Consider the following 55,980-nt stretch of genomic DNA (forward strand, 5'->3'; position numbering starts at 1 on the left):
CGGGGGAGTTCCGCACGACGAGCGGCAAGTCCCGGCCCCGTATCTGTGGTTCCCGCCGACGCGGGGGTGTTCCGGCCCAGTACGGGGTGTTGATGCGGTAGTAGCCGTGATTCCCGCCGACGCGGGGGTGTTCCGTCACCTCAATCACCGTGAATCGAGGGACCATGGTGGTTCCCGCCGACGCGGGGGTGTTCCGCGGATCCACTCCGGCTGGTCCTCCTCGACCTTGTGGTTCCCGCCGACGCAGGGGTGTTCCGATGTCGGGCTTGCAGGGATAGCGCTCGCCTTGAGTGGTTCCCGCCGACGCGGGGGTGTTCCGCCGCCACCGCGGCCGGCATCCTGCCCACGTTCGTGGTTCCCGCCGACGCGGGGGTGTTCCGTCCGTCACGGTCGACGCCCTGACCATCGACGCGTGGTTCCCGCCGACGCGGGGGTGTTCCGGTCGATGACGCGTCCTGGGCGCAGCTCGGCGGGTGGTTACCGCCGACGCGGGGGTGTTCCGGCTCGGGAGTCCATGCCGGCGCAGGCCGCGTTGTGGTTCCCGCCGACGCGGGAGTGTTCCGATCGACCTCGCCGACGAAATCCTCGTGATCAAGTGGTTCCTGCCGACGTGGGGGTGTTCCGTCAGCCAGGGCAACGCCAGTAGACGGCTTAGCGTGGTTCCAACGACGCAAGGATGTTGCTGTGAGCTTCCCATCGTCGCCGCGCTGCAAGTCGTAGTCCCCGCCGATGCGGGGGCCGTGACCGTGCCAACGACGCGAGCGTCCTGCCGAAGTCCGCTCAGCCGACGCGAAGAAGGCCCTCCAGGAGATCTACAACGCCGAGGACCGTGAGCACGCAGTAAGGCGATCGTCGCGTTCGCCCAGATCTACAGCGCGAAGTTCCCAAGGCAGTCAAGAAGACCATTGATGACATTGATGAACTGCCAGCGTTCTACGACTTCCCCGCCGAGCACTGGATTCACCTGCGGACCACGAATCCGATCGCGTCAACGTTCGCCACCGTCCGGCTGCGGACCAAGGTCACCCGGGGCGCCAGCATGGCGGCCGCCGCCCTTGCCCTGATCTTCAAGCTCGTCGAGTCCGCCCAGGCCCGCTGGTGGGCCGTGAACCCACCTCGCTGGCCTCGTCCGTGCCGGAACCCGCTTCGAACACGTCCAGTCCAGCCCGGCGAACGCCCCAGCAGCCAGGACCCCGTTCGAACCAGGAACCCAGATCGTGCTTATGAGTGGCCGCCGCTTCCGTTCACACGCGTGCGGTTCACCATGTCCGGGATCCGGCCGGTCCGGCGCCAGCGAGCCAGAACGGCCCGCCCGTAGTTGTTCGTGCCCGCCACCCGATCCAGCTCCGCGCCACTGGGCGCACGACCGGCAGCCAACTGTCCCTGGAAGTGTTCCCACATCACCTCCTCCGCCGTCACCTCAACCGACCGAGACCGACCACCCTCCGGTAGCAGGGCATGAGCCTCCTCCGACTCACCGCCGTCTGATGGCTCTCGGCCGCTCTCGCTCACCTCTCGCCGATCCGTCGCCGTCTCGGTCCGCCGCGTTTTCATCTCGCGGGGTGTCCTCGCTCTCGTCTCGTTCGGGGTTCGGGCCACTCTCGTACCGAGTCTCGGCGGCAGTTGTCGACGGACCACCCGCACTCTCGACACCCTCTCGACCTCCGAGACAGTGCGCGAGCAGCTCCACCGAGAGCAACAACGCGACCGGCGGCCAACCCGCCACCAACACCGGCTTCCAATCCAACGCAGGCGCAGCCGCCACATTCGCCGCCAACGACACCGCGATACCAAGAAGAAACGCCAGCCACACCACGGCCCGAGCCCGACGTCCCACCCCACGAGCCGAGTTCAACAACCCCACCGTCGCCAGCAACAACAACCCATCCACCGACAACGGCCACAACGTCGCACTCACCACATCCGCCCCACCCTGGAGCGCAAACTCCCGCTGATGCACGTAGGAGGCATACGCAGCCACCGAAGCAACCACCAGCGCACAACCACGCCGCGCCCACACCTCAAAACCGGAAGCACCACCGGCAGACGCCGAAGAGGCGCCCCGCACGCTCGCAGACTCGTCGTGCACCGTTTCGCCCGAGGCGCTCACCGGGAACCACCCCTACGACGGCGCCGCCGCACTTGCGGCACGGCCACCGTGCCGGAAAGCACCAGCTCACGGCGGCTACGCGACCGTACAGATGCTGTCGCTGCCCCACCCGGGACTCGAACCTGCCGCCATGCCGCTGCAGCAAGTCAAACGTCGCCGACGCCGTAGCAAGCCAGGGCTCAATCGGAACGCTGCCCCTGCGGTTCGTTTGCCCACTTGCGGAACACTTCTGTCGCGCCGCCGCCATTCCGGCTCCCCCGTACGAGCGCGGTCAACTGTCTCGATCGTCTCGCGCCGATGCGAAGTTCCCTTCGTAGCGTCTCGGCCGAGACGGGCCGTTGGTGTAGTTCCCGGTGCCGGGCATCAAGCAGCCGAGCCTGCGTCAGCAACGGGTCGTCGTCATCATGCAGCCGCTCGCTCTTCGCCTGCCCCCTTCGCCCTCCCCGCTCCCCTTGAAGGCCATCTGGGCGGTGCACCAACAACTCCACCGACAACAGCAGTGCCACCGGAGGCCACCCAGCGACCAACACCGGCTTCCACTCCAAAGCCGGGGCTGCCGCAACGTTCGCAGCCAGGGAAACCGCGATACCCAGAAGGAACGCCGACCACACCGCGCCTCGGGCCCGGCGAGTGTGGGCCCCGGAAGGCTTCAGCAAACCAACCGTGGCCAGGAGCAGCAAACCATCGACGGACAGCGGCCACAACGAGGCGCTGACCGTATCCGCCCCACCCTGCAACGCGAACTCCCGCTGATGAACATACGAGGCGTAGGCCGCGACCCCGGCAACCACGAGAGCACACAGAGGACGGATCCACGCATCGAGATCGAAGTCGCGGCCTCCGGTGTCTCCCTCCCGGGGGCCGGTGGCATCACTCATCAGACCCACCGCCGGGACGGCCATTCCAGTGCACAACGCGTGCACACTTCCACGGGAACTCCCGGGAACTCGCAGGTAGAAGCGGGAAGCCCCCAGGCACAGGAAAGGGCCCCGACCGGACCATAAGCCCAGGTCAGAGCCCTGCCGACAGACGAGTCGGGCTGTACGCCGGGTTCTGTCACCCGGCCACCTCGCGGCGGCCGGGGAGACGGCCATCCATCTAGGACCGGTGTTGCCACCGGCCTCGTGCGGTCTACCCGCGGACTCGGGCGGGCAGCCCTCGAACGTCCGCGCAGAGCGCGCTTTTCACGGCGGCACTCCTTTTGACCTTGCTCCGGGTGGGGTTTACCTAGCCGCCTGAGTCGCCTCAGGCGCTGGTGGTCTCTTACACCACCGTTTCACCCTTACCGGAGACCGAGATCTCCGGCGGTCTGTTTTCTGTGGCACTGTCCCGCGGGTCACCCCGGGTGGCCGTTAGCCATCACCCTGCCCTGTGGAGCCCGGACGTTCCTCGGGAAGTCCCCCTAGGGGCACTCCACGCGGCCGTCCGCCCGGCTCGTCTGCCGTGTCGACCATGCTACCGGGCGGCCACCGCCCCGCGGACCGGTGGCCGCCGTCGCCAGCACCGACCCCGCCAGGATCAGCGTGAAGGCCACCGCGATGCCCACCGTCAGGCTCTCCCCCAGGAACAGCGCGCCCGCCGCCACCGCGACCGCCGGGTTGACGTACGTGATCACCGTCGAACGCGTCGGGCCGACCTCCTTGATCAGCTCTAGGAAGGCCACGAACGCCACCGCCGTGCAGATCACTCCCAGACCGGCGAGGGACGCCAGGACCTGGGGGGATGGGACCGAGGAGGGCCACGTCACCGCCGCCGCGGGGGCGTAGACGACCGCCGCCAACGCCAGGCACGGGGCCGTCAGCTGGAGCGTCGGGACGTCCTTCAAGTAGCGGGCGGCGATCAGCGGCGCCGTCGCATAGCCCAGTACCGTCAGCAGCACCTCCGCCAGGGAGCGCGCGTCGCCGCCCGTCAGGTGCGGGACCGTGAGGACCGTGACCCCGGCCAGGCCCAGCGCCAGGCCGGTCACACGCCGGGCGCCCAGTCGCTCGGCGTCCCCGAAGAACCTCGACGTCACCACGCCCACGATCGGTACGCCCGCGATCAGCAGTCCCGCCGTAGAGCTGGACAGGTGCCGTTCCGCGTCCGTCAGCGTGAACCACGGGCCGATGATCTCTATGCACGCGAAGGCCAGCATCGGGCGCCAGTGCGTCCGGACCGTGCGGGTCAGGCCGCCTTGTCGTAGCGCGAAGGGCAGCAGAATTACGGCGCCCAGGGCGCAGCGTGTGAAGACGACCATGGACGGGGACAGCGGGGCGTCCACCGCCACCTTGATCATCAGGTAGGGGATGCCCCACACCACTCCCATCAGGGAGAACAGGAACCAGCCGCGTGCAGTCATACGGCGAGTGTCGGACCGGTCAGCGCACGCGGTCTTGAACGCTGTTGCGGTACGCCGCCGGCGTCACCCCCAGCACCCGCCGGAACCAGCGCGTCAGATGCGCCTGGTCCGCGAAGCCCACCTGCGCCGCCACCTCCGCAGGACGCCCGCCCGCCTCCAGCAGGACGCGGGCCCGGGTCACCCGGTACTGGGCGAGCCAGGCGTACGGCGGTATCCCCATCGTCGTACGGAAGGCTCGAAGGAGTTGGTAGCGGGACAGGCCGAAGTCCGCCGCCAGGGACGAGAGCGACGGCGGGGTGAGCAGTTCGTCCGCCAGGCGGTCCCGTATCGCGTGGGCCACCCATGCCGCGCCCGGGATCTCATCCGGTATCGGGCGGGATGTCGAGTGGCGGCGGGCCAGCGCCGTCAGGAGCCACGGGAGGCGGGACTCCGCCTCCAACGGGTCCGGGCAGGCGCTGAGTTGGGTGTGCGCCACGCGCAGCGCCACGGCGAGTTCGGCGTCGTCGAGGAGCGGCTCGCGGAAGTGCGGGAGGCCGCCGCCGAGGATGCCGTCGGTGAGGAGGGCCGGGTCGGCGTACAGGGCGCGGTAGGCGTAGCCGTCGGTGGTGGTGCCGGGGCCGCCGGTGTGCATTTCGCCGGGCGCGAGGACGACGATGGAGCCCGGGGTCGTACGGATGTGGCCGCCGCGGTAGTCGATCAGTTCCGAGCCGCCGACGCAGACGCCGATCGTGAACTCGGCGTGCGCGTGCGGGGCGTAGACGTGCCGGTCGAAGCGGGCGGTCAGGAGGTCGAGGGGTGGGCCGCAGCGGCCCAGCCTCGCCCTCGTCCACAGGGCTTGTTCACGTGCGTTCACCGGCGGTCCCCCCTTTTTCCTCAAGGGTGCAACGCGCCGGGGCCGCGTGTCATGCCGGGGTGAGCGCCCGCTCCAACGCTTCGAACGTCGCCGTCATCCGCGCCCGGTGGTCCGCCACGAGGTTCTCCGCCCGCTCCCCCTCCATCAGGCGGCGCGCGGTGGCGACGTAGACCGTGCGGTACGCGGCGAGGGTGAGGGCCGCGGTCAGGTCGGGGTCGGGGGTGTCGGGGGCGGTTTCGGTGAGGGCGGCGGAGAGGGCGTTCTCGATCTCCTCCAGGGCCTCGCGGGCCCGGGCGCGCAGGGCGGGCGAGTCGGTGACGACCTGCCAGAAGTCCGGGAAGGCGGCGCCGGGGACGCCCAACGGGTGGCGCCTGTCGAGGAGTTCGAGGGCGAGGCGGCGCAGTGCCGCGAGCGGGGTCTCGTCCGGCGCGCGGTCGCGTACCGCCCCGGAGAACACCTCGACCGCTTCCGCTATGCGGTCGAAGTACAGGTCCTCCTTGCGCGGGAAGTAGTTGAAGACGGTCATCGTCGACACCTCGGCGGCCCGCGCGACCTCCGCGACCGGGACCTGGTCGAAGCCGCGCTCCCGGAACAGCTCCGAGGCGACGTTCGAGATCCGTTGCCTCGTCGCCCGCTTCTTGCGTTCCCTCAGCGGCAGCTCGGCCGCGCCCTTGTTCTCGTTCCCGCTCTCGTCCACGAGAACAGTGTAGCCAACATAATTTTTTAGTGACTAAAATCTAGGCATGAGCACTGACACGCACATCAACATCGACACCGGCGCGAACTACGACGTCGTCATCGCCGGAGCCGGGCCCATCGGGCTGCTGCTGGCCTGTGAGCTGCGGCTCGGCGGGGCTCGTGTGCTGGTCGCGGAGCGGCTGACCGAGGTGGACGAGACCGTCAAGGCGGGCGGGATCAACACCCTCACCGCCGTCGCCCTCTACCGGCGGGGGCTGCTGCCCGCGCTGACCGAGGTGCAGGTGGAGACGGCGAACGGCATGAAGGAGTTCCTGCGGACGCAGAGCGGCGGTGAGGGGGCCGCCCCGCCGCCGAAGTCCGCCGGGCACTTCGCCGGGATCACGCTGCGGGCCGATCTGCTCGACGCGTCGGACCCCGCCTTCGCCGAGGTCGGTCCGCCCGGCGAGGTCGGACGGTTCGTCCCGCAGGCCCCGTTGGAGCGGCTGCTCGGCCGGCGCGCAGGTGAACTCGGCGTCGAGGTGCGCAGGCAGGTCGAGTTGACCGGCTTCGACGCTGATGAAGAAGGGGTGACCGTACACCTCGCGCCTACGGACGGCTCCGCGCCGCAGGTCGTCCGGACCGGCTGGCTGGTCGGCTGCGACGGCGGGCGCAGCCTCGTGCGCAAGCTCGCCGGGTTCCAATTCCCCGGCACCGCACCGGAGATCACCGGCTACCAGGCGATCGCCGACCTGACCGGCACCGAGGGACTGAGCCGGGGCTGGAACGCCACCGGCACGGGGATGTACACCTACGGCCCGATGCCGGGACGGATGGTCAGCATCGAGTTCGACGGACCGCCCGCCGACCGTCAGTCCCCGGTCACCACCGAGGAGTTGCAGGCCAGCGTGCGCCGGGTGACCGGCGTCGACGTCACCGTGCACACGCTGCGTTCGGCGACCCGGTTCACCGACAACTGCCGTCAGGCGGACACCTATCGCTCGGGCCGGGTGCTGCTCGCGGGCGACGCGGCGCATGTGCACTCGCCGTTCGGCGGACAGGGGCTCAACCTCGGGGTCGGCGACGCAATGAACCTGGGCTGGAAGCTCGCCCTGGTGGTGAGCGGCCGGGCGCCGGTGGAGCTGCTGGACACGTACACGGCGGAACGGCATCCGATCGGCGCCTGGGTGCTGGACTGGACGCGCGCCCAGATCGCGGTGATGCGCCCCGACGCGCACGCCCGTGCCCTGCGCGGGGTGATCGGCGACCTCGCGGGGACGGTCGACGGCACGACGTATTTCGTCAAGCGGATCTCCGGCGCCTGGCAGCGCTACGACCTCCCCGGCGACCACCCGCTGACCGGCCGCAGCGCCCCCGACCTCGAACTCGCCGACGACACCCGCCTCGGCGACCACCTCCACACCGGCCGCGCCCTCCTCCTCGACCTCACCGACGACCCCAAACTCCGCGCCCGCGCGGCCGGTTACGAGGGCCTGGTGGACGTGCTGACCACCCGCTGCCCCCAACACCCCGAACTGGCCGGGCTGTTGGTACGCCCGGACGGGTTCACCGCCTGGGCAGCCGACAATGACAGCCCCGAGGACGACCCCTCGGACGCGCTGCGGCTGTGGTTCGGCGCGCCGCTTGGCGCTTGACACTGCCGCGACGTCAGCATCTGCACTGACCCCATGAGGACCAACTGGGCAGGCGGCGGGCGGGTGTTCGGGTATGCGCGGGCGCGACGGGCCATGGTGGCCGGGTCGGCACTCGCGTGCGTACTGGAGACGCTCACGATGTCGGTGCTGCTGCGGGACTGGCCGGTGCTCGACCAAGTGGTTCCGGTCCTGGGCCTGTTCGCGGTCGCGTCCGTCGCCGCCCTGCACGTGTCCTCCGTCGCCCGCCCGCACCTGCTGGACACCCACGCACTACGGCTCCGGCGGGCCGCCCGCGCCGACGTGATCGTCCCGCTGGGTCATATCGCCTCCGCCGAGGGCGAGTCACGGGTGGCCCGGCGCCGGGCCGACGGCGAACTCGACCTCCCCGTCGGCTTCCGCACCTCCGTCACCCTCCGACTCGCCGAGCCCGTCGCCCACTTCACGCTCCTCGGCCGACGGCGGGAGGCCGACACCGTCCACTTCCACGCCGACGACGCCGACCGCGTCGTAGCGACCCTTCAGGCCCGTCTGGAAGCGGTCAGGCGGGCGCGAACCGTACCTTCGACGTCCCCGGGTCCGCCTGGGTGAGCCGGACCCGCAGCCGCTCCCCCAACGGCAGCGGAGTCGTGCCCCCTTCGAGGCGGGCGACCACCGCCGGGGTGTCCAACTGCACCTTTCCCACGGTGGGTTGGCGTTCCTCCACGTCCACCACGTAGCCCTCGAAGAGGTCGCCGACGCGGTCCTTCAGCAACGCCGCCTCGACGATGTCGACGCACTCGCGCTCGACGGTGCCCGCGAGGCGGGTGCCGTCGGCCATCTGTTTGGGGAGGGCGTCGAGGCCGGCCAGGACCCAGGCGGGCGGGGAGCCGGGGGCGAGGCAGAGCTCGGAGGCGTAGCGGTCGACGAGGCGGCGTAGCGGGGCCGTGCAGTGGGTGTAGGGGGCGGCGACGGCCGCGTGGGTGGTGACGGCGGGGAGGTCGCCGTCGCGGAAGACCGTGTAGCCGGCGCCGCGCAGCAGGGTCGTGCACTCCTGGAGGAAGGCCGCGTGGTGCGGGTGGTGCGGGTCGAGGGAGCGGATGAGCTCGGCGTACGACATGTGGTGCGGCCAGTCGATGTGCAGGGCGTGCGCGGTGCGGTGGAGGCGGCCGACCGCGCCGTCCGGGGCGGTGGGCAGGGTGCGCAGGACGCCGGTGCCGTGCGTGAGCATCAGGTCGGCCGCGGCCATGCCGGTGAGGAGGGAGATCTGGGCGTTCCATCCGTCGGCGGGGAGCGGGGCGCGGTAGGCGAGTTCGTAGGTGTGGTCGCGCTCCACGATCTCCTGCTCGGGCACGTTGAGGGAGATGCCGCCGCGCTCGACCTCCAGCCGTTCGCGTGCCTCGCCGATGTCCTTGAGCAGCGCGAGCGGCTCCTCGGCGGTGCCCGCGTCGATGCGCCGCTGCGCGGTGGCGTAGTCGAGTTTGGCCCGGCTGCGGACGAGGGCGCGGCGGACGTCGACGGCGGACGTACGGCCGTCCGCGTCCAGGTCGATCGTCCACAGCACCGCCGGCCGGGTCACGTCCGGCAGCAGGCTCGCGGCGCCCTCGCTCAGCAGGGGCGGGTGCAGCGGGGTCTTCTCGTCCGGGAAGTACAGGGTGGTGACGCGACGGTGGGCCTCCGCGTCCAGCGCCCCGCCGGGGACCACGAAGGCGGCCACGTCGGCGATGGCGTACCGGACCCGGAAACCGGCCCCCCTGCGAGACAGGTGCATCGCCTGGTCCAGGTCCATGGACGTGGGCGGGTCGATGGTGAAGAAGGGGATGCCGGTCGCGTCCTCGGCGGGCGGCACCGGGGCCTTCGCGGCGCGTTCCGCCTCCGCCAGCACCTCCGGCGGGAAGTTCTCGGGTACGCCGAGTTCGGTACGGAGCGCGGTGAGGGCGGCGCGGAGCGGGGCTTCGGGGGTGCCGGTCACCCGGATGCGGCGGCTGGGCATGACACGAGCGTAGGCACAATCCGCAGGCCCGCACCCTTTACGCTGGCGCGGAGCTCTACAGAAACAGTGCGGAGCTTCAGAGAGAGACAGAAGGAGTACGCGTGCTTGTCCTGCTGCCGCCTTCCGAAGGCAAGGCCTCCTCCGGCCGCGGTGCCCCGCTCAAGCCGGAGTCGCTCTCGCTGCCGGGACTCACCGACGCCCGCGCGGCCGTACTCGACGAACTCGTCGACCTGTGCGCGGCCGACGAGGACAAGGCACGCGAGGTGCTCGGGCTCAGCGAGGGACTGCGCGGCGAGATCGCGAAGAACACGGAGCTGCGGACTGCGGGTGCGCGGCCCGCCGGGGAGATCTACACCGGTGTCCTCTACGACGCCCTCGACCTGGCCTCGCTCGACCCGGCCGCGAAGCGGCGTGCCGCGCGCTCGCTGCTGGTGTTCTCCGGGTTGTGGGGCGCGGTGCGCGTGACGGACCGGATTCCGTCGTACCGCTGCTCGATGGGGGTACGGCTGCCCGGGCTCGGGGCGCTGGGCGCGCACTGGCGGGCGCCGATGGCGGCCGTGCTGCCGGAGGTCGCCGGGGACGGGCTCGTCCTCGACCTGCGGTCCTCTGCGTACGCGGCGGCGTGGAAGCCGAAGGGCGAGGTCGCGGGGCGGACGGCGACCGTACGGGTGCTGCACGCGCCGACCCGGAAGGTCGTCAGCCACTTCAACAAGGCGACGAAGGGGCGGATCGTGCGGAGCCTGTTGACTGCTTCGAGCGCGCCCAGGACGCCGGGCGAGCTGGTGGAGGCGTTGCGGGATCTGGGGTACGAGGTGGAGGCGGAGGCGCCCTCGCAGGCGGGGCGGCCCTGGGCGCTGGATGTGCTGGTGGACGAGATTCACTGAGCACCGGGTTCGCTGACTGTCGGTCGAGCACGCATGCGTGCGTTGCAGCATGCGCAATAAGCTTTGCGCATGCTGCGTTGGCTCGGCAGGATGAGGCCATGCCTTCCTCGTCGTGGCCTTCCTCCTCCCTGCTCGATCTCGCTCCCGTGCTGCCCGTCGTCGTCATCGAGGACGCCGCCGACGCCGTGCCGCTCGCGCGGGCGCTGGTGGCCGGGGGGCTGCCGGCGATCGAGGTGACGTTGCGGACGCCGGCCGCGTTGGAGGCGTTGCGGGCGATCGCGGGTGAGGTGCCGGGGGCGGTGGTCGGGGCGGGGACCGTGCTGACTCCGGGGCAGGTGAAGGAGTGCGTGGGCGCGGGGGCGCGGTTCCTGGTGAGTCCCGGGTGGACGGAGCTGCTGCTGGAGGCGATGCAGGCGTCCGGGGTGCCGTTCCTGCCGGGGGTGTCGACCACGTCGGAGGTCGTGGCGCTGCTGGAACGCGGGGTGCGGGAGATGAAGTTCTTCCCGGCTCAGGCGGCGGGCGGTACGGCGTATCTCAGGTCGCTGGCCGGGCCGTTGCCGCAGGCGCGGTTCTGTCCTACCGGTGGGATAGGGATCAACTCCGCGCCGGAATACCTGGCGTTGCCCAACGTCGGCTGTGTGGGCGGGAGTTGGATGATCCCGGCGGACGCGGTGGCCGCGCGGGACTGGGGGCGGATCGAGGCGCTGGCCCGCGAGGCGGCGGCGCTCAGCGCAGGTGGGACGTGTCGTTGAAGAGCCGTACGCTCGCGTTGCCGTCCGTGTAGTACGCCACCGCCGAGAGGGAGGCCGCCGACAGTTCCATGCGGAACAGGGACTCCGGCGGGGCGCCCAGGGCGAGTTGGACGAACGTCTTGATCGGGGTGACGTGGGTGACGAGCAGGACGGTGCGGCCCGCGTAGGCCGCGATCAGCTTGTCGCGGGTGGCGGCGATTCGGGTCGCCGTCTCCGCGAAACTCTCGCCGCCGCCGGTGGGTTGGGCCGTGGGGTCGGCCAACCAGGTGGTCAGGTCGTCGGGGTAGCGCTCGCGGACCTCGCCGAAGGTCAGGCCCTCCCAGGCGCCGAAGTCCGTTTCGCGCAGGCCCTCTTCGATCGTCACGTCGAGGCCGAGGCGCTCCGCTACGGCTGCGGCGGTTTCCCTGGTGCGGGTCAGGGGGGACGCGATGATGTGCTGGATGGTGCCGCGGGCTGCCAACGCGGTTGCCGCTCGCTCGGCTTGGTCCCTGCCGACGTTCGAGAGGGAGGGGTTGGTGCCGCCGCTGCCCGAGAAGCGTTTCTGGGGGGTCAGGGGGGTTTCGCCGTGGCGTAGGAGGACGAAGGTTGCGGGGGCGCCCATGTCCGCGGGGGCCCAACCTGAGGTGGGGGTGGCTACGTTGCGGGCGGCGCGGGCGTCGGCTGTGGACTTTTCGGTTGTCGTCACAGTGCGGGTGAGTGGGGGCTGGTCACGCCCGCGCGGCGGAGCCGCAGATGTCACAGCCCCGCGCCCCTTAAGGGCTTCGCCTGAGCCTGCGTCGGAAGGCTCCGCATGTGTCCCGCGCCCCCGAAAAGCCTCAGCTGAACCGGTGCTCAGAAGTTCTGCCGTTGACTCTGACGCCGACCACTGCTCGCCGCGCTTCCCCGCGTCCATCGCCTCGTTGGCCAAGCGGTCCGCGTGCTTGTTCTTCTCTCGCGGGATCCACTCGTACGTCACCTGATCCGGCGGAAACACCGCACCCGCCTCTGCCGCCAGCGGCTTCATGTCGGGGTGTTTGATCTTCCAACGGCCCGACATCTGCTCGACGACGAGCTTGGAGTCCATGCGGACGTGGATGTGGGCGGACGGGTCCAGGGCGTGGGCGGTGCGGAGGCCCGCCAACAAGCCGCGGTACTCGGCAACGTTGTTCGTGGCCACGCCGATGTACTCGGCCGCCTCCGCCAACGTCTCTCCCGTCGTCGCGTCGATGACCACGCTGCCGTAGCCCGCGGGGCCCGGGTTGCCCCGGGAACCGCCGTCGGCCTCGACGATGAACTCCCGCACGGCGCAAGCTCCTTACAGACCCGAGTCGGACGTGCGCACCAGGATGCGGCGGCAGTTCTCGCAGCGGACCACCGTGTCGGGGGCCGCCGCGCGGACCTCGTTGAAATCGGTGATGGCCAGCTCCTGGCGGCAGCCCTGGCAGGTGCGCTGGTACAGCTTGGCCGCGCCGATGCCGCCCTGCTGCTGGCGGAGCTTGTCGTAGAGCTTCAGGAGGTCCGCGGGGATGGTGGCCGAGAGAACCTCGCGCTCCTTCTCGGCCTTGGCCTCGTCGGCGTCGAGGGTCTCGTAGGCGGCTTCGCGGCGGGCGGTCGCGTCGTCGATCCTGCCCTGCACGGAACCGACCCGCTCGGTCAGTTCGGCGGTGCGCTCCTGCGCGGACTCACGGCGTTCCATGACCTCCAGGACGATGTCCTCCAGGTCGCCCTGGCGCTTGGCGAGGGAGACGATCTCGCGCTGGAGGTTCTCCAGGTCCTTGGGCGAGGTGACGGCACCCGAGTCGAGGCGCTGCTGGTCGCGGGTGGCGCGCTGGCGCACCTGGTCCACGTCCTGCTCGGCCTTGGTCTGCTCGCGGGCGCAGTCGCTCTCCTCGGTCTGCACGGCCACGAGCAGGTCGCGCAGCTGCGTGAGGTCCTTGGTCAGCGAGTCGATCTCGGCGTGCTCGGGCAGCGAGTTGCGCTTGTGCGCGAGCTGCGAGAGGCGTACGTCGAGGGCCTGGACGTCGAGAAGTCGGATCTGGTCGGCGGGCGCGGCGTTCAGTTGGGGGCTCCAGGTTTGTCAGGTGTGGTGGTGGACGCCGCGTGGGCGGTCCAGGGGTCGGTGACCGTCTTGGAGACGTGGACCCGCAGGTCCCATCCCTCGCGGTCGGAGATCTCGTCGAGCTGGGCGGCGGCCAGCTCGCACCAGGGCCACTCGGTGGCCCAGTGCGCGGCGTCGAGCAGCGCGAGAGGGTTCTGAGGGTTTTGGGCGCGGGCCTCGGATACGGGGTGATGGCGGAGGTCCGCTGTCAGGAAAGCGTCTACGCCTGCCGCTCGTACGTCGTCGAAGAGGCTGTCGCCGGAGCCGCCGCTGACCGCGACCCGGTGGACCAGGGCCTCGGGGTCGCCCGCGACGCGGATGCCCTGCGCTGTCGCGGGCAGCCGTTCGGCGGCGCGGGCCGCGAGGTCGCGGACGGTCAGCGGGTGGTCCAGCTCGCAGATCCGGCCCAGGCCTCTGCGGCCTTCCGGATCGGTCGGGTCCGGTACGAGTGGTCCTACGACCCTGAGGTCCAGCGCACCCGCGAGGGCGTCGGAGACTCCCGGGTCGGCGCGGTCGGCGTTGGTGTGGGCGACGTGCAGCGCGATGTCGTGCTTGATCAGGGTGTGCACCACGCGGCCCTTGAAGGTGGAGGCCGCGACCGTGGTCGTACCGCGCAGGTAGAGGGGGTGGTGGGTGACCAGCAGGTCGGCGCCCAGCTTCACGGCCTCGTCGACGATCTCCCGCACCGGGTCCACGGCGAACAGCACGCGGGTGACGTCCTGGTCCGGGTCGCCCACGACGGTGCCGACCGCGTCCCAGGACTCGGCCCGCTCGGCGGGCCACAGGTTCTCCAGCGCGGCGATGACTTCGGACAGGCGGGGTACGGACTGACGGGGCACGGGGAAAGGCTACCTGGCTGGACCGATCGGCTGAACCGCTGAACCGGCCGTACGGAGGTGCGCGGCCCCGTTCAGCACACCCGCCCCCGTTTCCTCAGGCGAATCGTTACTTGGCCACCCTTATGGATGATGAGGCTGCTCATCGGTCCCACGCCCGTACGTGCGAAAACTAGTTTCGTCGCCGGAGGTGACCGAACCATGACGGCCTGTGCGATCGAGCCCACGGCTCAGGACGAGGACGGGGACGAGTGCGGGGAACCGCGGACCGATGGCACCCAGTGTGCGATCACCGCGGACGGGGCGTACGCCGCCCGCCTCGCGCCGGCCGGCGACTGTCTGTTCCCGGAGCGGTGGACGCTGGACGGCCCCGAGCCGTACGCGGTGCCGCTGCCCGGCAACCAGCCGGAGGAGCCCGGTACCGAGGTGCAGCCGATGGGCGACGGGCGGGTGCTCATCCGGCGGCTGGTCGACGGGCGGCACGCGTTCTCGCTGCTGTACCCGACCGGTCCCGGCACGGGTGAGCTGCTGCTCGGCGCGGTCGAGTGCCCGGACCCGGACACCCGGCTGCGGCTGCTGCCGCCCGCGCCGGGGGGCGAGAAGGCGTACGCCCTCGCCGTGGGCCGGCGCTCGACCGCCGTGTGGCTGGTGGCGGGCGGGGCGTTCGGGCCGGAGCATCTCGCGATGGTCCCGGGGCGGTGTTCGGGCGGGGTCTGGCTGGACCGGGCGGGACGGATGCTGGCCCTGGACCGGGAGGTCGGCGGGCGGACCAAGGCGATCGTGGTGGACCTGGAGCGGGACGGCGAGGTGTCGCCGCTGCTGCAGATCGCCGCGGACAGCGACGACCGGCTGCTGGCGGCCGATCCCGACAGCGGGCTGCTGCTGATCCGCTCGGACGCGCCGTCGCCGGGGCGGGAGGACCGGTTGGGCTGGGGGGTGATCGGCTCCACGCTGCCGGTGCGGTTCCCGGAGTGCCTGCGGCTGCCGGACTGCACGGTGACGCCGTTCGCGATCCAGCCGGGGCAGGTGCTGATGCCGGAGAACTGCGGGGTCGCGCTCCGTATCGACGGGCCGGCCGGCACCTGGTTCGCCGTATGGCGGCCCGCCGAACGGCAGTTGCTCCAACTCCCGGCGCCCGAGGGGTGGTTGGCGGGCGCCGGGCTGTGGACCGAGGACGGGGTGCTGCGACTGCCGTACGCCACACAGGAAGTGCCGTGCGGTGTGGCGCGGTTCGCGGTGCCCAGGGGGGCGGGGGAAATCGGGGGCCCAGGGGCAGGGGGGAACCCCGGGGTGGCGGGGGCGACGGGGGGTACGGGGGAAACACGCCCGGAGGATCCGGTTCGGGACGGGACGGGGGGCGCGCCTGGGGAGGCCGCGCCGGGGCCGTCGAAACCGTCACAGCCGGATCCTCCGGTGCCGGTCGCACCCCGTCCGGTGCCCTTGCGGGAGGCTCCGCTCAACGGCCGGGTGGCCGTCGGGTAACAAAGTGGTGTGGCTCGGTAACGAACTCGTTCCGGACGGCAGGCCGCCTCGCTTCACCCCGGGAACGGCTGGATAAGATCGCCGGGCTGTATGAAGGATCATGTTGCTACGGGGTGAAGTATCCGATGAACGACACGAACACCGCGCAGACCATGTCTGCCGACACACACGAGGCCTCCGGCCACGGCAAGCACCGGGGCCCGGTCTCGGCGCAGGACGGCGATTCGGCCGCCCACGGCCGTCACCGCAAGCCGTCCGAGCAGTCCGAACAGTCCCGGTACGCGGCTGTCTGACGCCACGTCAGGCGCCCTGCACCACCCAGCACGACACGACCCCGCTCGTCTCCGGACGGGCGGGGTCGTCCGCGTCAATGTCCGGACAGGCGGGGTCGGTCGCGTCCGTGTCCGGGTCCCGGTGACCTATCCGTCGCTGTCCCGCTTGAGCCCGAGCACCTCCGCCGCCGCGAACGTCTCGCCGTCCGGCCGCCGCGCGTAGTGCGGAGTGAGTACGGCGTCCAGCTCGTCGTAGCTGAAGATGTCCTGCTTGCTGTCGAACTTGGCCTGGACGTGCGGGCGTTCGACGATCGCGACCATGCCGCCGTGGACGACGAGCAGCTGTCCGTTGATGCGTTCGGCGGCGGGTGAGGCCAAGTAGCCGACGAGCGGGGCGACATGCTCGGGGGCGAGCGGGTCGAGGCCGTCGTCGGGCTCCTGGAAACCGGCGAAGACGTCCTCGGTCATCCGGGTGCGGGCGCGCGGGCAGATGGCGTTCGCGGTCACGCCGTACTTGGCGAGGGCGAGGGCCGTGGAGGTGGTCAGGCCGACGATTCCGCCTTTCGCGGCGGCGTAGTTGGGCTGTCCCGCCGAACCGGCCAGGTACGCCTCGGACGAGGTGTTCACGATCCGCCCGTACACCTGTGCGCCACTCGCCTTGGACCGCTCGCGCCAGTGCGCGGCGGCGAAGTGGGTCGTGTTGAAGTGGCCCTTGAGGTGGACCCGGATCACCGCGTCCCACTCGCCCTCCGTCATGGAGAAGACCATGCGGTCGCGCAGGATGCCCGCGTTGTTGACGAGGATGTCGAGCCTGCCGAACTCGGCGATCGCCAACTCGACCAGTTCGGCGGCCTGTTGGAAGTCGGCGACGTCCCCGGTGTGGGCGACGGCCCGGCCGCCCGCCTCGCGGATCTCGGCGGCGACCCGTTCGGCGGGGCCCGCGGAGGCCTCGCCGGAGCCGTCCCGGCCCGGTTGTCCGTAGTCGTTGACGACGACGGCCGCGCCGAGCCGGCCGAGTTCCAGCGCCTCGGCCCGGCCGAGCCCGCGTCCGGCGCCGGTGACGATCGCGGAGAGGCCCTCAAGTGGCAGTGACATCAAGGTCCTTTCAGTGGAAGAGGTGTCCTCAGATCTCGATGCACGTGCGCAGGGCCGTCCCCTGGCGCATCTGGTCGAGGGCCTCGTTGATGTCGGCCAGCGGTACGCGGTGGGTGATCAGGCTCTCCAGGTCGACGCGGCCCGCCCGCCACAGGGCGATCGTGCGCTCGTAGGAACGCAGCACGTCGCCGCCGCCGTACATCGAGGGCAGGATGCGCTTCTCGTCGAAGAACAGCTCGAACATGCTGAGTTGGAGATAGTCGTCGAGGGCGCCCGCGCCGACGACGACGAGAGTGCCGCCGCGGCGGGTGTTCTCGTAGGCGGTGCGGGCGGTGGCGGAGCGGCCGACGACCTCGAAGACGTAGTCGAAGCCCTCGCCGCCGGTGACCTGTTGCTTGGCGTCGGGCAGCTCGTCCGGTGAGATCGCCCTCGTGGCACCGAACTTGAGGGCGGCCTCGCGGCGGGAGGCGACCGGGTCGACGGCGACGATCTCGGCGGCGCCCTTGAGCCGGGCGCCCTGGATCGCGGAGATGCCGACGCCGCCGCAGCCGATGACGGCCACCGACGAACCGGCTTCCACGTCAGCGGTGTTGAGGGCGGCGCCGAGTCCGGTGGTGACGCCGCAGCCGATGAGGGCGGCGATGTCGAAGGGCACGTCGTCGGGGATCGGTACGGCGCAGCCCGCGTCGACGACGACCTCCTCGGCGAAGGTGCCGGTGCCCGCGAAGCCGAACACATCGCCGCTGGGGCGCTTGAAGTTGGGGGTGCCCGCGTTCATGAAACCGGCCAGGCACAGCTGGGTCTGGCCGCGCTTGCAGGCGGGACACACCCCGCAGGCCGGCAGCCAGCAGACGACGACCCGGTCACCGGGCTTCAAGTGGCTGACGCCCTCGCCGACTTCGAGGATCTCGCCGGCACCTTCGTGCCCGGGTACGAAGGGGGCGGGCTGCGGCAGGACGCCGGCCATCGCGGACAGGTCCGAGTGGCACAGCCCCGTGGCGCGCACCCGGATCCGGACCCGGCCTGGTCCGAATCCCACGGCCTCGACGTCGTCGAGGACCTCCAGTTTGTCCTGGCCTATCTCGTGCAGTACGGCTGCGAGCATGATGCGGCTCCCCTCAACTCTGGCCTGGCTCAGGAGTGTTCGACGATCATTCGGGGTCAGGGGTGTTCGGCGGTCATTCGGGGTCAGGAGTGTTCGACGGTCGTGTCGGCGAGGACGGGTGCGTCGTCCCGTTCCACGGCGCTCACCGCGACCCGCACCTCGGCATCGCCCTGCCGCCACATGCGGATGCGCAGCGTCTCGCCGGGGAACACCACTCCGGCGAACCGTGTGTCGTACGCGCGCACCCGGCTCACATCGCCGTCGAGCAGCGTGTCGACGACCGCCTTGAGCGTCATGCCGTAGGTGCACAACCCGTGCAGGATGGGCCGGTCGAACCCGGCGAGCTTGGCGAACTCGGGGTCGGCGTGCAGCGGGTTCCAGTCGCCGGAGAGGCGGTAGAGGAGGGCCTGGTCCTCGCGGACGGCACGCTCAACGACCTTGTCGGGGGCGCCTGTTGGGGGTTCGAGGCGGGTGGAGGGGCCGCGGTCGCCGCCCCAGCCGCCCTCTCCCCGTACGAAGATCTGCGCGTCGTTGGTCCACAACGGGCCGTCGGCGTCGGCGACTTCGGTGCGCATGACGAGGACGGCCGCCTTGCCCTTGTCGTAGACGGCGGCGATACGGCCGGTGCTGGTCGCGGTGCCCTGCGCCGGGATGGGGCGGTGCAGGCGCAGGGACTGGCCGCCGTGCAGGACGCGGGCGAGGTCGACCTCGACGCCGGGCATGGACAGGCCGCTGATCACGCCGGGCGAGCCGTTGCCCGCGACGGTGGCGAAACTCGGCAGGACGTGCAGCCGGGACTCCAGGGTGTAGCGCAGCTCGTCGGGGTCGGTCGCGGGGGTGCCCGCGCCGAGGCCGAGGTGGTAGAGCTGGACGTCCTTGGTGGTCCAGGAGATCTCTCCCGAGCGGGGTTCGGCGGCGAGTGCCCTGGCGGCGTCGATCGGCATGGGTCTCCTGTTCGGTGGCGGCGAACGCCGGTGGCGGCGGCGTGCGTCATGGTGGCGAGAGACCCCGGTGCGGCCGTCCGCACCGTCGGCCGCACCGAGGTCGTCACGGGCCGACCTAGAACGCGTTCCAGTCCGGCGCCCTTCTGTATAGCCGAGCGCCCCGCACTTGTGAAGGCTCCTGACGGTGCGTCAGGTGGGTGTCGATACCGGCGTCCGTTCCGGCACCCGTGACATTTGTCCTGCCCGAGTCCGTACATGCGCATCTGCCGGGCGGGGGGCGCGGATCCGTAGCGTCATAGCCATGACACAGACAGGTGGGGCGGCGGTCAGGGCGGTAGGCGGGACGCCAGACCGGACAGAGCGTGCCGTGTCCTTCGCGGGGGCGGTCAAGACCTTCGGCGCGGTGCGTGCCGTGGACGGTGTGGACCTGGAGATCGGGCGCGGCGAGACGGTCGCGCTGCTCGGCCGCAACGGCGCGGGCAAGTCGACGGCGATCTCGCTGCTGCTCGGGCTGAACGCGCCCGACGCCGGCACGGTCGAACTGTTCGGCGCCGCACCGGAGTCGGCCGTACACAACGGCCTGGTCGGGGCGATGCTGCAGGAGGCGCGGGCGGTGCCCCGGGTCACCGTCGGCGAGCTGGTCGCCTTCGTCGCCCGGCGTTATCCGGCGCCGATGCCCGTCGCGCGGGCCCTGGAGCTGGCCGGTATCGGCGAGCTGGCCGGCCGGCGGGTGGACCGGCTGTCGGGCGGGCAGACACAGCGCGTGCGGTTCGCCGTAGCGCTGGCCGGGAACCCGTCGCTGATCGTCCTCGACGAGCCGACCGCGGCGCTGGACGTGGAGGCGCGGCACGCGTTCTGGCAGTCGATGCGGGCGTATGCCCGGCGCGGTCACACCGTCCTGTTCTCCACGCACTATCTGGAGGAGGCGGACGAGCACGCGGACCGGATCGTCGTCATCGACCGGGGCCGGATCGTCGCGGACGGCACCGGCGAGCAGCTCAAGCGGGCGGCCGGCGGCAGCCTCGTCTCCTTCGACCTGGCCGGCCGCGCCACCGAGGGCCTGACCCTGCTGCCCGGCGTACGGTCCCTCGAAGTGCGCGGCGACCGCGCGCTGCTGCGCACCGACGACTCGGACGCGACCGTGATCGCCCTCGCCGCCCGCAACGCGATCCGCGGCCTGGAGGTCACCCCGGCCTCCCTCGACGACGCGTTCCTGACACTGACGGCACGCGAACTGGAGACGATGTGACGCGCGACCGTCTGCGGCTCGCAGGCCGCCGGACCACGCGTGACCCCGGCTCGGTGACCGGCGGTACGGCCACGATCCGCCGCCGCAAAGCCACCCCGGCATCCCCGAACAACACCTCCACCGCCCGCACCTCCCCCGAGACGGAGACCGTCCGATGATCGACTACCTGCGCCTCGAAGTACGCCGGACCCTGCGCGACATCGGCTTCGTGATCGGTGGGATCGCGATGCCGGTGATGATGTACCTGCTGTTCACGAACCTCGGCGGTGACGACAGCGGCTACAAGGCCACGGCGATGGTCGGGATGGCCGCCTACGGCGCGGTCGGCTCCGCCCTCAACACCGGCGGCGGGGTCGCCGAGGACCGGGCGATCGGCTGGCTGCGGCAACTGCGGGTGACCCCGATGACCCCGCGCCAGGTCGTCGTCGGCCGGGCGCTGACCGGTTCGGTGACCGTGCTGCCCGCGATCGTCGCGGTGCTCGCGGCGGCCGGCCTGGTCAACGGCGTACGGCTGGACGCCTGGCAGTGGGCGGCGATCGCGCTGCTCCTGTGGCTGGGTTCGATCCCCTTCACCCTGCTCGGCCTCGGCAACGGCTACGGGCTCACCTCGCAGACCACCGGCGTCGCGAACATGGCCTGCACCATGGGGCTCGCGGTGATCGGCGGCCTGTGGTTCCCGATCAGCCTCTTCCCCGGCTGGCTGCGCGCGATCTCCCACTACACCCCGACCAACCGCTTCGCCGAACTCGGCACCTCCGTCGCCGACGGGCACGCCCCGGCGCTCGGCGCGATCGTGGTGCTGACGGCCTGGCTGCTCGCGTTCGGTTCGTACGCTGTCCTGGCGTACCGCCGGACCGGGCGGACCGTGTGACCGGGGGAGCGAGAGAGATGTCCTGGATGCGAGGGATCACCTGCCAGCTGCGCGCCTGGCGGACGGCGCGGGCCCAGTGGAAGGCCGACATGGCGGAGTTCAAGACCGCGCAGAAGGAGGCCCGCCGCAAGGGCGAGTGGCCCGAGAACCCCGGCCCGCCGCCGACCGGCTTCTCCCTGCTGCCGTGGCTGCTGATGGGAATGGGCTCCTTCTCCAACCTCCTCCAGGGCAAGACCTCCAACCCCTGGATCGGCGGCCTGGGCCTGTTCGTCTTCAACTCCCTCTACATCTATGTCGTGTTCCGCTCCTTCGTGAAGGAGAAGCGGACGGCGGTCTCGACCCTGGCGGCCCTGGTCGTGATGGGCCTGATCACCTGCGGCCTCGCCCTCGGCTACGGCGGCAGCTGGCTCTACTTCTTCCCCCTGCTCGGCCTCGCCACGGGTGCCGTCGTGCGGGGCCCGCGCCTCGGCCAGGTCGGCCTCGCGCTGACCGCACTCGCCGCCGCGGTCTCCGTGTACCGGTCGGGCTGGGACGCGATCAACATCGCGTACGGCACGTTCCTGTCGACGATGGTGACCGCGGCGATCCTCTCCCTCTCCGAGGCCGTACGCGAACTGCGCGCCGCCCGCGAGGAGTTGGCCCGCCGCGCGGTCGAGAAGGAACGGATGCGCTTCTCCCGCGATCTGCACGACCTGCTCGGGCACACCCTCTCGGTGATCGTCGTGAAGTCGGAGGCGGCCCGGCGCCTCGCACCCCGTGACATGGAGGCCGCGCTCGACCAGATCACCGACATCGAGGCCGTGGGCCGGCAGGCGCTCACCGAGATCCGCGAGGCGGTCACCGGTTACCGCGAGGGCAGCCTCGCCACCGAACTGGACCGCGCCCGCTCCGCCCTGTCCGCCGCCGACATCGATCCGGTGGTCCGCCGGTCGGGCCTGCCCCTGACCCCGCAGAACGAGGCCCTGCTGGGCTGGGTGGTCCGCGAGGCGGTCACCAACGTCGTACGGCACAGCCGCGCGACCCGCTGCGAGATCACGTTCGACGGCGTCCTGGACCGCGTCCGCCTGACCGTCGCCGACGACGGCCCCGGGGACGGCACAGGGGACAGCCCAGAGGACGCGGACTCCCCGGCGACCGGTCCCGCCGAGGGCATCACCATCGACGGGACCGGCCTGAAGGGCCTGACCGAACGCCTCGCGACGGCGGGCGGCTCCTTGCGGGCCGGCCCGTCGCCACGCGGCGGCTTCACGGTCACCGCCGAACTCCCGGTCGAGGCAGTGGACTTGACGTCCGCTGTGGTGGCTACGACGGGAGCTGCGGCTGGAACTACTTCTGGAGCTACGGCTGGAGCTACGGCGCCCAGGGAGCGGTAACCACCCAGCTCACGTCGTCCGTCCACGAGGTGGCGCTGTCCCAGGTGTTGGAGCCGCCGTTGCTCGCTATGTAGACGTTGAGGTTGTAGTGCCGGATGAACTTCGTCGGGTAGTTGTACGACGCGAACGAGGTGCCCGTGCCGCTCTTGCCGGTCGAGGCGCAGAACGTGGCGTCCTGTCTGAACTGCGTGGTGCCGACCATGGGTTGGCGGTAGAGCTGGTAGTTGTAGTGGCGCAGGAAGTCGCCCGGGTAGTTCCGCGACTCGAAGGAGTAGCAGGAGCTGTCGGCGAGTCCCCTGCGGACGATCCAGGTGGCGTCGCCCTTGTCGACCGTCGAACTGCTCGACGTGATGGCCGAGACGACCGCCGCGTTGTTCTGGTGGCGGATGTAGTCGCCGGTGCAGCACGAGGTCGTCGCGCGCAGCGAGATCTCCGAACCGGCGGCCAGCGTCCCGGTGGTGCCGGTCGAGCCGCCGTAGCCGACGGACACGATGTTCGCCTGTACGGAGTTGTCGGCGGCGTCCGTCGGGATGCCCGCGGTCATGACGCCCTCGAAGAACGAACCGATGGAGCCGTTGCTGTTGTCCCCGCCGGTGCCCAGGACGATCGCGCCCTCCTGATGCATGGGCGAGTAACCACTCGTGGTGGGTTCACCCCCGGAATAGGAGGCCGTGAGACTCCCCGACTGTGCGTTTCCGGATTTCAGCGCGAAATGGTCCTGACCGTTGTTTTTCAGCAAAGCGGTGACGAACGGTATCGCCCCGGTGCCGGTGTTCGCCGTGTTCTTGCTGTACCCGGAGTCCGACTGGAACAGCCCGTTCTCCAGGTCGGCCTGCACCCAGGGACCCCCGCCGTAGCAGGGCGAGAACCAGCACTCGGTACCGAAGTTGATCGCGTCCATGTGACCGTTGCCGGTGTCCTTGTTGTTCGTCTCGGCGTTGCCGTAGTCGAAGCAGCAACTGCCGTTGACGTGGGTGCCCGAGGTCACCATGTACATCCCCTCGGCGGCGCCGTTGGTGGCCACGCCCGAGGTGGAGTTGTCGCGGTAGCCCATGCCGGCCGAGATCTCCAGGCCGTAGACCTGGTGTCCGCCGGCGGTCACCGGCAGCGCGTCCGCGGGCGACCCGACATCGGCGGCGCCGGCCCCGCCCGCGCCCTCGATCGTCAGGTCGTTGTGGCGCGCGGACTGGTCGTAGATCTTGGTGATGACGCACGTCGTACCGGAACAGAACGAGTCCTGGGCCGCCGCGTTGGCATACCCCCCGGCCGTCAGCAGGCCGATGTTCGCGGTGGCGCTGTCGGAGGCCCGCTGCACCTGGTACAGCGAGCCGTTGTACGACGAGTAGAGCGCTCTGACGAGACTGTGCGCGGCGACGCAGGGCGTCCCGGCGGTGGCGTAGATGTCGCACGGCAGCGAGGTGGCGGCCGACGCCTGCGGAACGCCGACGGCCAGCGCGAGGACGGTCACGAGCGCGGACAGTGCGGCCAGGGTGGCGTTTCTCAGCCGACGCGGCCGGGTGCGGAGGAATCTCAGGAACACGGTGCACCTCTTCTGTTGCGGGTAGGGCGGTGCGGGTGTGGTCGGAGCGGGTGGCGCAGGGTGCTTGGAGTGGGAGCACGGGCGACTGGTCGATATACCGGACGCCGTTCGATCGATATACCGAACCCATTCGCGATCGAAATGTCGAACTGCCGAAAGTTTGTCGAAAGGTTTCCGGAATCGGCCCGGTACGGGAAATTCCACGGTGATTGCAGAATGCCGAGGCGATTGTTTGCCCGCAGCCGGAGACCGTCAAGACTCGCGGACGCGAACAATGAAGAGTTTTTGACAACCGCCCTGGGTCTACCTGGGCCTTACGCTTGCCCCGTGGATGAGATGCCCCGGGACCACCGGCCCGCCAAGTCCGTCAGAGTGCTGCTCGCCGAGGACCAGGGCATGATGCGCGGCGCCCTCGCCCTCCTGCTCGGCATGGAGGCGGACCTGGAGGTCGTCGCCCAGGTCGGAAGGGGTGACACGATCGTGGACGCCGCCCTGACCCACCGCCCCGACGTCGCCCTCCTCGACATCGAACTCCCCGGCATGAGCGGTCTGGACGCCGCCGCCGAACTCCGCGAACAGGCCCCGGACTGCCGGGTGTTGATCCTCACGACCTTCGGCCGCCCCGGCTATCTGCGCCGGGCGATGGAGGCGGGCGCGGCGGGCTTCCTGGTGAAGGACGGCCCGGTGGAAGACCTGGCCGCCGCGATCCGCCGCGTCCTGACCGGCGAGACGGTCATCGACCCGGCACTCGCCGCCGCCGCGCTGAGCGCCGGCCCGAACCCGCTGACCGCCCGCGAGTGCGATGTCCTCAAGGCCTCGGTGGACGGCGCGACGGTCTCCGACATCGCCACGAAGCTCCACCTCTCCGAATCCACCGTCCGCAACTACCTCTCCTCGGCCATCGGCAAGACAGGCACCCGCAACCGCATGGAGGCCATGCGGGAGGCCCGTCAGCAGGGCTGGCTGTAGCCCCGCCCCCGGCCCTCGGCCTACGCTCCGCTCCCCCGGCGGAACAACGCCGTCCAGAGGAAGTCCTCCCCGAAGCACGGCGATCCGGCCGGTTCGTCGCGCATCCGGCGCAGCTCGACCACCTCCAACTCCCCGAATATCCAGCGCAGTTCATCAGGCGTGTAGGCCAACCCGCCCTGAAGCCCGGAGCCGCGATAGAGCTCGGCATCGGGCAACTCGGACCCCATCCCACCCGCCGCGAAACAGGTGAGCGCGAAGTGCCCTCCGGGGGCGAGGACTTGGTCCAGCAGGGCGAGGTAGCTGATGCGCCGATGTGGGGGCAGGTGGTGAAAACAGCCTGAGTCGTAGACGAGGTCGTAGGGGCCGGGGAGTTCGATGCCGGCGAGGGCGAACACGTCCCCGCAGTGAAAGCGAACCTGGGGGCCCTCCCCCTCCCTTTCCCCCACCCCCGCCTCCCTCACCCAATTCCGATCCCGATCCCCGTTCCCGCTCCCTGCCCGGTCCCGGTCCCGGTCGCCCACCCGATTCCGGTCCCGGTCCCCGCCCCCTGCCAGGTCCCGGTCGCCCACCTGCCCCCGCCATCCGTCCCGTTCCCACTCCCGCGCCCGCTCCTCCGCCCACGCGACAGCCGTCGGCGACAGATCCACCCCGTCCACCTCGAAGCCCCGCGCGGCCAGGTGAAGGGCGTTGCGCCCCGGGCCGCAGCCCAGGTCCAGGGCGCGGCCACCCCCGGGTATCAGCCCCTGGTCGAGATACCCGACCAGGTTCTCGTCCGGCTTCGCCACGAAGAACGGCACCGGCTTGGCACGGTCGGCATAGAACCCGTCCCACCAGGAGGCAGCCCCAGAGGTCCAACGATCAGCGTCCGGCGCGAACAGCCCGTCCAGAAGCCGGAGTACGTCCTCGACCGTGCGGATGTCACGCCCCCGCCGGTTCCGCTCTATCCGGTCGGTCGGGTCCATCCGATCCATCCGGTCCCCCTCTCCGATACGTCGATCGTAGAAGCGGCCGAACCGAAAGCCCAGGTCACCACCCATCCGGGACGCTCGCGTGAATCCCGTCAACTCCCGTGTACGGGACGGGAGTCGAAGCCGAGGGGGCACCACCCCAGCGGCACGGTGAAACCATGTCGACACCCCGCCCAAGGGCCACCAGGACGGCAGCCCCGACCACGCCGACCACACTTTTCAAGAACTCAGCCCACGCCCGCAGCCTTGACGATCGGCGCGTCCCGGGACAACTCCCGGAATCCAAGGCCGTAGTACAGTTCGCGCGCCCGGGGATGACCCGGTGCGCCCAGGCAGGCGACCGTCATATGCGTGGCCCCGGCCGCCCGCGCCCGATGCATCCCGTGCAGCAGCATCGCCCTTGCCAGCCCCAGACGCCGGTACTCCGGATGCGTCCCGACCGGCTCGAACTCGGCGGTCCTGTTCGTCTCGTCGAGCCACATGATCGTCGAGGAGGCCATCGTTCCGTCCGGTGCCTCCACCAGGATGTGCAGGTCGCCCCGGTATCCCGGCGTCCGCCGGACGCCCTCGTAGCATGCGGCCGTGTACGCCGAGGGAGCCCAGGCGTCCAGGTGGGCCTGGACCGCGGCCTCGGGGCCGGTCTCGTCGGCGGTGCGGAACCTGAACCCCTCTGGAAGTACCGGCTGTTCCACGTCGGTGAGGTCGCGCTCGTTGAGCTGGGTCCAGGACCCGGTGTCGCCGAGCGCGGCCGAGTCGGTCTCGTAGCCGTGCGCCCCCCATCGCTTCAGGGCGAACTCGTCGGCGGCGCTGGGCATCACCGTGCGCTCGATGCCCGCCGCCGTACCGTCGTACCAGTCGATCACCTGGTCGACCAGCCCGGCGTGGTCGGGGTGGACCTGGTACGTGAGACAGGCGTCGGTGATGTCCTTCACCGACCCGTCGCTCCGCCGCACCCGGTGCGGAAGACGGGCCCAGCCCCACGCCACCAGCTCCCCGTCGGAGAACCACAGCCGCCGCGGCCGGCCCGTGTCGTCGTCGGCATGCCCCTTGCCCCAGTTCCAGGCCAGCTCGCCGAACATCGCTTCGGCGTTCACCAGCTCCGGACGGATGGCGGTGACACGCTGCGCCAGCCCCTGCATGAGCCGCAAGTCCGCGACGGTCACCAGCTCGACGTTCGTCATAGTGCGCCACCGTGCCAGAGCCCCGCGCAGTCGGCGAACCGTTTTCCGGGCCGCCGATCGCGGCAGTCGGCAGCCCACCATACGAAGCACGTCGTACGAAACGCTTCGTACGAAACGCGTCGTACACAACGCGTCGTCGTGGCGGCGGAACCGACGGCGGGCCGGCCCTGCCCAGGTCCCTGCCCATGTCGCTGCCCAGGTCCCTGCCCATGTCCCTCGGTCGCGCCGGCCGACCGCCGACACCCGCCGCCGCGCGTCACGATCCTCAGGGCGAACGTGCCCTGCTTCAGCGCCAGTTCGCCTACGGCGTCACTTCGTCACCTTCACCGAGTCGAACGTCGTCCCCTCCGGCCCGACGCACACGAACCAGTTGGCCGATGAGCCGGCCACCGGTCGGATCGCCGATTCGTCGGTGTTGACGTCGGCGCCCTCCGCGACCCTGCGGGCAACGGTCGAGCTACCGTCCTTCCACGCACACGTGACCTCCTGGGCGGTCTTGGCGACCTGGCCGATCACCAGGCGCTGGGGGGTGGTGTGCTTCGGGTCCAGGGAGAGCGCGGCCGAATCGAGGTCGGTGCCCGCCATTTCGTCCTTCGTGTCGACCGAGTTCTCCGTGAGGATGGACTCCTTCCCGTCCCCGATGATCCGGCGCGCGAAGAACGAGTACTTGCCGACCAGTTGGGACGACTTCCTCGCGTCCACCGGCACCTCGCCGAACGCCTTCATACGCTGCAACTGGGCCCAGGCCTCCCCCTCGCTGCGCGGGGCACCCCACACGTCGACGGTGACCGACCAGTCCTTGCCGCCGACGATGCCCGTGGCGATCACGGTCGCCTGCGGCTCGTACACATGCCGCTCCTCCGGAGTCAACGGCTCGGTCGACTGCTGTGTCACCGCCGGCGACACCTCGACCCCGTTCCCGTCGCGCAGTCCGGCCAACGCCAGCGTGCCCGACGTGCCCGTGATCACCAGTGCCGCGGCTGTCGCGAGTGCCCAGCGGCGGGCCCGGCGGCGACGGCCGCCGCGGATCACCGCCTGGTAGGGGGCTATACCGATCTCGACCTCGTCCGCGGCGTCGGCCAGCAGGAGGGCGATGTCTCTGTCCGTCATGGTCTGGTTCGTCTCCCGGTCCGCGCTCATCACTTCCGCCCTCCCTGCGTCACCATCTCGGCGAGTCCCGGTATGGCGCGGAGTTTCGCGATCCCCTTGGCCGCGTTGCTCTTCACCGCGCCGACCGAGCAGCCCATCGCCTGGGCCGTCTGTGTCTCGGTCAGGTCCTCCCAGTACCGCAGCACCACCGCCTCCCGCTGCCTCGGCGGCAGTTGGGCCAGTGCTTCCAGCAGGGCGCTGCGGTCCTCGGCCTGGGCGATGCGGTCACCGGTGTCGGCGATCTCGCGTACCAGGCCCGAGTCGTCCCTGGGCGCCAGGAACTCCTTGAGTCGTCTGCGGTGTTTGCGTGCGTGCGTGTTGATCATCACGCGCCGTACGTACGCCTCCGGATCGTCGGCCGAGCCGACCTTGCGCCAGGCCACAAAGGTCTGTTCGAGCGTCGACTGGACCAGGTCCTCCGCGGCGTGCTGCTCCCCCGTAAGAAGAAATGCCGTCCGCATCAGCCGCGGCCAGCGGCCGATGACAAAGCTCTGGAACCCGTCATCCCGAGCCTCCCGAGCCTGCTTGCGATCCCCCATGGGCACCTCCTAGATGGTTATAGGAGTCCATGAGCCGCCCGAACCGTTGCCTCACTTCTCCAAAGTCGTGGAAGTCGTAGGAGTCACGGACTCCGCAGGCTCCGCCGCCTCCCCACTGCCCCCACTCGCCCCAGCCACCCCGGTCGCCGACGGCCCCGCCGCCTTGCCCCACGGCAGCCACACCACCATCAGCACCACCCCGCCGAGCAGCACCCCCGCCCCCGTACGGAACGCCAGCGCGTACCCCTCCGTCAGCGCCTCCCGCGTGCCGCCACCGCTTCCCGCCGCACGCGCCGTACGTGCCGCCGCGATCGTCGACATCACGGCGAGACCCAGCGAACCGCCCATCGTGCGCGAGGTGTTGATCAACCCGGAGACCAGGCCGGCCTCCCCCGGCGCGGCCCCGGACGTGGCGAGTGCGGCGAGCGGGGTGGCCGTCAGGCCGGCGCCCAGCATCATCAGGATTCCGGGGAACATGATCTCGGTCAGGTAGTCGCCCCGCGCGGTCATCAGCGACTGCCAGCCGAAGCCCACCGCCGCCACCAGCGTCCCGAGGACGGCCACGTTGCGCGCGCCGAGCACCGGCATGAAGCGGGGTGCCGACTTGGAGCCGATGAGGACGGCCAGGGAACTCGGCACCAGCGCGAGCCCGGCCTCCAGCGGTGTGTACCCGAGCACGTTCTGGGCGTACAACGTCATGAAGAACCACATGCAGAACATCGCGGAGCCGGACAGGAACATCGCCGCGTTCGCCGACGACACCGCCCGTGCCCGGAACAGCCCGAGCGGCATCAGTGGAGCCGCCGTGCGGGCCTCGACGACCAGGAAGAGCGCGATCAGCGCGAGTCCGGCGGCCAGCGGCACCAGGGTGGCCGCGGCCGTCCAGCCCTCGGCCTCGGTCTGGGAGATGCCGTAGGCCAGCACACCGAGCCCCGCCGTGACCAGGACGGCACCGGGCAGATCGAGCCGTCGCCGGTCTCCGGCGCGGCTCTCCGGGAGCCATCGCAGTGAGCTGAGGAGGACGACCGCGCCGACGGGCACGTTGATGAGCAGCACCCACCGCCAGGACAGCGTGTCCACGAGCACCCCGCCGACGAGTCCGCCCGCGGCTCCGCCGCCGGCGCCGACCGCCGTCCAGGTGGCGATGGCCCGTGCGCGGGCCGCGCCCTCCGCCACCGCCGAGGTGACGATGGTCAGCGTCGAGGGTGCCAGCACCGCGGCCCCCAGTCCCTGCACGGCCCGGGCGAGCAGCAGCTGCCAGCCGTCCTGGGCCAGTCCGCCGCCCAGCGAGGCCAGGGTGAACAGCGCGAGCCCGACCAGGAACATCCGCTTGCGGCCGTAGAGGTCGCCGGCCCGCCCGCCGAGCAGCATGAACCCCGCGAAGGCGATGGCGTACGCGTTGACCACCCACTGCAGCCCGGACGCGCTCATCCCGAGGTCGGCCCGCATCGACGGCAGCGCCACGTTGACGACGGACACGTCGAGGACGACGAGGAACTGCCCGGCACACGCGAGCGCGACGACCAGCCAGGCGGGCGGTGCCGCGCCCCGGCGGGACGGGCGGGATATTGGGGAGACATCAGCGGCTCGGGGCATGGACGTCATACTCTCAACCGGCCCACGCCCCTGGCATCGGCATTTCGCCCGACCGCGGGCCCGCCATACGACCTAAGCCGCGGCCACAGCCGTGACCGCCCGCAGCAACGTCACCACAGCCGCCCCGCCCAACCCGATGTTGTGCGCGAGCCCCACCTCGGCCCCCGGCACCTGCCGCTCCCCCGCCGTCCCCCTCAACTGCCACACCAGCTCGGCGACTTGGGCGATCCCGGTCGCCCCCAGCGGATGCCCCTTGGAGATCAGCCCGCCGGACGGGTTGACCACCCACCGCCCGCCGTACGTCGTCCCCCCGGACTCCACGAGCTTCCCGGCCTCCCCCGGCTCGCACATGCCGAGCGCCTCGTACGTCAGGAGTTCGTTGATCGAGAAGCAGTCGTGGAGTTCTACGACGTCCACGTCCTCGATGCCGAGTCCGGACCGTTCGTAGACCTGGCGGGCGGCGGCCCGGGACATGGGCTGTCCGACGACGTCGATGCAGGAGCCGGAGGCGAAGGAGTCCTCGGTGTCGGTGGTCATCGCCTGGGCGACGATCTCGACGAGCGAGCCCGGTCCAGGACCCGTCATCAGCCCTCGCTCCTCCGCGAAGCGTTCCGAGACCACGACCGCCGCCGCGGCGCCGTCCGAGGTCGGTGAGCACTGGAGTTTCGTCAGGGGGTGGTGGACGGCCCGGGCCGCGAGGATGTCGTCGACGTCGTAGACGTCCTGGAACTGGGCGTACGGGTTGTGCGCGGAGTGCCGGTGGTTCTTGGCGGCGACGGCGGCGAGCTGTGCCTCGGTCGTGCCGTACTTCTCCATGTGTTCGCGGGCCGCGTCGCCGAAGATCTGGGCGGTGGGCGGGGTCATCTCGAAGCCGTGCCGGGCGGCCATGACGCCGTAGTGCCGGGCGACGGGGGAGGTCGCGAAGTCTCCGCCGTCCGTGCCGCCCCCGAGCGCCCCGCGCTTCATCTTCTCGAAGCCCAGTGCCAGCACGCAGTCGGCGGCCCCGCCCTCGACGAGCTGCCGGGCGAGCATCAGGGCGGTCGAGCCGGTGGCGCAGTTGTTGTTGACGTTGTAGACGGGGATGCCGGTGAGACCGAGTTCATACGCGGCGCGCTGGCCGGCGGTCGAGGGCTGGAAGCAGTAGCCGACAGGAACCTGTTCTACGTCGTCGTAGGAGATCCCGGCGTCCGCGAGGGCGGCGTTCCCGGCCTCGCGGACCATGTCCCAGTACTGCCACTCCCTGGTCTCGGGCTTCTCGAACCTCGTCATCCCGACGCCTGCGACATAGGCCTTCATGGCGGGCGAGATTAGAACACGTTCCAGTGAAAGACCAGACTTGACGGCGAGTCAGATATTCACGGGACGGTCAAGAATTCGTTAGTACGCCGAAGCATCGGAATAGTTGCCCATGCATACGAGGTTTACCGTGCACTTATCCCGCACGGATCACGCCACACTCACGGCCTGGAGGCCCTACTCCATGACGCACACGTCGACCGACCAGCCCGGCGCACGGAGGCCGTCCGGCGCCGTCGTGCCGGTGCTCGCCTTCGCGGGCATCGTTGTCGCGGTGATGCAGACCCTGCTCGTCCCGGTCATCAAGGACCTGCCGCAGCTGCTGAGCACCGAGCCCAGCAACGCCACCTGGGTCCTGACCTCGACCCTCCTGTCCGGAGCCGTCGCCACGCCGATCATGGGCCGCCTCGGCGACCTCTACGGCAAGCGGCGGATGCTGATCACCAGCCTGGCCATCATGGTCGTGGGAGCGCTGGTCAGCGCCCTCACCAGCGACCTGCTCACGATGATCGCGGGCCGTGCGCTCCAGGGCTTCGCGATGGGCGCGATACCGCTGGGCATCGGCCTGATGCGCGACATGCTGCCCCGCGAGAAGCTCGGCTCGGCGATGGCCCTGATGAGCTCCTCGATCGGCGTCGGCGGCGGTCTCGCGCTGCCCGCCGCTGCCGTGGTCGCGCAGCACGCCGACTGGCACGCGCTCTTCTACGGCGCCGCAGGCCTCGGCGTCCTCGCGATCGCCCTCACACTCCTCGTCGTACCGGAGTCCCCGATGCGCGCCGAGGGCACCTTCGACGTGCTCGGCGCGATCGGCCTGTCCGCCGGTCTCGTCCTCTTCCTCCTGCCCATCACCAAGGGCAGCGACTGGGGCTGGACCTCCGGCACCACGCTCGGCCTGTTCGCCGCGGCCGCCGTCGTCCTCCTCCTGTGGGGCGTGATGGAGCTGCGCCTGAAGGCCCCGCTGGTCGACCTGCGCACCACGGCCCGCCCGGCGGTCCTCTTCACCAACCTCGCCTCGATCATGGTCGGCGTCTCCTTCTACGTCGTCTCCCTCGTCCTGCCCCAGCTCCTCCAGCTGCCCAAGGCCACCGGTTACGGCCTCGGCCAGTCGATGGTCACCGCCGGTCTGCTGGTCGCGCCGCTCGGCCTGACGATGATGTTCACGGCCCCGGTCTACGCCCGCCTCTCGGCGAAGTACGGCCCCAAGGTCACCCTGATCCTCGGCATGCTGATCATCGGCATCGGCTACGGCGCGGGCCTCGGCCTGATGACCGCGGCCTGGCAGTCCCTGGTCATCGCCGTCGTTCTCGGTGCGGGTATCGGGCTCGCGTACTCGTCGTTGCCCGCGTTGATCGTGGGTGCCGTGCCGGCGTCCGAGACCGGTGCGGCGAACGGGCTCAACACCCTGATGCGGTCCATCGGTACGTCCGTCTCCAGCGCGGTGATCGGCATGGTGCTCGCCAATACCGCGAACCATGTGGGCGGGGTCGCCATCCCGACGATGCGCGGGTTCCACGTGTCGTTCCTGATCGCTACGGGTGCGGTTGCCGTGGGTCTGCTGATGGCGCTGTTCCTTCCGAAGCCGAACCGGGCTCCGCAGCTGAACTTCAGCAGCGAGGAGGAGGCCAACCTTGAGCGGGCCGAGGAGGTTCTGCGGGGGTTCCGGGGGCGGGTTCTTGGCGCCGACGGTGTTCCGGTCGCCCGGGCCAAGGTCACGTTGATCGATCGGCGGGGGCGGCAGGCGGGGGCGACGCTGTCCTCTGAGGACGGGAGTTATGTTCTCGCTGTGCCGTCGCAGGGGGCGTATGTGCTGGCGGCGCGGGCGAGTGGTCATGGGCCGCTTGCTTCGTCGGCGACGCACGCCGGGGACGAGGCTGCCGTGGACCTGGATTTGTCCTTGCCCGGTGAGACTGTCAGCGCCTAGTCGGAAGTTCGTCGTCTGCGGGTGCGTGGGGGCTGGTCGCGCCCACGCGGCGGAGCCGCATATCGATATGGCCCCGCGCCCCTAAAAGCAAAAACCACACCGCACCCCCTGTCGAATCGTTCGGCAGGGGGTGCGGGAGCATGTGCGTGCAGCCCTATCGAGAGGAACCCCATGCCCCCGGCACCCAAGCCCGAGATCCTCGCCGCTTTCGAGGCAGCCAAGGGATTCATGCCGGTCGGTGAGGGACTGGCCCTGTACTCCGCCGCCGTAGAAGCGGGAAAGCTCGGGCTCCCCCTCCTCGAAGTCGGGACGTACTGCGGGCGTTCCACCCTCCTCCTCGCCGACGCCGCCCGGGAAGCCGGGGTCACCGCGCTCACGCTCGATCATCACCGGGGCAGTGAGGAGCAGCAGCCGGGGTGGGAGTATCACGACCCGGAGACCGTCGATCCGGAGATCGGGCTGATGGACACGTTGCCCACGTTCCGCAGGACCCTGCACAAGGCGGGCCTGGAGGAGCACGTGGTCGCCCTCGTCGGACGCTCGCCGCAGATCTCGCGTATCTGGGGCACCCCCCTCGGCCTCGTCTTCATCGACGGCGGGCACACCGACGAGCATGCGAACGGGGACTACGAGGGCTGGGCGCCCCATGTCGCCGAGGGCGGGCTGCTCGTCATCCATGACGTGTTCCCGGACCCGGAGGACGAGTTCACCGGGCAGGCCCCGTACCGGGTGTACCTCAGGGCGCTGGAGTCCGGCGCGTTCACGGAGGTCTCGGTGACCGACTCCCTCCGTGTCCTACGGCGCACCGGCACCGGCATCTGAGCTCAACTGGGCAGTTCGGCCAGCCAGTTGGTCAGGTGCTGGTTGACCTCTGCCGGTCGCTCCTGCTGGATCCAGTGCCCGCAGCCCTCCAGGATGTGCGAGCCGCGCAGGCCGGGCAGGGTCACCGGGTACGCGGCGATCGCGTCGGACAGCCAGATGGTGGAGGCGTCCAGGGAACCGCCGAGGAACAGGGACGGCTGGGTGATGGGCGCGCCGTCGTAGGGGGCCAGGTCCTCCCAGTCGCGGTCCATGTTTCGGTAGCGGTTCAGAGCGGCTGTCAGGCCGGTGCGCTCGAACTCCCCCGCGTAGACGTCGAGTTCGTCCCCGCCGAACCAGGAAGGCCGTCCCGTCGCCGTCGGGAACCGCTCCCGCAGCGTCCCGCCGCCCCGGCTCACGAAGTGCGGGTCGGGGGCGCCGGGCGCGGGCATCGTGTCGGCGGAGAACGCGGCGTAGAAACCTGCCAGCCAGCCGCGTACGTCCGGCTCGATCTCGGCCTCCGCCCGGCCGGGCTCCTGGAAGTACGAGACGTAGAACTCCTCGTCCCCGCCCATCCCCGCGAAGATCTCGCTGGGGCGCGGGCCGCCGCGCGGGGCGTAGGGGACGCTCAGCAGTCCTACGGCGCGGAAGACGTCCGGCCTGAGGAGAGCGGAGTTCGCGGCGATGCCCGCGCCCCAGTCGTGGCCGACGATCACCGCGGACCGTTCGCCGAGCGCGTGCACCACGGCGACGGCGTCCTCCACGAGGTCGAGCATCCGGTACGCCGACGTGTCCACGGGCCTCGACGAGCGGCCGTAGCCGCGTACGTCGACGGCGACCGCGCGGTAGCCCGCCGAGGCCAGCGCCGGGAGCTGGTGGCGCCACGAGTACCAGGACTCCGGGAATCCGTGCACCAGCAGGACCAGGGGTCCGGTGCCCTGTTCCACGAGGTGGATGCGGCCGGCGGGGGCGGGGACGAGTCGGTGCGTGACGTCCTTGACCATGGTCATGAGTCCTCCGTTGCGGGGGCTGGTCCAACAATCCTGCGCCCCGGCGCCGCCACCCCACGACTCTTGTTGCCGCTTCGGCAAACCCGCTCCGCGAGGCGGCTAGGGTGGCTCCCGTGTCGTACGTAGGTCCGGACTTTGATCCCCCGCAGCCCCGCCGCCCCCGTCGAGGGCCCCTGACCGTGGCGCTGGCCGCGCTGGTCCCGGGGGCGCTGATCGGATGGTTCGTGTACGAGGCCGTCGGCGGCTCGGGCAGTGCGGCGGCCGGCGCGTCCTCCGCGTCGTCCGGCGCGTCCGTGTCCCCGACGGGCACCGCGTCCAACGACGACAAGCCGCCGGGCCCAAGTCCCCTCAAGGGCAAGGTCGTCGTCATCGACCCGGGGCACAACGTCACCAACTTCCAGCACAGCGCCGAGATCAACCGCAAGGTGGACATCGGCACGAACTGGAAGGAGTGCGACACGACCGGGACGTCGACCAACGCGGGTTACGCGGAAGCCCAGTTCACGATGGACGTGTCCCACCGGCTGCGGGCGATCCTCGAAAAGCAGGGCGTCACGGTGAAGTTGACGCACGACGGCGACTCCCCGTCCTGGGGCCCGTGCGTGGACCAGCGGGCCAGGATCGGGAACGACGCGCACGCGGACGCCGCGATCTCCATCCACGCGGACGGCGCACCGGTCGGCGACCGGGGTTTCCATGTGATCCTGCCGGGCTCCGTCCACGCGGGCGGCGCCGACACCCGCGCCATCGTCGCCCCCTCGGCCACCCTCGGGCGGGGCATCGCGGGCGACTACCGTCGCGCGACGGGCGAACAGTTCTCCAATTACCTCGGCGAAGGTACCGGTCTCGTCACGCGTAAGGACCTGGGCGGTCTCAATCTGTCAACGGTTCCCAAGGTGTTCATCGAGTGCGGCAACATGCGCGATAGCAATGATGCTGCACTGCTGACGAACGGCGCCTGGCGACAGAAGGCGGCGCAGGGGATCTCTGAGGGAATCGTGAGTTTCCTGCGCGGGTAGCGATCAGTGGGCTGATCCGGGCGGACACCCTGACGGGGTGGACGATAGGGTCAACCGACGACGAGACGACCTACGAAGGACCTGAAGTGAATATCCGCTCCCTCACACGAGGCGACGGCGTGGTGATCGGAGCAGCGGTATTGCTCTTCATCGCGTCGTTCCTCCCCTTGTACTCCGCTGCGGGTTACTCAAACGCGCCGAACGCGTGGGAGAACCTCGACACCGGTCTCGGCGTCTACATGGGCGGAGTCATCGGTGCCGCTCTGATCGTCGTCAACCGCTGCCTGCCCCAGCCCCTGAAGCTCGTCGGGCTGGACCTGGGCGTGGTCGGCGCGGCGTTCACCGTCCTCGTCGCGTGGATCCAGTTCTGGGCCCTGGTGGATGTCCCGGACAGCATCAGCGCCTCCTCCGGTCTCATCCTCGGCTTCCTCGCGGCCCTCGTCCTGGCCGCCGCGGCCGTCGCGAGCCCGCTGGTCCCGCCCCTCCAGGCCGCCCTCATCCCGGCCCCCAAGCCGGCCGCCCCGCAGCCCTACGGCGCCCAGCCGCCCGGTGGTTACGGCTACCCGGGTGCCGGTCCCGGTGCGCCGCAGCAGCCGTCGTACGGCACTCCGCCGCAACAGGCGCAGGCCGCGCAGCCGTTCGGGCAGCCGGCGCCGGCTCCGGCCGGGGACTTCTCGCCGTTCTGGTTCGCGGTGCCGGTGGCCCGGCCGCTGTTCGGGGAGGACGGTTCGCCGTCGCCGATCGCCGAACTGGCGCCGGGTACCTGGTACTTGGCCGTGGAGCAGCGTGGTCCCGCGCTCGTCGCGCAGACGCAGGACGGCCGTCGTGGCGTCCTGCAGGACACGTCGGGGATCCAGCGCGGCTGATCTCCCCCCTCAGCGTCCACCGCGGCCCCTCGCCCTTCCGGGTGGGGGGCCGTTGTCGTACAGTCGCAGCCGTCGATCGGTTGGCTGACGGACCGTCAGATCAGGTGCTGTGGAGGCGATATGCGGCTCGGTCTCGCACTCGGGTACTGGGGGCGCGGGCCCTCCTCCGACCATGTGCCGCTGGCTCAGGAGGCCGAGCGGCTCGGGTACGACTCCGTGTGGACGGCCGAGTCGTGGGGGTCCGACGCCTTCACCCCGCTGACCTGGATCGCGGCGCAGACCTCAACGATCAAGCTGGGGACCGCTGTTGCGCAGATGGCGGCCCGCTCCCCGACCACCACCGCGATGCACGCGCTCACCCTCGACCACCTCTCCGGCGGGCGCGTGCTGCTCGGGCTCGGGCTGTCGGGGCCGCAGGTGGTGGAGGGGTGGTACGGGCGGCCGTTCCCCAAGTCGCCGCTGACCGCGACCCGGGAGTACGTCGAGGTCGTACGGCAGGTGCTGCGGCGGGAGGCGCCGGTCGAGGTGGACGGGCGGTTCCACGCGCATCCGTACCGGGGCACGGACGGTACCGGGCTCGGCAAGGCCCTCAAGTCCATCACGCATCCCCTGCGCCCCGACCTGCCCGTGCTGCTCGGTGCGGAGGGGCCGAAGAACGTGGCGCAGACGGCCGACATCGCGGACGGGTGGCTGCCGTTGTACTGGTCGCCGAGCCGCCCAGAGGTGTACGGACCGACGGTCTCCGGCTTCCGCGATGACTTCCTCGTCGCGCCCATGGCGCAGGTGAAGGTCTGCGACGACGTAGCCGAAGGTCTGCTCCCCGTGAAGATGATGCTCGGCTTCTACATCGGCGGGATGGGGCACGCGGCCCGCAACTTCCACGCCGATCTGATGGCGCGCATGGGGTACGAGGAAGAGGCCCGGCGGATACAGGAGTTGTTCCTCGCGGGCCGCCGGGAGGAGGCCGTGCTCGCCGTGCCGGACGCGTTCGCCGACGAGATCTCGCTCGTCGGCCCGCGTGAACGGATCGCGGAGCGGCTGGAGTTGTGGCGCAAGGGCCCGGTGACGGACCTGCTGGCCCTTGCGCCCGACCCGCACACGCTGCGGGTACTGGCGGAGCTGAACTCCTAAGAGCCGCTCAACTCCTGGACACCGAAGGGCATTTACCCTCCGGCGAGCTGCCCGGCGGACGGCACCTTGTCGGTCACCTGGGCGCCGGCGCTCTTCCCGGCGTCCTTGACCTTGTTGATGATGTCGTCGAAGGAACCCGCCGTGGCGTCGGTCGAGTCGCCCTTGCGGAGCTTGGACGGCAGGTTCTTGAGGGAGTCGATGCCGGCGGTGAGCGGGGCGACCGCCTTGGAGAGGGTGGGGTCGCCCTTGGCGTTCTTGGTGGCCGCCTTGAGCCGGTTGTACGCGAACGCGCCCGCGAGGCCCGCCTTGACGAGGGCGAACCTGCGTCCGCTCGCGCCCTTCTTGAACTTGCCCGCCTTCCAGGGCTTCACGATCCACTGGTAGGTGGCACCGGCGGCGAGGCCCGCGTTCGCGACGAAGCGGGTCTTGGCGAACTTCTGCCGTTCGGCGGAGGTGCTGGGGCTCGGGGTGGCGGCGGCTGCCACGACGGCTGCGGTGTCCTGCGTGGCGTCATCGGTGGCGCTGCCGCAGGCCGTGGCACCGGCGAGCAGGGCGCAGCACACAGTGAGCGCCACGAAGAGGCGCCGTATCGGTACGGGCACGAGGTCCTCCGGGGTGTTCTCCCCGAGTGGGTGTCCTTACCCCGGCAGCCTCACCCGGCCCGACCGCGTGCGCCACCCGGGCGGGACCGTTCGGGTTTCATCCGGCCAGGTTTCATCCCGTCGGGAGCGGCAATCCGGTTGGCATGTCCCCCTACTATCGACGCGGTTCGAATTCAGTCGGCAATGTCATAGTGATCATCGCCGACATCATGGCCCTCATCCTGGCCCTCTGGATTCTGATGTACCTCCTGGACGCCAACCGCGCGAACGACCTCGTGCAGTTCGTCCACCGCTCGGCCAACTGGCTCGCCGGCTGGTCCCGCGACCTGTTCACCTTCAACGAGGCCTGGGCGCGGGTCATCTGCGGCTACGGCCTGGCAGCGGTGGTGTACTTGTTCATCGGCCACGCGATCGCCAACCGGGTTCACCGCTGAGCGCTTCGCGGGAAGACCGGATTTCGTCCGCGGTCCGTTGTGGCTGGTCGCGCCGTTCCCCGCGCCCCTAAAAGAAACAGCGGGCCGGTGTTTTTAGGGGCGCGGGGCTGTATCGATGTGCGGCTCCGCCGCGGGGCGCGACCAGCCCCCACCGGGCCCGCGCCTAACAACAGTCCGGATCCAGCCCCAGGGGCAGATGCTCGGCGCCGAACACCGCACACGTAGCGTCATGGCCCCCCAGCGCCGCCACGGCGAGAAGCAGCGACCCCGCCGTCCACGTGGTCAGTTCGCGAGGCCAGACCGCGTCGTCGTCGAAGACATATCCCGTCCAGTACAGCCCGGTCTCAGAATCGCGCAGGTGCTGGATGGACTGGAGAATCTCCAGCGCCCGGTCGGACTCGCCCAACACCCACAGCGCCAGGGCGAGTTCGGCCGACTCGCCCCCCGTCACCCACGGGTTGGGGACGACGCACCGCACCCCGAGCCCGGGCACGACGAAGCGGCTCCAGCCCTCCTCAACCCGGGACTTGGCCTCCGTACCGGTCAACGCACCGCCCAGGACCGGGTAGTACCAGTCCATCGAGTAACGGTCCTTGTCCAGGAACCGTTCCGGATGCCGGCGGATCGCGTGCCGCAGCGCGCCGACCGCCAACTCCCAGTCCGGCTGCGGCTCTTCACGCTCCTCGGCGATCGCGAGCGCGCAGCGCAACGCCTGGTGGACCGAGGACGAACCGGTCAGCAGCGCGTCCGCCGTGTCCGTACCGTCGTCCTCCCGCTTCCACCCGATCTGCCCACCCGGCTGCTGCAACCGCAGCACGAACTCGACCGCCGCGAAGACGTTCGGCCACAGCCGGTCCAGGAACGTGTCGTCACCGGTCGCGAGGTAGTGATGCCACACGCCTACGGCGATGTAGGCGACGAAGTTGGTCTCGCGGCCCCGGTCGGTCACGTCGTGCGCGTTGCCGTCCGCGTACGCCGCGAACCAGGACCCGTCCTCGTTCTGGTGCCGGGCAAGCCAGTTGTACGCCCGCTCTGCGGCCTCGTGTTCGCCCGCCGCGTCCAGCGCCATCGCGGCCTCGGTGTGGTCCCACGGGTCGAGGTGATGGCCCCGGAACCACGGGATCGCCCCGTCCTCCCGCTGCACGGCGAGGATGCCGGCGACGGTCTCGGCGGCCTGCTCGGCGGTGAGGACCCCGGGCAGGACGAGGTGTTCTGTCCGGGGGGTGGTCACTGGGTGGCCGCCTCGGCGAGGCCCGGGAGGTGCGGCTTGGTCGCGTAGGCCACGAAGCTCTTGCCGATCAGCGGGTTCAGCGCCTGTTCGGCGACCCGGGTGGCCAGGGGTTTCTTCATGATGTCCCAGACCAGGAGCTTGTGGTACGCCTGCACCGGCAGCGCCTTGTCGTTGTCCACACCGAACGCGCACTTCAGCCACCAGTACGGCGAGTGCAGCCCGTGCGCGTGGTGCGTGCCGTACGGCTTGAGGCCCGCCTCGCGGATCTTGGTGAGGAGTTCGTCCGCCTTGTAGATGCGGATGTGGCCGCCCTCGACCTCGTGGTAGGCGTCGGACAGGGCCCAGCAGATCTTCTCGGGGCCGTAGCGCGGGACGGTGATGGCGATCCGGCCGCCGGGCTTCAGCACCCGGACCATCTCGGCGAGTACGCCCTTGTCATCCGGGATGTGCTCCATGACCTCGGAGATGATCACGACGTCGAACGACTCGTCCGGGAAGGGGAGTTGGAGTGCGTCGCCCTCCATCGCGGTCGCCGTGGCTCCGGCGGGGGCCTCACCGGCCTCCTTCATCGCCGCGAACCACTTGGCGACCTCGCGGATCTCCTCGGCGTTCTGGTCGAGGGCTACGACCTGTGCCCCTCGCCGATAACACTCGAACGCGTGCCGCCCGGCACCGCACCCGAGGTCCAGGACACGGTCGCCAGGGGCGAGCGGGAACCGGGAGAAGTCGACGGTCAGCACGTGGCCCTGCTTTCGGGAGAGACGCCGGTAACACTGGTCGAGGACGGAGAAGGAGACTCAGAAGGAGACGGAGTTGCCGAGGGCGACAACGATGCCGAGGACGCGCCGCCCGTCCGGCCGGGGGCGATCGCCTCGCGGTATCTGGCCGCCGTGCCCTCCGCGGCCTTCGCCCAGGTGAAGCGGGCCAGGACGCGTTCGCGGCCCGCCGCGCCGAGGCGGGCCCGCAGTGCCGGGTCGGCGAGGAGACGGCTCAGGCCGGTCGCGAGTGCGCCCGGGTCGCCCGGCGGTACCGCCAGGCAGGTCTCGCCGTCGCGCCCGGCGACCTCCGGGATCGCCCCGCCCGTCGTGGCGACCAGCGGCGTACCGGTGGCCATCGCCTCCGCCGCCGGGAGCGAGAAGCCCTCGTACAGCGAGGGCACACAGGCGACCTCCGCCGAGCGGACCAGGTCGACCAGGTCGGCGTCCGAGATGCCCTTCACGAACTCGACGGCGCCTTCGAGGCCGTAGCGCTCGACGGCCTGGGCCACGGGACCCTCGGTGGGGCGCTTGCCGACGACGATGAGGTGGGCTTCGGGGTGTTCGGTGCGGACCTTCGCCAGGGCCTCGACGAGGAAGACGAGGCCCTTGAGGGGGACGTCCGCGCTGGACGTCGTCACGATCCTGCCCGGCACCTGCGGTACGGCGGGGTTCGGGGAGAACAGGTCGGTGTCGGCGCCGATGTGGACGACGTGGATGCGGTCGTCGCGGACGCCGAGGTGGTCGATGATCTCCTGGCGCGAGGTGCCGGAGACGGTGAGCACGGACGGCAGTCGGCGGGCCACCCGCTTCTGCATCTGCGTGAACGCGTACCAGCGGCGCTTGGACATCCGCTGTCGCCAGTTCTCCGCCGCGTCCAGCTCCAACTGCCGGTCCACGGTGATGGGGTGGTGGATCGTCGTCACCAGCGGGGCGCCGACGTCCCCCAACAACCCATAGCCCAACGTCTGGTTGTCGTGCACGATGTCGAACTCGCCGCGCCGGGCCCGGAGATGACGGCGGGCGCGGAGCGAGAAGGTGAGGGGCTCGGGGAAGCCGCCGGTCCACATCGTCGCGACTTCGAGCGCGTCGGTCCAGTCCCGGTACTCGTCGCGCTTCGGGGTGCGGAAGGGGTCCGGGGAGCGGTAGAGGTCGAGGGAGGGAAGCTCGGTCAATGAGATGCCGTCGTAACCCTCGTCGAGGACGGGGTACGGCTGCGAGCCGATGACCTCGACGCGGTGCCCGAGGCGGGCCAGCTCACGCGAGAGATGGCGGACGTAGACGCCCTGTCCCCCGCAGAACGGGTTCCCTTTATAGGTGAGGAGTGCGATACGGAGCGGTCGCTCGCCGTCGGCTGCCAGGTCCTCCTGGGGACCCGCCTGACTGGCCTCAGCGGTCACTCTGAGCCCCCTTCTCCCTGCACTGTCCCGCGAGATTACGCCGGGACGCTAATCTAGAACAAGTTTCAGACTTGATCGTCCAGGAGGTTCTGAATCTACCGGCCGGTACGGTCGCTGTGAGAAGTGGATCAGGTGATTCACACCACGGCCGAGGCCCTGCCATGATCGGTGCGATCACCCGCCCTCACCGACAGTCACGGATCGGGAGCCATGCCAGCGCAAGCCAAGCCCGAAGCCACTGCGCGGACCTCGCCGCCCCTCACCGAGCGGCAGGAGGCCCGTCGGCGCCGCATCCTGCACGCGAGCGCGCAGCTGGCGAGCCGGGGCGGTTTCGACGCGGTGCAGATGCGGGAGGTCGCGGAGTCCTCGCAGGTCGCGCTCGGCACGCTGTACCGGTACTTCCCGTCCAAGGTGCATCTGCTGGTGGCCACGATGCAGGACCAGTTGGAGCACATGCACGGCACGCTGCGGAAGAAGCCACCGGGCGGTGACACGGCGGCCGAGCGGGTCGCCGAGACCCTGATGCGGGCCTTCCGCGCGCTCCAGCGCGAGCCGCATCTCGCCGACGCGATGGTCCGCGCGCTGACCTTCGCGGACCGCAGCGTCTCCCCCGAGGTCGACCAGGTCTCCCGGCAGACCACGGTGATCATCCTGGACGCGATGGGCCTCGAACACCCCACGCCCGAACAGCTCTCGGCGGTCCGGGTCATCGAGCACACCTGGCACTCGGCGCTGATCACCTGGCTCTCGGGCCGCGCGTCCATCGCCCAGGTGAAGATCGACATCGAGACGGTGTGCCGGTTGATCGATCTCACTGAGCCGGGCGGGGCCGGGGGCCGATAATTCCCCCATGGCTGTCATTCACCAGACCCACGTCAAGCCCACCAAGCTCGAACTCCTCACCACCTGGCTGCCCACCCGCCCCTGGTATCGCGGCCCCGCCGAACCGGAGTTGGCGAGGGCCGGCGGGTTCCGGCTCGACGACCCCGAGGGCGAGGTCGGCATCGAGTTCATGGTCGTCACCGACGGCTCGGGGGCCTACCTCGTGCCGCTCACCTACCGGGGCGCCCCGCTCCCCGGTGCCGAACACGCCCTCGTCGGCACCATGGAGCACGGCGTGCTCGGTCCGCGCTGGATCTACGACGGCTGTCACGACCCGGTGCTGACCGCCGGGTTGGCGGCGCTCATCGAGGGACGCACCGAGGCGCAGGCGCAGCGCGTCTCCCACACCCCGGACCGGGAAGTCGCCCGCTCCTGCACCGATGCGGCACGCGTCCCCGCCCTCGGCGCCCCGACGGACACCGACGAGACCACCGAGTTCGCCGTACCGGACGGCCCCACCCTGCGGCTGCACCGGGTGCTGACTCCCGGCTCCACGGCCCCCGAGGGCGCGATCGGCCAGGTCACCGGCGCCTGGGCACAGGCCGACGGCTCACGTGCCCGAGCGCTGTTCGCCGTGCTCCAGGCCCGCTAGTCCGCCACACCCGGCGGGCCCTGTCGTTCATGCGGTGGCGGAGGCCAGTGCCCTGTGCCGGTCCGCCACGTAACTCGCCACCGTCTTTCTGTCGGCCGCCGTCAACAGGCGCTTCTCGACCGCCCGTTGGACGTCCTGTACGGCTTCCGGCAGTCCCGTCCGCGTCTGGCATTCCGCGTCGGCGCGTGCGGTGCGGATCTCGTCGTTGCCGAGCGCGCGCAGGGCCGTATCGTCCGACGCGGCCTTCCGCAGGCGGGAGTTCACCGCCTGCCGGGGGGCCTGGAGGTTCGTCGCCGGGCGCCCCGCCTTCGTCATGCATGAAGACCAACGGCGTACGGCGGCAAGGTAGTTGGAGTTCTTCTCCACGGCGTCGAGGACACGGTTCGCCAGTCCTACGGTGAGGGGCTCCACCGTGTTCCAGTCCGCCCCGTACAGCTCGGCGCGGACCCGGGCGACGCAGCCGTCGGTGGAGTACGCGAGGCCGACACCGTCGGGCAGGCGCAGGCTCACCCGGTGCGCCGGGGTACCGGTCAACGCCCGTTGCCAGGCCGCCTGGTGGGGTTCGTTCGGCGGGACGGGTGTGGACCGCTGGTAGAGGTACTCGCCGACGATGCCGTAGCCGTCCTGGGTCGCCTTCCTGACGGTGAGCAGGCCGTAGGGGTTGGTCTCCTCGCCGCGCGCGGACGCGGTGCGGGGCTGTGCCGTGTAGGTCTGGCCGCGGGCGCTCATGCAGGCGGCGACGGCTCGTTCCTCGCGGTCGTGCAGGCGTACGGCGTCGGCGTGGGTGGACGCGGTGGCGCCCGACAGGGGACGTACGTCGAGCGCCTCGGGCCCGCGGGCCGGCTGCTCACCCCCGTGGGAGCAGCCGGCCGCGGTCAGCACAAGGAGCACCGTGAGCAGTGTCCGCCGCGCCGTGGTTGTGCTCACACGCACCAGTCGTTGGAGGCGACGTTGTGCCAGTACACGGTGTTCGCCAGGGAGCCGTTGTAGTAGCCCTTGGCGAGGACGTAGCTGGAACCCGTGTAGCCCGTGCCCGAGTAGATCCGGACGTTGCAGCTGTTGCCGTTGTTGTACAGCGACTCGGCGTTGTCGAACTTGGTGTACTGCAGCAGGTTGGTGTTGTCGCCGTAGACCACGCCGGGGGTGCCCGAGCCGTTGACGCCGAGGTAGGCGCACAGCCCTCCGGAGGGGCAGTCCGACAGTGCCGCGTTCGCGGGGGCGGCGGTGATGAACGCGCCGGTGGTGGCCAGCGCCACGCCTCCCAGGGCGATGCCGGCCTTGGCCAGGATCCGCTTCATTCTCTTTGTTCCTCCATCAGTCGGGGTGCCGCCCACGGGAGTCAAGTCGTCCGTGGTGCGGGCGAGTTGCCGTGCCCAAGGTGGCGGGGGGAGGTGGCCGGGGACCTTGCGCAAACCTTGTCCCGCAGGTGGGCAGGTGGTTGGGTGCGCGGTGGAGAACCTGTGAAGCACGTGGGGTGGGACGGTGGAGACGGGCGTGAGGGGATTTCGGCTGCTGGGGCCCGTGGAGTTATGGGTGGCGGGCCGTCCGGTGGATCTGGGCCCCGCCAAGCGGCGTACGGTCCTGGCGGCGCTGCTGGTGGACGCGGGCCGCTGGGTGCCGGCCGAGACGCTGATCGACCGGGTCTGGGGCGAGGACCCGCCCGCGCAGGTGCGCGGCACGCTCTACGCCCACATCGCCCGCATCCGCCGGGTCCTCGCGGAGACGGGGCCGCGGCTCTCCGGGGACGCGGACATCCCGTCCACGGCATGGGAGGGCGCCGCCGAAGTCCCTCCCACCGCCCCGGAGTTGGTGCGCGGCCCGGCGGGCTACCGGATCGACGTCGCGCCGGACCTGGTCGACATACACCGCTTCCGGAGCCTGGTCGCGCGGGCCCGTCGGGCCGAAGGCTCCGACGCGGCACGGGTGTCGACGCTGCGGGAGGCGATGGGTCTGTGGCAGGGCACGCCGTTGGCCGGGCTGCCCGGTGAGTGGGCGGCACGGACCCGGGAGAGCTGGCTGCACCAGTACGTCGACGCCGTGCTCGTCTGGGCGGACGCCGAACTCCGGGTCGGCGGGCACCTGGTGGTGGTCGACGCGCTGTCCGTCCTCGTCGCCGAGCACCCGCTGGTCGAGCCGCTCGCCGTGGCGTTGATCCGCGCGCTGGACGCCGCCGGGCGCGCCCCGGAGGCACTCGCCTGCTACGCCGCCCTGCGCAAGCGGTTGGCCGACGAACTCGGCACCGAACCGGGGGCGGAGGCGCGGCGGGCGCACCAGGCCGTCCTGGGCGGGAAGGCCGCCCCGCGCCCGCCGTCCGGGGCCGGCACCGGGCGCGTCAAGGTCGTACCCGCTCAACTCCCCCTGGACGCGGCGGGGTTCACCGGTCGCGAGGAGGAACTGGCCCGGCTGGAGAAGGCCTTGGGCGCGAGTGCGACGCGGCCGACCGCGCTGGTGGTGTCGGCGGTGTCCGGGACGGCGGGCGTGGGCAAGACGGCCCTGGCGGTGCACTGGGCGCACCGGGCCCGGGACCGCTTCCCGGACGGCCAGTTGTACGTGAACCTGCGCGGCTACGACCCCGAGCGGCCGATGACCGCCCCCGACGTGCTGGTCCGGTTCCTGACCGCGCTCGGAGTGTCCGAACCGGACATCCCGCCGGAGCCGGACGACCGGGCGGCGCGCTACCGCACCGAGGTCGCGGACCGGCGCCTGCTGATCGTGCTCGACAACGCCGCCACCGTGGAGCAGGTCCGTCCGCTGCTGCCCGGCACCGGCTCCTGCGCGGTGCTGGTGACCAGCCGCGACAGCCTGGCCGGGCTGGTCGCGCGGGAGGGCGCCCAGCGTCTCGACCTCGATCTGCTGCCCGCCGACGCGGCCCGCACCCTGCTGCGCCGGCTGATCGGCCCGCGCGCCGAGGCCGAGCCCGGCGCCGTGGACGCCCTCGCCGCGCAGTGCGCGCGGCTGCCGCTGGCGCTGCGGGTCGCAGCGGAGCTCGCCGCCGCCCGCCCCGGCACACCGCTGACCGACTTCGTCGCCGAACTCGCCGACCAGCAGCGGCGGTTGTACCTGCTCGACGCGGAGGGCGACCCCCGGGCCGCCGTAGTCACGGTGTTCTCCTGGTCGCTGCGGCAGCTGCCCGCGGAAGCGGCGCGTATGTTCCGGCTGCTCGGCCTGCATCCCGGCCCCGACCTCGACGCGCCCGCCGCCGCAGCGCTGACCGGCAGCACTACGGCGGACGCCCACCGTGCCCTCGGCATCCTCGCCCGCGCCCATCTGGTCCAGCGCGTGGACACCGCCCGGTACGGCATGCACGACCTGCTGCGCGCCTACGCCGCCGGCCTCGCCTCGGCCCAGGACGCGCCGGAGGCCCGCGAGGCGGCGCTCGACCGGCTCTTCGACCACTATCTCGCCACCGCGGCCGCCGCCATGAACCGCCTCCACCCGGCCGAGGCCCACTTGCGCCCCGCCGCTCCCGAAACCTCGACTCCCGTGCCCGACCTGTCGGATGCGGACGCCGCACGCGCCTGGCTGAACACCGAGCGCACCTGCCTGACGGCGATGTCCGCGCACACCGCCGCCCACGGCCGGCCCACCCACGCCATCCGGCTCTCCCTCACCCTGTACCGCCACCTCATCAGCGGCCACCACACCGACGGCCTCACGATCCACGGCCACGCCCGCGACGCCGCCCGGCTGCTCGCCGACCCTGCGAGCGAGGCCCGCGCCCTGCTCGGCATCGGCACCGCCCACTACCAACTGGCCCGGCACGAACCGGCCCGCCGGCACCTCCAGGAGGCCCTGACCCTGTTCCGCCAGGCCGCCGACCCCACCGGCCAGGCCCGCGCCCTGACCAACCTCGGCCTCGTCGACGAACGCCTGGGCCGCTTCCTGCCGGCCGTCGAATACCTCGACCAGGCACTGCTGCTGTACCGAAGCATCGGTGACACATCAGGTGAGTCGATCGCGCTGAAGAACCTCGCCCACATCGAGGGCCAGTTGGGCCGCTACGACCAGGCAGCCGACCACCTCCAGCAGTCCCTGACCCTGCTGCGCCGCACCGGCAACCGCTATCTGGAGGCCCACGCGCTCATGGACCTCGGCACGGTCGAGACACGCCTCGACCGCCTCGACGAGGCCGCCCGCCACCAGGAACAGGCCCTGACCCTGCTCCGGGAGGTGGGCGACGGCTACGGCGAGGCCGGGGCCCTGCACGGCCTGGGCATCGTCCACTCAAGGCGCAGCCGGCACACAGAGGCCGCCGAGTGCCACCGCCAAGCACTCGCCCTCTACTCCCGAAACGGCGACCGCGACGGCGAGGCCAGAGCCCTCAACGGCCTCGGCGAAGCCGCCCGAGCCGCCGGCCACCCCACCGACGCCCTCACCCACCACACCGACGCCCTCACGATCGCGGAGGACATAGGCAACCCGGGCCAACAGGCCCGCGCCCACGCGGGATTGGCCGAGACCCACCTCGCACGCGCCGACACCACGTCCGCCGCCATCCACCACTACGAGCGCGCACTGACCCTGTACACGGAACACGGCATGCCGGAGGCGGACGCCATCAGGACCCGACTGGACGCGGCGACCGGTCCCGCCGGTGGCCCCGACTCCCGGGGCCACGAGCGGCTGGACTAGGACGACTTACTCCTCCGGCGGAAACACCGGCTCCCCGCTCCCCAACAACGTGATCATGATGGCCTCCACCGGGCACCCCTCCGCCGCCGCGAGGATCTTCTCGTTGGCGTCGGTCTCCGGGTCGGCCGGGTGGGACTGCATGGCCGAGTCGAGGTGGAAGCGGTCGGGGGCCTGGTGGGTGCACTGGGCCGAGCCGATGCAGATGGAGCGGTCGACCTCTACCTGCCAGCGGTCGCCCATCGCCGGCTCACCCCTCCCAGCCGGCCGGGAGGTGGATCATCTTGTGTTCGAGGAACTCGGAGTAGCCCTCGGGCCCGAACTCCCGTCCCACACCGCTGTTCTTGTAGCCGCCGAAGGGGCCGAGCATGTCGAGGCTGAAGGTGTTGACGGAGTAGGTGCCGGTGCGGACCTGGCGGGCGATGTCGATGCCGTGGGCGACGTCGCCGGTCCAGACGCTGCCGCTGAGGCCGTAGTCGGAGTCGTTCGCGATCTTCACGGCCTCGGTCTCGTCGCCGTACGGGAGGAGGCAGATGACCGGGCCGAAGATCTCCTCGCGGGCTATGCGCATGGAGTTGTCGACGTCGCCGAAGAGGGTCGGTTCGACGTACCAGCCGTGGTCGAGGCCGGGTGGACGGCCGCCGCCCGTAAGGATTTTGGCGCCTTCCTCCTGGCCGATGCGGATGTAGTCGAGGTTGCGCTGTTGTTGGCGTTTGGCGACCAACGGGCCTACCTGGGTGGCCGGGTCGAGCGGGTCGCCGACCACGAGAGCGCTCGCCGCCGCCGCGAACGCGTCCGCGAACTCGTCGTAGCGCGAGCGCGGTACGAGGATGCGGGTCTGGGCGACGCACGCCTGGCCGTTGTTCATCCAGGCGGCCGAGACGATGCCGGGGACGGCGGTCGTGATGTCCGCGTCGGGCAGGACGATCGCCGCCGACTTGCCGCCCAACTCCAGTGTCACGCGCGTGAGATGGCGGGCCGCGACCTCCATCACGCGCTTGCCGGCCGGGACCGAGCCGGTGAAGGAGACCTTGTCGACGCCGGGGTGTCCGACGAGGTACTCGCTGACCTCGCGGTCGGCCGGGAGGATCGACAGGACGCCGTCCGGCAGCCCTGCCTCCTTCGTGATCTCGCCCAGCAGATAGGCGTCCAGGGGTGTTTCGGGCGACGGTTTCAGGATCACCGTGCAGCCGGTGAGCAGCGCCGGCGCGAGCTTGGCGGCGGCCACGAACTGCGGGACGTTCCACGGGACTACGGCCGCGACCACCCCGACCGGCTCCCGGCGGACGATGATCTTCCCGAGGACTCCGTCGCGCCGCTCCTCATAGGTGAAGCCCTTCGCGACGGTGATCGCCGCGTCCCACACCATCATCGCGCCGAGCGCCTGCCCGAGGATGCTCCAGGAGTACGGCGACCCGTTCTCGGAGGAGATGACACGGCCTATCTCCTCGTACCGTGCGGCAATCGCGTCCTTGACGCGGGTGACGACCGCGATCCGTTCGTCGAGGGTCATACGCGGCCAGGGCCCCTCGTCGAAGGCCCGGCGGGCCACCGCGACCGCGCGGTCCACGTCCTGCGTCGACGCGTGCGGGACGCGTCCGATGACCTCCTCGGTGTGCGGGGAGATCACCTCGATGACGTCCTTGCCCAGGGGATCGGTCAACTCCCCGCCGATGAACAGCTGTCGGTGTTCCACGAGCTCTGTCATGGCCGAACGCCTCCCCGGTACCGCTGTCTGACGAACCATCAGATACGAAGACTGAATACCAGTTCCGGTCGATGGAGTCCACGTATAGTGGCCGGAAGGCGGCGATTGGGGAGTCCATGACGTCCATGAGTCAGGTCCACGACCACAGCGGCGGTGTCCGCTCCATCGAGGTCCCGATCCCGGACAATCCTCTCGGCAAGACACTCGTCTACGTCGTCGACACCGACCGCGGACCGGTCCTGGTCGACACGGGCTGGGACGACCCGGCCTCCTGGGACGCCCTGGTCCAGGGGCTGTTGGCCTGCGGGACGTCGGTCGACGAGATCCACGGCGTGGTCATCACCCACCACCACCCCGACCACCACGGCCTGTCCGGCCAGGTGCGCGAGGCGTCCGGGGCGTGGCTCGCGATGCACGCGGCGGACACCGCGATCGTACGGCGGGCCCGTTCGACCCAACCGGGCCGCTGGCTGGCGTACATGACCGCGAAGCTCGTGGCGGCCGGAGCCCCCGAGGAGCACCTCGCACCCCTGCGCGCCGCCCGCCCGCGCAGCGTGCCGGGCCTGGCCCCCGCCCTCCCCGACCGCGAGATCGTCCCCGGCGAACTCCTCGACCTGGCCGGCCGCCGACTGCGCGCGATCTGGACGCCGGGCCACACCCCCGGGCACGTCTGTCTGCACCTGGAGGAGAGCCACCCGGCCCAACTCCCGGGCCACGGACGCCTGTTCTCCGGCGACCACCTGCTCCCCGAGATCACCCCGCACATCGGCCTGTACGAGGACCCGGACGACACCACGATCGCCGACCCGCTCGGCGACTACCTCGACTCCCTGGAGCGGATCGGCCGCCTCGCCCCCGCCGAGGTCCTCCCGGCCCACCAGCACACCTTCACCGACGCGACCGGCCGCGTACGGGAGTTGCTCGCGCACCACGAGGACCGGCTGACCGGGCTCCTCACGCTGCTGTCCGAGCCGCTCACCGCCTGGCAGGTCGCGGAGCGGATGGAGTGGAACCGGCCCTGGTCCCAAATCCCGTACCAGTCACGGAACATCGCGGTGTCCGAGGCCGAGGCGCATCTGCGGCGACTCGTGAAGCTCGGCCAGGCGGAGGCGGTGACGGGGAGCGAGCCGGTGACGTACGTGGCGGTGTAGTTCGGTCGCGGATGTACTTCGGTCGCGGATGCACTCGGTCGTGGACGTAGTCAGTCGCGGGTGTAATTCGGTCGTGGTGCGAGGGGTGCGGCTGATACCAACGACCGCATGGACCTGGACCCTTTGCAACGACTCCTCGCCGAACGCGCCTGTGAGCGCGTGATCCTGGACTTCGTCCGCCGTCTCGATCTCGGTGAACCCTCCTCCGTCGCCGAGCTGTTCACCGAGGACGGCACCTGGGAGTGGCCGGACGGCGAGCGGCTCGTCGAGGGGCGGGAGGCGTTGCGGAAGTACTTCGGTTCCCGTCCCGCCGGCCGGCTCTCGCGGCGCCTGATGTCGAACGTCCTCGTCACCCTCACCTCCCCCGACACGGCGATCTCGACGGCGTACTTCACGACGTACCGCGTCGACGGCCACCACGGCGGCCAGGTCACCGCCGGTCCACCGGTCCAGGTCGGTCACTACGAGGACATCTTCCGTGCGGTGGACGGGAGTTGGCTGATCGCGAGCCGGACCCTGTTCCTGCCGTTCGGCGGCCCGACCCCGCGTCACTGACGGCTTGCTCGACCGGGTCGGCTGGTCGCGTACGCGATTCCCTCGTCGTACGACATCGCCAGGCCCGCCCGGTATCCCGACTCGTACGCGTCGTCGCCGAGGTGTTCGCGGACGCGGAGTTCGCAGGTGCGGCGGGTGGCGATGAGGTCCGGGGAGTCCATCTGGGCGCGGCCGGTGAGTTCCCAGAGACGGGTGCCGACGCCCAGGAGGCGGGCGGCGCGCTGGGCGTCGCCGGTGGTGACGACCGCGGCGGCCAGGAGGTCGAGGGACATGGCGACGCCGGCGGTGTTGTGCAGCAGGGCGTGGCCCGCGATGGAGGTGCGGGCGCCGCTCACCGCGGCCGGTATGTCGCCGTGCGCCAAGTCGGCCTGGGCGATGAGGTAGTCGGCGAAGGCCCCGCACCAGTACTCGCCCTGTTTCCGGCTCGCCGTACGCACCTCGTCGGCGACCTCACGCCCCCGCTCGAACTCGCCGCGCAGTACGTGCGCGAGGGACAGCGCGAGCCGGACCTGGAGTTGGGCGGCGCCGAACGCGTCGTCCTGGACGGGGAGTTGGGGTGCGGCGGCGAGGACGGCGATCGCCTCCGCCTGGCGGCCGGTGAGGGCGAGTTGGCCGCCCCTGAGGTAGACGGCGCCGACCGTGGCGACCGGGGAGCCCTGTTCACGGGCCGCGTCGGCGCAGCGCACGGCCCAGTTGGCCGCCGCCTCCTGGTCGCCCTGGAGGATGGCGACCGCGCCGCGCGACCACAGGGCGAGGGTGCGGCCGTGGCCGGGCGGCGGATCGGCGGCGAGGGCCTGGTCGAGGCAGGCCTGGGCCTCACGGAGGTAACCGCAGTGCCGCCACAGGAACCCGACATGGCCCGCCATCTCCACGGCCGCCGTACGGTCCGGTTCGGCGAGCGCGCTGTCAACCGCCACCCGGAAGTTGGCGTGTTCGCTCAGCACCCGCTCGCACCACGCGACCTGCCGCCCGGTGTTCCACTCGGCGCAGCCCCGGTGGGCGAGGCGCGCGTAGTGCTCGCGATGGCGTCGCCGCACGGCGCGTTCCTCACCGAGGGCGTACAGCCAGTCGGTGCCGTACTCGCGGACGGTGTCGAGCATCCGGTAGCGGGCCGAGATGACGGGGTCGGGCAGCACGATGGACTGCGCGACGAGCCGGGCGAGGAGCCCGGCGATCCGCTCCGGGGCCAACGGACCGCCCGCGCACACCTGTTGGGCGGTCTCCGCGCAGAAACCGCCGGTGAAGACGGACAGCCGCGCCCACAGCAGGCGTTCGAGAGGCGCGCAGAGTTCGTGGCTCCAGCCGATGGCGGTGCGCAACGTCTGGTGGCGGGGCGGGCGTTCACCGGGTGCGGAGCTCAACAGGTCCAGAGGTGAAGGCACATCGGAGGGTGAGGGCAGGCGTTCGCCGAGCCGGGCGTGGAGCTGGTCGAGGGTGAGGTCGGCGAGGCGGGCGGCGGCGAGTTCGAGGGCGAGGGGGATGCCGTCGAGGCGACGGCAGACGGCGGCGGCGGTCGCGCGCCCGGCCACGTCGTCGTCGCTCAACGGGCGCCCGGCGCCAGCGGCGCGCTCGGCGAACAGGGCTACGGCGTCACCCGCAGCCGCGATGTCACCAGGATCGGAGCTGTCGCCGGTGCGGTCGTCCACAGGTAGCGGTTCGAGGTGGAGGACCGCCTCGCCGGGCAGTGCGAGGCGCTCCCGGCTGGTGACGAGGATGCGCAGCCCGGGCACGCGGGACAGCAGCGCGGCGGCGACCTTGGCGCAGTCGGCGAGGAGGTGCTCGCAGGAGTCGAGGACGATCAACAGCCGCTTGCCATGGGCCCATTCGGCGATGACGTCGATGACCGGGCGGGTCGAGTGGTCGGCGAGCCGGAGGGTCTCCATGACCGCGAGGTCCACGAGCCCGGGGGTGTGCAAGGGGGAGAGTTCGGTCAGCCAGACGCCGTCGGGACAGGCGTCCCGGACCTCCGCCGCCGCGCGCAGGGCGAGCCGGGTCTTGCCCACCCCGCCGACCCCGACCACGCTCACCAGCCGGGCCGACGGGTCGACGCCCGGGTCCAACGCCCCCTGGAGCCAGGCGAGTTCAGCGCGCCGCCCGACGAAACTGTAGGTCTCGGGCGGCAGATTCCCGAGGTTCCCGGGGTTCGGGTGAGTCGTGTCCGGCACGAGGCCAGTGTGTCCGTACGTCACCGGCTCCACGCGCGTGTCCCGGAACGCGGTCCACGGCTGCCCGGAATAGTCGCGATGCCCACGAAATGGCCGTACTTCATGACCACTTGCGGGCCTGTTTCGACGCATCGTGATCGAGAGCTGATCAACTCCCGGTTGGTGCAGGTGAGGAGACGGAAATTCGGCGATCGTCGTGGCGTGAACGCGATGGATGGGAGACGCCGAATCCGTAGGACGCGGTCGGGAGTGCGTAGGGCGCCGACGGGTCTCTGCAGGGCTTGGGCGGGGCTCCGCTCGGGATGGGCGGGTCTGCGCTCGGCACCGGCAGATCTCCGCTCGACATCGACGGGTTCTCCCTCGACACCGGCGGGTCTCTGGACAACACAGGCGGATCTCCGCAAGGCACCGGCTTGTCTCCGCAAGACACCGACAGGTTTCCGCACGGTACGGGCAGGATTCCGCACGGCGCCGACCGGATTCCTCGCGGGGCCGATGGGTATTCTCGTCGGCCCCGTCGGTTGTCTGCTCGCGGCCACTCCGGGGCTGCTGATCGGCCGCGTGCAGCCGATCCTGCCGCTGCTGGCGATCGGGCCGCTGATGGCCTCGGCGTTCCTGGGCGCCCGCCGTACGTTCCTGGTCTGCTGCTGGACGGTCCTGCTCGCGCTCGCGGCGGGCCTCGGCGCGGGGACCCAGCTGAGCGCCGGGTTCGCCGTCCGCTGGGGCGGCCTGCTGCTGGGCTGCGCGTGCAGCGTGTACGCGGCGTGGCAGCGCGGCCGGCTGCGCGAACGGCTCGCGGAGGCACGGGAGGTGGCCCGGATCACCCAGGAGGCGATCCTGCGGCCGGTGTTCCGCACCCTCTCCGGCACGCATGTCAGCACCCGCTACCACTGCGCGAGCCGTGAGTCGTCGGTCGGCGGCGACCTGTACGACCTCGCGGTGACGCCGTACGGCCTGCGCGTGCTGGTCGGCGACGCACGCGGGCACGGCCTGGACGCGCTGCGTACGGCATCCGACACGATCACCGCGTTCCGCGAACTCGCGTACACCGCCCCGGACTTGATGAGTCTCGCGAGGGCGCTGGACGCCCGCCTCTCCCCTCACCTCGCCCCCGAGGACTTCGTCACGGCGGTGCTGGTGGAGTTCGGCCCGGGTGAGGTGCGGCTGGTCAACTGCGGTCACCCGGCGCCCCTGCGCTCCGGCCAGCGCCTGGAACTCCTCGAACCCCGGGTCCCCGCCCTGCCGTTGGGCCTGCACCCGGACCCGCACCAGTACCGGGTCCGGCTCCAGCCCGGCGACCGCCTCCTCCTCTACACGGACGGCCTCACCGAGTCCCGCGCGCCCGACGGCACC

General features: G+C 71.0%; 51 protein-coding genes, 1 other RNA gene, 2 pseudogenes and 1 CRISPR repeat array (1 of these 55 only partly in view). Of the genes and pseudogenes, 24 read left to right on the forward strand and 30 right to left on the reverse strand.

All coding sequences use genetic code 11. The features are described 5' to 3' along the window. Positions 1–45 precede the first annotated feature (45 nt). Positions 46–624: a CRISPR direct-repeat array (repeat unit 29 nt; unit sequence GTGGTTCCCGCCGACGCGGGGGTGTTCCG). A gap of 100 nt (positions 625–724) precedes the next feature. After that, positions 725–1,117, forward strand: a pseudogene (locus tag ACFWP5_RS23355) (transposase); the annotation flags it as partial. Between the two features lie 357 nt (positions 1,118–1,474). Here ACFWP5_RS23355 and ACFWP5_RS23360 read toward each other — a convergent pair. The 6 genes and pseudogenes from ACFWP5_RS23360 to ACFWP5_RS23385 all read right to left on the reverse strand — a co-directional run bounded on the left by ACFWP5_RS23360 (position 1,475) and on the right by ACFWP5_RS23385 (position 5,998). Beyond that, a complete protein-coding gene (locus tag ACFWP5_RS23360) occupies positions 1,475–2,110 on the reverse strand; it encodes a DUF2637 domain-containing protein (protein ID WP_384159699.1) in 636 nt (211 codons plus the stop codon). A gap of 179 nt (positions 2,111–2,289) precedes the next feature. Further along, positions 2,290–2,988, reverse strand: a complete 699-nt coding sequence (locus ACFWP5_RS23365; protein WP_384159702.1) for a DUF2637 domain-containing protein — start codon at positions 2,986–2,988, stop codon at positions 2,290–2,292. A 148-nt stretch (positions 2,989–3,136) separates the two neighbouring features. Next, positions 3,137–3,547, reverse strand: an RNA gene (gene rnpB / locus ACFWP5_RS23370) — RNase P RNA component class A. A 118-nt stretch (positions 3,548–3,665) separates the two neighbouring features. Further along, positions 3,666–4,448, reverse strand: a pseudogene (locus ACFWP5_RS23375) (DMT family transporter); the annotation flags it as partial. A gap of 19 nt (positions 4,449–4,467) precedes the next feature. Continuing rightward, positions 4,468–5,301 (reverse strand): helix-turn-helix domain-containing protein, encoded by an 834-nt coding sequence (locus tag ACFWP5_RS23380; RefSeq protein WP_384159705.1) that lies wholly within the window; start codon positions 5,299–5,301, stop codon positions 4,468–4,470. 49 nt (positions 5,302–5,350) lie between these two features. Next, entirely contained in the window at positions 5,351–5,998 is a 648-nt protein-coding gene (locus ACFWP5_RS23385; RefSeq protein ID WP_384159709.1) for a TetR/AcrR family transcriptional regulator, read from the reverse strand. Between the two features lie 46 nt (positions 5,999–6,044). Between ACFWP5_RS23385 and ACFWP5_RS23390 the strand changes: the two genes are divergently transcribed. Further along, the gene (locus ACFWP5_RS23390; protein WP_384159712.1) at positions 6,045–7,631 is read left to right on the forward strand and encodes an FAD-dependent monooxygenase; all 1,587 of its coding nucleotides are present in this window, start codon (positions 6,045–6,047) and stop codon (positions 7,629–7,631) included. Positions 7,632–7,664: 33 nt separating this feature from the next. Further along, the gene (locus ACFWP5_RS23395) at positions 7,665–8,219 is read left to right on the forward strand and encodes a hypothetical protein (protein ID WP_384159715.1); all 555 of its coding nucleotides are present in this window, start codon (positions 7,665–7,667) and stop codon (positions 8,217–8,219) included. On the opposite strand, the gene ACFWP5_RS23400 is transcribed toward ACFWP5_RS23395, so the two are convergent. Beyond that, positions 8,170–9,600 carry an RNB domain-containing ribonuclease gene (locus ACFWP5_RS23400; RefSeq protein WP_384159718.1) on the reverse strand — a complete coding sequence of 477 codons (1,431 nt, stop codon included), beginning with the start codon at positions 9,598–9,600 and terminating at the stop codon, positions 8,170–8,172. The genes ACFWP5_RS23395 and ACFWP5_RS23400 overlap by 50 nt on opposite strands. 101 nt (positions 9,601–9,701) lie before the next feature. Between ACFWP5_RS23400 and yaaA the strand changes: the two genes are divergently transcribed. After that, complete coding sequence (yaaA, locus tag ACFWP5_RS23405) at positions 9,702–10,484, forward strand: peroxide stress protein YaaA (protein ID WP_384159720.1); 783 nt, start codon at positions 9,702–9,704, stop codon at positions 10,482–10,484. A 98-nt stretch (positions 10,485–10,582) separates the two neighbouring features. After that, positions 10,583–11,236 (forward strand): bifunctional 4-hydroxy-2-oxoglutarate aldolase/2-dehydro-3-deoxy-phosphogluconate aldolase, encoded by a 654-nt coding sequence (gene eda, locus ACFWP5_RS23410; RefSeq protein ID WP_384159723.1) that lies wholly within the window; start codon positions 10,583–10,585, stop codon positions 11,234–11,236. On the opposite strand, the gene ACFWP5_RS23415 is transcribed toward eda, so the two are convergent. From ACFWP5_RS23415 to ACFWP5_RS23425, 3 genes are read right to left on the reverse strand one after another with little or no spacing between them, the layout of a single operon-like run. Continuing rightward, the gene (locus tag ACFWP5_RS23415) at positions 11,211–12,518 is read right to left on the reverse strand and encodes a bifunctional RNase H/acid phosphatase (protein ID WP_384159726.1); all 1,308 of its coding nucleotides are present in this window, start codon (positions 12,516–12,518) and stop codon (positions 11,211–11,213) included. The genes eda and ACFWP5_RS23415 overlap by 26 nt on opposite strands. Before the next feature lie 12 nt (positions 12,519–12,530). Continuing rightward, positions 12,531–13,274 carry a zinc ribbon domain-containing protein gene (locus ACFWP5_RS23420; RefSeq protein ID WP_384159848.1) on the reverse strand — a complete coding sequence of 248 codons (744 nt, stop codon included), beginning with the start codon at positions 13,272–13,274 and terminating at the stop codon, positions 12,531–12,533. After that, positions 13,271–14,152, reverse strand: a complete 882-nt coding sequence (locus ACFWP5_RS23425; protein WP_384159729.1) for a Nif3-like dinuclear metal center hexameric protein — start codon at positions 14,150–14,152, stop codon at positions 13,271–13,273. Before ACFWP5_RS23425 ends, ACFWP5_RS23420 begins: the two co-directional genes overlap by 4 nt. Positions 14,153–14,350: 198 nt before the next feature. Here ACFWP5_RS23425 and ACFWP5_RS23430 point away from each other — a divergent pair, with 198 nt between their 5' ends. Beyond that, on the forward strand, positions 14,351–15,631 hold the full coding sequence (locus ACFWP5_RS23430) for a hypothetical protein (RefSeq protein WP_384159732.1): 1,281 nt from the start codon (positions 14,351–14,353) through the stop codon (positions 15,629–15,631). 125 nt (positions 15,632–15,756) lie between these two features. Then, positions 15,757–15,924, forward strand: coding sequence for a hypothetical protein (locus ACFWP5_RS23435; protein WP_384159735.1), 168 nt, complete (start codon positions 15,757–15,759; stop codon positions 15,922–15,924). A 126-nt stretch (positions 15,925–16,050) separates the two neighbouring features. Here ACFWP5_RS23435 and ACFWP5_RS23440 read toward each other — a convergent pair whose 3' ends face one another. The 3 genes from ACFWP5_RS23440 to ACFWP5_RS23450 all read right to left on the reverse strand — a co-directional run bounded on the left by ACFWP5_RS23440 (position 16,051) and on the right by ACFWP5_RS23450 (position 19,047). Next, on the reverse strand, positions 16,051–16,998 hold the full coding sequence (locus tag ACFWP5_RS23440) for a 3-oxoacyl-ACP reductase (protein ID WP_384159738.1): 948 nt from the start codon (positions 16,996–16,998) through the stop codon (positions 16,051–16,053). Positions 16,999–17,026: 28 nt separating this feature from the next. After that, positions 17,027–18,103, reverse strand: a complete 1,077-nt coding sequence (locus tag ACFWP5_RS23445) for a Zn-dependent alcohol dehydrogenase (protein WP_384159741.1) — start codon at positions 18,101–18,103, stop codon at positions 17,027–17,029. Between the two features lie 83 nt (positions 18,104–18,186). Then, a complete protein-coding gene (locus tag ACFWP5_RS23450) occupies positions 18,187–19,047 on the reverse strand; it encodes a MaoC/PaaZ C-terminal domain-containing protein (RefSeq protein WP_384159744.1) in 861 nt (286 codons plus the stop codon). A gap of 367 nt (positions 19,048–19,414) precedes the next feature. On the opposite strand from ACFWP5_RS23450, the gene ACFWP5_RS23455 reads away from it, so the two are divergent. The 4 genes from ACFWP5_RS23455 to ACFWP5_RS23470 are packed head-to-tail and all read left to right on the forward strand — an operon-like array spanning position 19,415 to position 22,540. Then, the gene (locus ACFWP5_RS23455) at positions 19,415–20,296 is read left to right on the forward strand and encodes an ABC transporter ATP-binding protein (protein ID WP_384159851.1); all 882 of its coding nucleotides are present in this window, start codon (positions 19,415–19,417) and stop codon (positions 20,294–20,296) included. Continuing rightward, positions 20,293–20,454, forward strand: a complete 162-nt coding sequence (locus ACFWP5_RS23460; protein ID WP_384159747.1) for a hypothetical protein — start codon at positions 20,293–20,295, stop codon at positions 20,452–20,454. The genes ACFWP5_RS23455 and ACFWP5_RS23460 overlap by 4 nt, the downstream gene beginning before the upstream one ends. Next, positions 20,451–21,167 (forward strand): ABC transporter permease, encoded by a 717-nt coding sequence (locus tag ACFWP5_RS23465; protein ID WP_384159750.1) that lies wholly within the window; start codon positions 20,451–20,453, stop codon positions 21,165–21,167. The genes ACFWP5_RS23460 and ACFWP5_RS23465 overlap by 4 nt, the downstream gene beginning before the upstream one ends. A gap of 17 nt (positions 21,168–21,184) precedes the next feature. Continuing rightward, entirely contained in the window at positions 21,185–22,540 is a 1,356-nt protein-coding gene (locus ACFWP5_RS23470) for a sensor histidine kinase (protein ID WP_384159753.1), read from the forward strand. On the opposite strand, the gene ACFWP5_RS23475 is transcribed toward ACFWP5_RS23470, so the two are convergent. Continuing rightward, a complete protein-coding gene (locus tag ACFWP5_RS23475; protein WP_384159756.1) occupies positions 22,518–24,080 on the reverse strand; it encodes an alpha-L-arabinofuranosidase B in 1,563 nt (520 codons plus the stop codon). The genes ACFWP5_RS23470 and ACFWP5_RS23475 overlap by 23 nt on opposite strands. A gap of 336 nt (positions 24,081–24,416) precedes the next feature. Between ACFWP5_RS23475 and ACFWP5_RS23480 the strand changes: the two genes are divergently transcribed. Then, positions 24,417–25,049: a response regulator transcription factor gene (locus ACFWP5_RS23480; RefSeq protein WP_033281879.1), complete on the forward strand. Its 633-nt coding sequence runs from the start codon at positions 24,417–24,419 to the stop codon at positions 25,047–25,049. 20 nt (positions 25,050–25,069) lie between these two features. On the opposite strand, the gene ACFWP5_RS23485 is transcribed toward ACFWP5_RS23480, so the two are convergent. The 6 genes from ACFWP5_RS23485 to ACFWP5_RS23510 all read right to left on the reverse strand — a co-directional run bounded on the left by ACFWP5_RS23485 (position 25,070) and on the right by ACFWP5_RS23510 (position 31,778). Further along, positions 25,070–26,020 carry a class I SAM-dependent methyltransferase gene (locus ACFWP5_RS23485; protein ID WP_384159759.1) on the reverse strand — a complete coding sequence of 317 codons (951 nt, stop codon included), beginning with the start codon at positions 26,018–26,020 and terminating at the stop codon, positions 25,070–25,072. A gap of 224 nt (positions 26,021–26,244) precedes the next feature. After that, on the reverse strand, positions 26,245–27,198 hold the full coding sequence (locus ACFWP5_RS23490; RefSeq protein WP_384159762.1) for a GNAT family N-acetyltransferase: 954 nt from the start codon (positions 27,196–27,198) through the stop codon (positions 26,245–26,247). Between the two features lie 309 nt (positions 27,199–27,507). Further along, positions 27,508–28,338: a hypothetical protein gene (locus ACFWP5_RS23495; protein WP_384159765.1), complete on the reverse strand. Its 831-nt coding sequence runs from the start codon at positions 28,336–28,338 to the stop codon at positions 27,508–27,510. Further along, positions 28,338–28,886, reverse strand: a complete 549-nt coding sequence (locus ACFWP5_RS23500; RefSeq protein WP_384159768.1) for a SigE family RNA polymerase sigma factor — start codon at positions 28,884–28,886, stop codon at positions 28,338–28,340. Before ACFWP5_RS23500 ends, ACFWP5_RS23495 begins: the two co-directional genes overlap by 1 nt. A gap of 51 nt (positions 28,887–28,937) precedes the next feature. After that, on the reverse strand, positions 28,938–30,491 hold the full coding sequence (locus ACFWP5_RS23505; protein ID WP_384159772.1) for an MFS transporter: 1,554 nt from the start codon (positions 30,489–30,491) through the stop codon (positions 28,938–28,940). 63 nt (positions 30,492–30,554) lie between these two features. Continuing rightward, entirely contained in the window at positions 30,555–31,778 is a 1,224-nt protein-coding gene (locus ACFWP5_RS23510; RefSeq protein ID WP_384159775.1) for a lipid-transfer protein, read from the reverse strand. Between the two features lie 184 nt (positions 31,779–31,962). Between ACFWP5_RS23510 and ACFWP5_RS23515 the strand changes: the two genes are divergently transcribed. Then, on the forward strand, positions 31,963–33,699 hold the full coding sequence (locus tag ACFWP5_RS23515; RefSeq protein ID WP_384159778.1) for an MFS transporter: 1,737 nt from the start codon (positions 31,963–31,965) through the stop codon (positions 33,697–33,699). A gap of 171 nt (positions 33,700–33,870) precedes the next feature. Next, complete coding sequence (locus tag ACFWP5_RS23520) at positions 33,871–34,521, forward strand: class I SAM-dependent methyltransferase (protein WP_384159781.1); 651 nt, start codon at positions 33,871–33,873, stop codon at positions 34,519–34,521. Positions 34,522–34,523: 2 nt separating this feature from the next. Here ACFWP5_RS23520 and ACFWP5_RS23525 read toward each other — a convergent pair whose 3' ends face one another. Beyond that, positions 34,524–35,507, reverse strand: coding sequence for an alpha/beta fold hydrolase (locus tag ACFWP5_RS23525; protein ID WP_384159784.1), 984 nt, complete (start codon positions 35,505–35,507; stop codon positions 34,524–34,526). A 113-nt stretch (positions 35,508–35,620) separates the two neighbouring features. Between ACFWP5_RS23525 and ACFWP5_RS23530 the strand changes: the two genes are divergently transcribed. The 3 genes from ACFWP5_RS23530 (at position 35,621) to ACFWP5_RS23540 (ending at position 38,523) form a co-directional block, all read left to right on the forward strand. Further along, a complete protein-coding gene (locus ACFWP5_RS23530; RefSeq protein ID WP_384159787.1) occupies positions 35,621–36,526 on the forward strand; it encodes an N-acetylmuramoyl-L-alanine amidase in 906 nt (301 codons plus the stop codon). An 86-nt stretch (positions 36,527–36,612) separates the two neighbouring features. After that, positions 36,613–37,392: a hypothetical protein gene (locus ACFWP5_RS23535; protein ID WP_384159790.1), complete on the forward strand. Its 780-nt coding sequence runs from the start codon at positions 36,613–36,615 to the stop codon at positions 37,390–37,392. A gap of 120 nt (positions 37,393–37,512) precedes the next feature. Beyond that, entirely contained in the window at positions 37,513–38,523 is a 1,011-nt protein-coding gene (locus ACFWP5_RS23540; protein WP_384159793.1) for an LLM class F420-dependent oxidoreductase, read from the forward strand. 32 nt (positions 38,524–38,555) lie between these two features. Here the strand turns inward: ACFWP5_RS23540 and ACFWP5_RS23545 are convergent, their stop codons facing one another. Further along, on the reverse strand, positions 38,556–39,125 hold the full coding sequence (locus ACFWP5_RS23545) for a hypothetical protein (RefSeq protein WP_384159796.1): 570 nt from the start codon (positions 39,123–39,125) through the stop codon (positions 38,556–38,558). Positions 39,126–39,268: 143 nt separating this feature from the next. Here ACFWP5_RS23545 and ACFWP5_RS23550 point away from each other — a divergent pair, with 143 nt between their 5' ends. After that, positions 39,269–39,559, forward strand: coding sequence for a hypothetical protein (locus ACFWP5_RS23550; RefSeq protein ID WP_384159799.1), 291 nt, complete (start codon positions 39,269–39,271; stop codon positions 39,557–39,559). 163 nt (positions 39,560–39,722) lie between these two features. On the opposite strand, the gene ACFWP5_RS23555 is transcribed toward ACFWP5_RS23550, so the two are convergent. The 3 genes from ACFWP5_RS23555 to ACFWP5_RS23565 are packed head-to-tail and all read right to left on the reverse strand — an operon-like array spanning position 39,723 to position 42,945. Beyond that, positions 39,723–40,790, reverse strand: a complete 1,068-nt coding sequence (locus ACFWP5_RS23555) for a prenyltransferase/squalene oxidase repeat-containing protein (protein WP_384159802.1) — start codon at positions 40,788–40,790, stop codon at positions 39,723–39,725. Beyond that, complete coding sequence (locus tag ACFWP5_RS23560; protein WP_384159805.1) at positions 40,787–41,530, reverse strand: class I SAM-dependent methyltransferase; 744 nt, start codon at positions 41,528–41,530, stop codon at positions 40,787–40,789. The genes ACFWP5_RS23555 and ACFWP5_RS23560 overlap by 4 nt, the downstream gene beginning before the upstream one ends. Beyond that, the gene (locus ACFWP5_RS23565; protein ID WP_384159808.1) at positions 41,524–42,945 is read right to left on the reverse strand and encodes a glycosyltransferase family 4 protein; all 1,422 of its coding nucleotides are present in this window, start codon (positions 42,943–42,945) and stop codon (positions 41,524–41,526) included. Before ACFWP5_RS23565 ends, ACFWP5_RS23560 begins: the two co-directional genes overlap by 7 nt. A 210-nt stretch (positions 42,946–43,155) precedes the next feature. Between ACFWP5_RS23565 and ACFWP5_RS23570 the strand changes: the two genes are divergently transcribed. Beyond that, positions 43,156–43,788 (forward strand): TetR family transcriptional regulator, encoded by a 633-nt coding sequence (locus tag ACFWP5_RS23570; protein WP_384159811.1) that lies wholly within the window; start codon positions 43,156–43,158, stop codon positions 43,786–43,788. 7 nt (positions 43,789–43,795) lie between these two features. After that, on the forward strand, positions 43,796–44,419 hold the full coding sequence (locus tag ACFWP5_RS23575) for a 1,4-alpha-glucan branching protein (RefSeq protein WP_384159814.1): 624 nt from the start codon (positions 43,796–43,798) through the stop codon (positions 44,417–44,419). A gap of 27 nt (positions 44,420–44,446) precedes the next feature. Here the strand turns inward: ACFWP5_RS23575 and ACFWP5_RS23580 are convergent, their stop codons facing one another. Both ACFWP5_RS23580 and ACFWP5_RS23585 read right to left on the reverse strand, forming a co-directional pair. Further along, entirely contained in the window at positions 44,447–45,346 is a 900-nt protein-coding gene (locus ACFWP5_RS23580) for a hypothetical protein (protein ID WP_384159816.1), read from the reverse strand. Beyond that, positions 45,343–45,717 carry a peptidase inhibitor family I36 protein gene (locus ACFWP5_RS23585; RefSeq protein WP_384159818.1) on the reverse strand — a complete coding sequence of 125 codons (375 nt, stop codon included), beginning with the start codon at positions 45,715–45,717 and terminating at the stop codon, positions 45,343–45,345. Before ACFWP5_RS23585 ends, ACFWP5_RS23580 begins: the two co-directional genes overlap by 4 nt. Before the next feature lie 235 nt (positions 45,718–45,952). Here ACFWP5_RS23585 and ACFWP5_RS23590 point away from each other — a divergent pair, with 235 nt between their 5' ends. Continuing rightward, positions 45,953–49,051: a tetratricopeptide repeat protein gene (locus ACFWP5_RS23590; RefSeq protein ID WP_384159821.1), complete on the forward strand. Its 3,099-nt coding sequence runs from the start codon at positions 45,953–45,955 to the stop codon at positions 49,049–49,051. A gap of 6 nt (positions 49,052–49,057) precedes the next feature. Here the strand turns inward: ACFWP5_RS23590 and ACFWP5_RS23595 are convergent, their stop codons facing one another. Then, positions 49,058–49,291, reverse strand: a complete 234-nt coding sequence (locus ACFWP5_RS23595) for a ferredoxin (RefSeq protein ID WP_384159824.1) — start codon at positions 49,289–49,291, stop codon at positions 49,058–49,060. A 7-nt stretch (positions 49,292–49,298) separates the two neighbouring features. After that, the gene (locus tag ACFWP5_RS23600; protein ID WP_384159827.1) at positions 49,299–50,756 is read right to left on the reverse strand and encodes an aldehyde dehydrogenase; all 1,458 of its coding nucleotides are present in this window, start codon (positions 50,754–50,756) and stop codon (positions 49,299–49,301) included. Positions 50,757–50,881: 125 nt separating this feature from the next. On the opposite strand from ACFWP5_RS23600, the gene ACFWP5_RS23605 reads away from it, so the two are divergent. Beyond that, positions 50,882–51,907 carry an MBL fold metallo-hydrolase gene (locus ACFWP5_RS23605; protein WP_384159855.1) on the forward strand — a complete coding sequence of 342 codons (1,026 nt, stop codon included), beginning with the start codon at positions 50,882–50,884 and terminating at the stop codon, positions 51,905–51,907. Between the two features lie 108 nt (positions 51,908–52,015). Then, complete coding sequence (locus ACFWP5_RS23610) at positions 52,016–52,462, forward strand: nuclear transport factor 2 family protein (protein ID WP_384159830.1); 447 nt, start codon at positions 52,016–52,018, stop codon at positions 52,460–52,462. Here ACFWP5_RS23610 and ACFWP5_RS23615 read toward each other — a convergent pair. Continuing rightward, entirely contained in the window at positions 52,456–54,627 is a 2,172-nt protein-coding gene (locus ACFWP5_RS23615; protein WP_384159833.1) for an ATP-binding protein, read from the reverse strand. The genes ACFWP5_RS23610 and ACFWP5_RS23615 overlap by 7 nt on opposite strands. Positions 54,628–55,122: 495 nt before the next feature. Between ACFWP5_RS23615 and ACFWP5_RS23620 the strand changes: the two genes are divergently transcribed. Continuing rightward, positions 55,123–55,980: the 5' portion of a PP2C family protein-serine/threonine phosphatase gene (locus ACFWP5_RS23620; protein WP_384159836.1), read on the forward strand. The gene runs 171 nt beyond the window's last position; only the first 858 of its 1,029 coding nucleotides appear in the window; the start codon lies at positions 55,123–55,125; its stop codon lies off the right edge, out of view.

This window comes from Streptomyces sp. NPDC058469 (assembly GCF_042721125.1).
In the GTDB taxonomy this organism is placed as follows: domain Bacteria; phylum Actinomycetota; class Actinomycetes; order Streptomycetales; family Streptomycetaceae; genus Streptomyces.

Excerpts from the sequence above, each read along its gene's own strand:
- ACFWP5_RS23450 (WP_384159744.1), bottom strand. The coding sequence starts at position 19,047 with ATGCCGATCGACGCCGCCAGGGCACTCGCCGCCGAACCCCGCTCGGGA.
- ACFWP5_RS23500 (WP_384159768.1), bottom strand. The coding sequence starts at position 28,886 with ATGGGGGATCGCAAGCAGGCTCGGGAGGCTCGGGATGACGGGTTCCAG.
- ACFWP5_RS23395 (WP_384159715.1), top strand. The coding sequence starts at position 7,665 with ATGAGGACCAACTGGGCAGGCGGCGGGCGGGTGTTCGGGTATGCGCGG.
- ACFWP5_RS23585 (WP_384159818.1), bottom strand. The coding sequence starts at position 45,717 with ATGAAGCGGATCCTGGCCAAGGCCGGCATCGCCCTGGGAGGCGTGGCG.
- ACFWP5_RS23605 (WP_384159855.1), top strand. The coding sequence starts at position 50,882 with ATGAGTCAGGTCCACGACCACAGCGGCGGTGTCCGCTCCATCGAGGTC.
- ACFWP5_RS23550 (WP_384159799.1), top strand. The coding sequence starts at position 39,269 with ATGTCCCCCTACTATCGACGCGGTTCGAATTCAGTCGGCAATGTCATA.
- ACFWP5_RS23430 (WP_384159732.1), top strand. The coding sequence starts at position 14,351 with ATGACGGCCTGTGCGATCGAGCCCACGGCTCAGGACGAGGACGGGGAC.
- ACFWP5_RS23480 (WP_033281879.1), top strand. The coding sequence starts at position 24,417 with ATGCCCCGGGACCACCGGCCCGCCAAGTCCGTCAGAGTGCTGCTCGCC.
- ACFWP5_RS23495 (WP_384159765.1), bottom strand. The coding sequence starts at position 28,338 with ATGAGCGCGGACCGGGAGACGAACCAGACCATGACGGACAGAGACATC.
- ACFWP5_RS23600 (WP_384159827.1), bottom strand. The coding sequence starts at position 50,756 with ATGACAGAGCTCGTGGAACACCGACAGCTGTTCATCGGCGGGGAGTTG.
- ACFWP5_RS23525 (WP_384159784.1), bottom strand. The coding sequence starts at position 35,507 with ATGACCATGGTCAAGGACGTCACGCACCGACTCGTCCCCGCCCCCGCC.
- eda (WP_384159723.1), top strand. The coding sequence starts at position 10,583 with ATGCCTTCCTCGTCGTGGCCTTCCTCCTCCCTGCTCGATCTCGCTCCC.
- ACFWP5_RS23400 (WP_384159718.1), bottom strand. The coding sequence starts at position 9,600 with ATGCCCAGCCGCCGCATCCGGGTGACCGGCACCCCCGAAGCCCCGCTC.
- ACFWP5_RS23470 (WP_384159753.1), top strand. The coding sequence starts at position 21,185 with ATGTCCTGGATGCGAGGGATCACCTGCCAGCTGCGCGCCTGGCGGACG.
- ACFWP5_RS23520 (WP_384159781.1), top strand. The coding sequence starts at position 33,871 with ATGCCCCCGGCACCCAAGCCCGAGATCCTCGCCGCTTTCGAGGCAGCC.
- ACFWP5_RS23610 (WP_384159830.1), top strand. The coding sequence starts at position 52,016 with ATGGACCTGGACCCTTTGCAACGACTCCTCGCCGAACGCGCCTGTGAG.
- ACFWP5_RS23445 (WP_384159741.1), bottom strand. The coding sequence starts at position 18,103 with ATGCTCGCAGCCGTACTGCACGAGATAGGCCAGGACAAACTGGAGGTC.
- ACFWP5_RS23540 (WP_384159793.1), top strand. The coding sequence starts at position 37,513 with ATGCGGCTCGGTCTCGCACTCGGGTACTGGGGGCGCGGGCCCTCCTCC.
- ACFWP5_RS23505 (WP_384159772.1), bottom strand. The coding sequence starts at position 30,491 with ATGACGTCCATGCCCCGAGCCGCTGATGTCTCCCCAATATCCCGCCCG.
- ACFWP5_RS23435 (WP_384159735.1), top strand. The coding sequence starts at position 15,757 with ATGAACGACACGAACACCGCGCAGACCATGTCTGCCGACACACACGAG.
- ACFWP5_RS23490 (WP_384159762.1), bottom strand. The coding sequence starts at position 27,198 with ATGACGAACGTCGAGCTGGTGACCGTCGCGGACTTGCGGCTCATGCAG.
- ACFWP5_RS23570 (WP_384159811.1), top strand. The coding sequence starts at position 43,156 with ATGCCAGCGCAAGCCAAGCCCGAAGCCACTGCGCGGACCTCGCCGCCC.
- ACFWP5_RS23465 (WP_384159750.1), top strand. The coding sequence starts at position 20,451 with ATGATCGACTACCTGCGCCTCGAAGTACGCCGGACCCTGCGCGACATC.
- ACFWP5_RS23365 (WP_384159702.1), bottom strand. The coding sequence starts at position 2,988 with ATGAGTGATGCCACCGGCCCCCGGGAGGGAGACACCGGAGGCCGCGAC.
- ACFWP5_RS23485 (WP_384159759.1), bottom strand. The coding sequence starts at position 26,020 with ATGGATCGGATGGACCCGACCGACCGGATAGAGCGGAACCGGCGGGGG.
- ACFWP5_RS23595 (WP_384159824.1), bottom strand. The coding sequence starts at position 49,291 with ATGGGCGACCGCTGGCAGGTAGAGGTCGACCGCTCCATCTGCATCGGC.
- ACFWP5_RS23440 (WP_384159738.1), bottom strand. The coding sequence starts at position 16,998 with ATGTCACTGCCACTTGAGGGCCTCTCCGCGATCGTCACCGGCGCCGGA.
- ACFWP5_RS23390 (WP_384159712.1), top strand. The coding sequence starts at position 6,045 with ATGAGCACTGACACGCACATCAACATCGACACCGGCGCGAACTACGAC.
- ACFWP5_RS23515 (WP_384159778.1), top strand. The coding sequence starts at position 31,963 with ATGACGCACACGTCGACCGACCAGCCCGGCGCACGGAGGCCGTCCGGC.
- ACFWP5_RS23575 (WP_384159814.1), top strand. The coding sequence starts at position 43,796 with ATGGCTGTCATTCACCAGACCCACGTCAAGCCCACCAAGCTCGAACTC.
- ACFWP5_RS23510 (WP_384159775.1), bottom strand. The coding sequence starts at position 31,778 with ATGAAGGCCTATGTCGCAGGCGTCGGGATGACGAGGTTCGAGAAGCCC.